The organism is Microseira wollei NIES-4236 (assembly GCF_020521235.1).
Lineage (GTDB): Bacteria > Cyanobacteriota > Cyanobacteriia > Cyanobacteriales > Aerosakkonemataceae > Microseira > Microseira wollei.
Window position 1 is genome coordinate 1 of the sequence record NZ_BLAY01000029.1, and the last position, 57,671, is coordinate 57,671.

The following is a 57,671-nucleotide window of genomic DNA, read 5'->3' on the forward strand; positions in this document are numbered from 1 at the left end:
TGGGCATCTTGCCCGTCCCGCCCACCCCACAAGAGATTGATTTTGCTTGTGGGATGGGCATCTTGCCCGTCCCGCCCACCCCACAAGAGATTGATTTTGCTTGTGGGATGGGCATCTTGCCCGTCCCGCCCACCCCACAAGAGATTGATTTTGCTTGTGGGATGGGCATCTTGCCCGTCCCACTTGTTAATCGTGCCAGCTCTGAGTTTACTCACGGGCGGGACGCCCACCCCACAAGAGATTGATTTTGCTTGTGGGATGGGCATCTTGCCCGTCCCACTTGTTAATCGTGCCAGCTCTGAGTTTACTCACATCTTGCACCTGTCAGGATAAACCGGAGTTACGGTTTTGACATCAACTTTTCCAGGTGCAAGATGTGAGCAAAGAGACTTGGGGAACGAGAATGACTGCGGGAATTACTGAATTGAGAAAGCGAAGGGGTAAACTGAGAAAGCTTTCAGCCGAAACGCTGGCGTCAAACACCAAAATATATGCGCGAATTACTGAAATGAGAAAGCTCAGGGGCTTGATGAGAAAGTAAATTGCCATTTGGCTTGCGGAAAATACCAAAATGAATGCGCGAATTACTGAAATGAGAAAGTGAAGGGGCTTGATGAGAAAGCAGATTGCCATTTGGCTTGCGGAAAATACCAAAATGAATGCGCGAATTACTGAAATGAGAAAGTGAAGGGGCTTCATGAGAAAGCAGATTGCCTGTGTGAGTATTGCCAGAAGAAAGAGAAAGTCGGTTTTGGGCATTTGCCCTTGGTGCTGGAATTTACACCGCTATTTTATTGGCTTGGTTGAAAAGCCGGAGTAGTTTCTAGGGAAAGTTGTCAACCCCGCAGCTGAATAACTTTAGACTGGATCTCAAACTCCGGAATCTGCTGAAGTCGAGTTTCGCTCAGATTATACTGCTCACAAACTAAACTGATACGAGCCTGTGAACTTTTAACTTCATTCACCGAATGTGTCAAATTACCGCGAAAATAAAGCAGGGTATTGGTTTGAGGCTGAATCTGACCAACTTTGTTTCCACGTTCCTGGAGTACCAGTTCTCCTCCTTGCAGGTCAGATGGCACTTGGACATAGAGAACACTCACAATAATTGGAATGGCGATCAACTGATTATAGTCAGAAAGGCTACAGTCAACGTGTGGCTCTACACGAGTTCCCCCCTCTAGTACTAGGGGATTGAGATAAAATGCATTGCAGTCAGGCATCAGGGCAACTCTCAAATACGGTTGGAAGAAGGGAAAGTGCCGTTCAACTTCACCGATGCCTGAGCGTTTAAAGACTAATGAAAATCCTTTAGTTCCGGCAAAGCTTTCACTTAGTTGACTCGCTGCTAAATAGGGGGAAGATAGGATTTCCATTCGCAAGGATTCCAGGTAGTCAAGGGGAAATATTTTTGACTTTAACGAGTAATATGTATTCAGAAGTAGTATCATAAATTCAATCTCTCTATTAACTCATTGCTAGTTATGCTCATGGCTCATGGCTCATGGCTCATGGCTCATGGCTCATGGCTCATGGCTCATGGCTCATGGCTCATGGCTCATGGCTCATGGCTCATGGCTCATGGCTCATGGCTCATGGCTAATGGCTCATGGCTCATGGCTCATGGCTCATGGAGGATATTATTGTTGTTTTCTTTACATCTCGCCAGCAATTAGCTATTAGCAACGCCCAAGTTTATAAATAGCAACTTGCGTTATTATATCTCCATAAAAAGTTACCCTTATTGTTCTCAGGAAATCGGCAAAGGTAGCATATTGCTAAACAGAACATTGCCCACCAGCGAGGAAAGACCTGAATCCTGACACAGCATTTATGTTTTCTGTAGAGACGTTACATCTAACGTCTCTACAGGGTAGACAGTTCCAAATGTCATCCGACGTTGATTTGTTGCACCTCTTTACTCTCTGAGTTATTAGGTTCCTTCCATCGCCTAACAAGATGATTTCCTAGCTTCATCAGAACAGTTTTACTTTCATGGGATATTGAACTGTTGCCATTACTTTGCGCCCATTTTTCTACTTCTCGATGCCTCACACTCTCGAAAATCTCCTTAGCTGGAAATTTTAGAATAAGAGGGTCTGCCATTGAATTTTCTCGAGGTTTAGTAATTCCATATTTAGTCGCTATATAGATTTTTTTGAAGCTGCGACCGTAGCCCCCCTGAGTGGCATAATCCCACCCTTTGATTTGTTTCAAAAGACCGTATAAACCTGAAGCTGTAATGCAGGTAAAGAAATTAGCCAAAGGATTCCGTCCTGCTTGTGCTTGAATGTTATCTTGAGAAAAATCAAAGAACCATTGTTTACGGGAATCTGGAAAAACTATTTCTAGTTGATAAATTACTTGCCAATGGCAATGATCTAGGAAAAGGGAATCTTTCTTTTCCATGATAAACTTAGGCAGATGTAAGCAGACTTCTTCATTAATTGCCTCTCTCATCTCATCGAGATTATAATTATCTGGATTGTCGTCAATTAGGTTATTCCCTACATTGATCGGTGAAAAAGCTAAGCTGTCTCTATCATCCTCGACCTTTTTGACAAATTGACACATTTCTTTTAGGTGACTAAACTCGCCGTTTTTAAAGGCTATTATGTCCCCTGGATCGAAAGCAAAGACGTTTTCTTCTATTTCTGGGTAAACCATCTTCACATCTTTACAGAATTGTTCTCGCGTTACTGGGAAGACAATTTGGTTCAGCCAAGATGACCCATTGATGAATTTGAAGCCATTGGCTCCGGGAGCGATCGCCTTTGGTTTAATAAAACTTATTAGCTGAAGCAACTGGCTGTATTCAGAGTAAGGAAAGGACAAACTCTGATTAGTGTGGTAATTAGTTTCTAACATTGGTTGCCAGCCTGCCAATAAGAAATCAATCTGGGGATAGTGAGATTTTACCAAACTAATTGTATCTAGGCTGACTGCCGTGTCTACCTGATTCCAGCAAACCCCCGATCGATCGGCAAATACTATGCCATACTCAGGAACGCGATTCTCAGAGCGAGTTGCTAAAAGACTGGTAGCTCCAAGCTTAACTTCACTAAAATCACTCAAGTGATAGATTTGCGAATATCCCAATTTGCGGAGACAAGTTTCTATCAATTTGTCCTTGGGAATTAGGACATCGACTGTTTTTGGTAGATAGGCAAGCGAGCGAATGTCAAAGTGATCCAGATGGTGGTGAGATATAATTAGCAGATCGAATTCCGGCAAGAGTTCGTGAATCACCTCTCGCTTCGGACATACATCCTCTATGCCTTCGGCGTGGGGGTCCCAAAGCACCGGGTCCATAAGAATTTTGCAATCTTGCGTTTCTACAAATATTGAAGCGTGTCCAATCATGTGAATTTGCATGGCTCACCTCTGTTGTTACTACAGCGATTTTTAATTCTTTTGACCACACCGTAGGGGCACGGCGTAGGTAGGATTTCGGTTTCATCACAAGACTGAAGGGTGCCGTGCCCCTTCTAGCGATTTGTATTCCACCAAGTTGCAAACCGCTATAAAATTCTGACTTTGGCAGAAAGCGGAGCGCTACATTAGAAGAATATCGGACGCCTTTGCCACTCCCTGATTAAGAAGTGATATCGTTGACCGTTGCTAAGGAATTACGACCTGTAGGGGCTTTTTCCCAATTAGCAATTAGCAATTAGCAATTACCAAGAAAGGCCAATCATTCCGATGCAACCTGATTTGATATGATTTGATAACGCCAACTATTTACAAGTTTGCTGAAAACTTTACAGGGTTACAATGCAAAACCTTTCGGTAAAATTATCAGTTTTTTCGTTGTTGTCAGAATAGGTAGTGAAAACGAAGCTCGACGAGAAAAACAGGTAAAGGCTGCGTAGGCAGCCTTTGTTTGTGTAGCCGCGCCTTCAGGCGTTAGGCAGTGGTTTCAGGAATAGAGCGATCGCAACAGCAACACACAGCAAGGCTGGGATTGCGGAAGGTTCGGGGACTGGTTTTGCTTCCACGCCTAGCGCTGCGATCGCTTTGTCCCCCCGAATCAAGCCAAAGCCAAGTCTGGAGTCGAAACCAGACGAAGGGCTAACAGCCGTATTTCTCAGAACGCTATAGATCTCAGTGGGTGTTGCGCTTGGGTCTCCTTGCAGTAACAGCGCAGCTACCGCAGCCGTATATGGAGCCGACGCCGAGGTACCAAAGAAGCTGAAGAAGCCTGGGTTAATATCACGACGAGCGCCTCCACCCAAATCGAAGGAAATCGGTAGCGCATCCGGACCCACAACATCAGGCTTGAACAAACCAGGGTTGCCTTGGGAAGAAAAGGGTTCTATTTGCCCCTGCTCTACAACAACACCGAACGCTCGGTTGAAGTAGGATGGCAGGTTTCCGTAGTACACTGCTCCAACGGTGAGCGCATTTGAGTTATTTGCGTGCCCGTATATTGGAAAGTCGGATGCATTACCAGCAGCAGTGAAGTAAGAAACTCCCTGATTAAATACCGTAGTAATCGCCTGATTGATCGGCCCGTTGGGAGGCTCGAGATCTAAGAAATCTAACGGTACATCAGGAGTATCCTGAGGTTCATAACCGATATCATCGACGATGATGTCAGCCCCGGCAGCCGCTAGAGCCTGAATGCCTTGAGCTAATTGATCCACGCCGCCCGCACCTGTGTGGAACACCAAGTTAGCACCTGGAGCCACAGCATGGATCAGCTGCGCTATGGCGCGACCTTCATCTGTCGCACCAGGCTGAGCGAAGTCTTTTAGCACTTTAACGTTAGATGGTAGATAGCCGTTGGCGATGTTAGTTGCATAGGTATCCAAATTGCCAAAGGTGTCGAATGTTTCTGCGGTGCTGAAGCTATCGGATAGGAAACCGATAGTGATTCCGGTGCCGTCTAGACCGTAGCGATCGCGCAAAACATCAACTCCTGTAGCTTTGGCTGCTGGTTCAATCGGCAGGGTGAACGTAGCCGCCTGGACTTGAGCAACAAAGCTCCCAAGTACAGCGGTTGTTGCGATCGCCCCTGACGTAACAATTTTCTGTAGGAGTCTCAAATCTCTCATAGCGTTTAAGAACCTTGAAGTATAGAAGTTCTCAGCATTAAGGTTAGGTTTAATTTTCTGGAAAAACTGAGCGAAAGTAAACCCAGTGAACCCATAGGTTTAATTTTCTTAAAAAACTGAGCGAAAGTAAACCCAGTGAACCCAGAGGAATTTTATTTGCTTGGTTCACTGGGTTAGAACAGTTTGGAATTCCAAGTAGTTACTGGCGTGCTAATCTTACGCTTACGCTAAGTTGTTGGCACCCTTTACTTTTCCAAACCAACTCCTAAAACCAACGCAAACTTCAGCGTAGTGACGAGATCCACTTATACAAACACCACCTGCCACTGCCTCCAGGGCTTCTTCGGATAATTCTCCCTCATCTGTAGTAGTTGGAGCCGGGTTATTTGGCAGTACCAAGTAAACCTTGTTAGCAGTTTCACGGATGACTTCGATTTCCAGGTCAGTTGGCATTTCTTCACCCGACTCTCTGGCATAAACTGCCTTGGGATTGCTGAGCAATTCTTGCTTGAAGTTCTCATCTTCTAAAGCTCGCTCAATTAGCTGACGCTCGAATTCAAACCGGGTGTTCATTGCTTGAGAGATCATTTGTTTCAGTTGTTCGTGCATTTTATTTTCTCCTTACTATCTTCGGTGAATCTAGGATTGACACTAACCAGAGTATCGAGGATAAAATAGACCGGCAATTCAATTTCTTTAGGACTGCACCAAAATAAATCAGAGCCAATCAAACCTAAAAAAATGCGAGCAATACCGAAAAATTTTGAATTGCGAGTTGCAGCTAGTCTCGTTTAAGCTAAAAGTCTAGATCTGTAGCTTTAGCTGCCGATTCAATCGGTAGGGTGAAGGTAGCAGCTTGCACCACGGCAACGAAGCTTCCGAATGCAGCAGTCGTTGCGATCGCTCCTGACGTAACAATTTTCTGTAGGAGTCTCAAATCTCTCATAGCTTTTAAGAACCTTGAAGTATAGAAGTTCTCAGCATCAAGGTTAGGTTAATTTTCTGGAAAAACTGAGCGAAAGTAAACCCAGTGAACCCAGAGGAATTTTCTTTGCTGGGTTCACTGGGTTAGAGCAGTTTGGAATTCCAAGTAATTACTGGGGTGCTAAACTGACGCTTACACTAGGTCGTTGGCGCTGTACGTCTTACTGTATTCTTTGCACTTTTTATAGAAAGTCCAAGCGACACAAGTACCACCTGCCACTGCCTCCAGGGCTTCCTCAGACAATTCTTCCTCGGCTATAGCAGGGTTAGTTGGCAACACCAAGTAGACCTTGTTTGGAGTTTCTTGGATGACTTCGATTTCCAAGTCTTTTGGCAGTTTTTCACCCGACTCTCTGGCATAAACTGCCTTGGGATTGCTGAGCAATTCTTGCTTGAAGTTCTCATCTTCCAAAGCTCGCTCAATTAGCTGACGCTCGAATTGAAACCGGGTGTTCATGGCTTGAGAGATGATTTGTTTCATTTGTTCGTGCATTTTATTTTCTCCTTACTATCTTCTGTCAATCTGGTTTTGACACTAACCATAATAGCGATTGAAAAATCGCTCGTCAATTTGATTTTTTTAGGAATGCTTTCAAAAAAAATAGGAGTAATAGGCCGATAAAGTTGAAAAGCATGGGAAAGCATTTATGAAAAGCAAAGTCAACAATCGAGCAAGCAGGATCTAAAAAATTGTGAGGATTACCGAAATATTTTGGATTGTGATTCTGGTTGGGCATCCTTTAAGCTAAAGCTCTAAGGATTGGCAAGACATCCGAGGTTTTTACCATGAATAAGCCAAGATCAACTCGCCAAGAAATCGAAGAAAGAATCATCGCTAAAAGCTGGCAAGATGATGCGTTCAAGCAAGAGATACTGAATAACCCCAAGGCAGTTTTAAGCCGGGAAATCGGGCAACCACTGCCAGAGGACGTAGAGATCCGGGTAGTCGAAGAAACCCCTAACATCGTCTATTTAGTTCTGCCGATGAAGCCTATTACACCCGAAGCCGATGCCGAAATATCTGAAGCAGAATTGGATGCGGTAGCTGGTGGTATTGCTTGTAATCCTTGGCTTCGCACTGTACAGCACTCTTTCTTAATGGTGCCAATGGGCACATGCGTGCGTTGCCCTAGATGATTCTTGTGGGGTGGGCATCTTGCCCGCCCAGATATTTCCAAGGACAGGCGAGATAACCATCCGACAAAAACATCAAAATTATCCCGCACATATGCAACGCCCACATCCTGGAGACCAAAGTAAGCTGCTTTTCTCTCGTTCCCTGGCAAAGCCAGGGAATGAGACCCCAGGAGGCTCTGCCTCCGGCTCCAGGCATCAGAGGCAGAGCCTCTCGGAAAGCATTCCCAGGTGGAACCTGGGAACGAGAACGAGAAACCTGGGAACGAGAAACGAGAAACGAGAAAACGCGAAAACGAGAAACAAAGAAAACTGAAGGTTCTAAAAGGTAGCAATTTAGATGCAAGTTTCACAGCAAGATTTACTCAAAATAGTCCTAGAAGCTAGTACCCTCAGCGAAAGATTGGGGGATAGGTTCTGCATCGCTGATGAGTCAACAGTCAACGAAAAGCTGATTACTTCCCGCTTGGAAGCGTGGTGTCAAGTTGTCGCACAAGGAAACTCAGAAAAATTTGCCAAACGCCTCGCTTGGGATGGTCTGGACTGTAACATTGTCGCTAGTGTCCTCGGTGATGTCTGCCTCGCTGATGCACAACAACTTCCAGTATGGGCAGAAACTTTGCGGGAAGCTTTGCAAACCGACTGGGAAATAGCTTATGCAGGTGCGTCTCGTTGTCTGGATGCCGAAAAGCCAATTCCCTTTGAAGAAGTTTATCTGCCCTTTGTTTACGTAGCGCGGCAGAAACTCATTGCACAGGTCGGTGCTAGTTGGCAACTTCTATCCGAAGCAGTTAGCATAAGTCTGGAACGCCAACTGTTATGTCAGTGCGCATCTCTTTGCATCCAGGCTCTAGAACTTGAGTTTTCACTATTTAAAGCCCTGAAGCAATCTGCTTTCAGCTTCTTATGGGGACGACTGCAAGAAGGTGGCTCTAATGAGCAGTACCTAAACTTTGTTAAAGACTTGAAAACAGGCAAGCTACTGTCCTTTTTCCAGAAGTACAGCGTCTTAGCTCGCTTGGTAGCGATGACGATGGATCTCTGGGTAGAAGAAAAAGCAGAATTTCTCCAGCGATTAGCATCAGACTTGCCAATCATTGAGCAAACGTTTCTACAAGATACAGATGAAATCGTTGATATTAAATTGAATCTCTCCGATCTTCACAATAGGGGACGCTCGGTAATTGCTCTCACCTTTGCCTCTGGATTAAAACTCGTATACAAACCCAGAAGCTTAGGTTTGGAATCTGCCTATTTTCAGTTATTATCTTGGTGCAATCGGCATTTTGTAGAGACGTTGGATGCAACGTCTCTACAACCATTCAAGATAGTCAAAGTTATCGATTGTAAAACTTATGGCTGGATGGAGTTTGTAGAGCATTTACCCTGTGCAGACGCAGCAGCAGCAAAGCGCTACTACCAGCGTGCGGGGATGGTTTTGTGCTTACTTTACATGCTGCAAGCAACAGACTTTCATCATGAAAATCTAATTGCTAGTGGCGAACATCCGGTATTAATAGACTTGGAAACAATTCTACAGCCAGTGGCTTGTGAAATTGACCCCAAAATTGAGGAAGTGGGAGGAGCGCAATATCAGGCGAATCAACAATTTTTTGACTCGGTGCTGCGAAGTGGACTACTACCGAGATGGGAATTTGCACTAGGAGGAAAGGCTGAAGATATTAGTGGTTTGGGGGGAGTTGGCGAGGAAATTTATATTCGCAAGCAAAAGTGGCAGAACATCAATACTGACAGCATGGCACTAAAGTATGAATCTGAAATACTGCCAGCGGAAGCTAATACACTTTCTCTCAATGGCGTCACTTTATCACCCAACGATTACATTAATGAAATCGTAGATGGTTTCCGCCAAATGTATCAGTTTCTGAAAGAGCAAAGAGAAGTGCTTTTAGCCACTGATAGTCCTTTAGCAGTCTTTGCTCATCAGAAAGTACGGTTTTTGTTTCGCAATACCCAAGTCTACGGTGATGTTCTGAATAAAGCCCTCAATCCAAAATACATACAATATGGTGTAGATTGTAGTATTCAAATGGATGTGCTAAGTCGGGCACTTTTAGCAGCCGATAACAAGCCCCCGGTTTGGTCGTTGCTGGCAGTGGAATTACATGCTTTAGAACAAATGGATATTCCTTACTTTGTTGCTGATTCTAGCAGTAAGGATCTGATAATAAACCCTGAACTGGTAATTGAGGAATATTTCAAAGAACCTAGCTATGAGCGGATGATTTCTCGTCTGCGGCAGCTCAATGATGCAGATTTAGCCCAACAAATTTCGATTATTCGGGGTTCTTTTTATTCGCGAATTGCTCGCAGCATGACCAATATTACGCCGAACAGTCCAGGTTTAGATTTAGATGCAATAGCTACTTTAACACCAGCACAACTGGTACAGGAAGCAATAGAAATTGGCAAACAACTGCAACAACGAGCAATTTATAGCCGTTTGCACTCGGATGAGGTACACCTTGGTTTGTGTAGCGGCAGCATTAATGCTGCCCGCACACTGCTGCCACAAGGCTGTACCTCACTCGCTGGCAATCCGCTGTATGCCGCCGATAGCGTTACCTGGATTGGTATGGGATACCTGCCGCAGGATCAGCGGTTGCAACTTCAACCCTTGGGGTATGGTTTGTACGACGGTGTTTGCGGAGTTGCTGTATTTTTAGCAGCGTTAGCAAAAATTACTGGTGATGCCGCATTTCGAGATTTAGCACTCAGCGCCTTGCAAGACCTGAGAAAAACCTTGCAGGAAACAGACCCCAATTCTCAGCGTAAATTTATCAAGCAAATCGGTATCGGTGGAGCTACTGGGTTAGGGTCTATTGTTTATACTTTGGTACGAGTCAGTCAATTTTTGGATGAACCGGAACTTTTGGATGTTGCGAAACTTGCAGCATCGTTAATAACTCAGGAAAGTATTGCGAATGACAAGCAATTTGACATCATAGCTGGAGCTGCTGGAGCAATACTGGGATTGCTGAGTTTATATCAAGCAAAACCAGATCCATCTGTTCTAGATAAAGTCCAAGCTTTGGGTTATCACCTACTGATTAATCGCACTAAGAGCGATTCTGGATTGAAAGCTTGGGCAACTTTAGAAGGCAAGTTAGCGACGGGATTTTCTCATGGTGCGGGAGGTATTGCCTATGCCTTATTGCGATTGTATAAAACCACTCAAGAAACAGATTTTCTGGAAGCGGCTGAGGAAGCGATCGCATACGAACGCACTTTATTTTCCCCCAGCGCTGGAAATTGGCAAGACGTGAGGGAACGGAATCCTTCTTTTATGACCAGTTGGTGTCATGGCGCACCGGGTGTTGGTTTAGGTCGTTTGGGAGGTTTGGCAATTCTAGATACAAAAGAAATTCGGCAAGAAATTGCCGTTGCTATCAACACAACCCAACAGTTTGGTTTACAAAATCTCGATCATGTCTGTTGCGGTAATTTTGGCAGGATGGAGGTGTTATTGCTGGCAGCTTGCAAGTTGTCGCTGCCAGAACTTGGGAATATTGTGCAAAAACAGGCAGCATGGGTTGTAGCAAGGACAAAGCAAGTTGGTGCTTTTTATCTGTTTCCCGAACTGTCTGGAGAGGTTTATAACCCTGGTTTCTTTCAAGGGACGGCTGGAATTGGTTATCAACTACTAAGACTGGCGTATCCAGAATCATTTCCTTCTGTGTTGTTGTGGGAGTAATATCATGTCCCTTCGCAACGGTTGTGTAACTGCTAATAGCTAATAGCTAATCGCTAATGGCTCCTCTCTAGCAATTGACAATTAGCAATTAGCAATTAGCAATTCAAAATCTAAAATCTAAAATTGCAATGAAGCTTACACATCGGTTATTTAATTTATCTGCATGGCCTATAGCTGTCAAACTTTCGGTAGCACTCTTGTGTGCAGCGATTGCACCGATGAGTTTCACTGCCTATTACAATCTGCAACGGAGTTTGCAGAGTCTGGAGGCTAGCGAATACCGCAAACTGGAACTGTTAGCCACCAGTACCGCGAGTCGTCTTGACCAACTGATTGTTGATATTCAACGCATTGTTGTCCAAGTCAGCAGCGATCGCAATGTCGTAGGTTTCCTCGTTTCTACCCCCCCTGCAAAGCGAGAAACCCTCCGCCAAGAATTGCAACAGACACTCTCGAATATCTTTCGCTCTCACCCGGACTTTGATGCGGTTTTTCTGATGGACAAATCGGGTAGATGTGTCGCTTCTACCGATGCAAAATTTGTCGGTCAAAACTACGCCTTCCGCGAATATTTTACACAAGCAATTGGGGGACGATCTTATGTGTCTAGCATCCTCGTGGGTGAAACGAGTAAACGACCAGGGCTGTTTTTATCTCATCCGGTGCGATCGCCCAAAGGAGAAATTGTGGGGGTAACGGTACTCAAGATTAAAGGAGAAAATATCTGGGCGATCGCAAATACTTTGCAGCTAGGTTCCTCTAGCTATGCCTTCCTTGTTGACCAACACGGGGTGATTATTAGCCATCGCGATCGCTCGCTTCTCTACCATAGCCTCAACCCCTTACCGCCCCATACCCTAAAGCAGGTTTTGACTGACAGGCGTTACGGTCAAAATCAAATTAAAAGTTTAAATATTCCACAGTTAAAGGTAATGGTAATGGCAACAGAACCAGGTCATACCAGCTATCGTTCTCCCCAGACGCAGATACCCCGTATAGTTGGCTTTGCACCCCTGCAAGTCCAACCTTGGGTATTGGGGGTCAGCCAACCCAAAACACAATTTGCCGCTCCTTTAAATCGCCTGATTTGGCAACACGGCAGGAGTGTAATAATTGTCGGTTCAATTACAGCAATAATAGCCCTGCTCCTAGCACGGAGTATTTCACGACCCATTCGCGCCCTCACAGCCGCAGCGCAAGCACTCGAACAAGGGGATTTCAATCCACAAGCATTGGCTTTTGTGTCTCGAAATCATGACGATATGGGACAGCTTGTGCGTGTTTTTCTCCAAATGGCTTCTGAAGTGAAGGCTAGAGAGCAGAATCTCAAACAGCAAGTAGTAGCTTTACGAATTGAAATCGATCAAACTAAAAGAGCCAAAGATTTTATGGAAATTACTGAAAACGAACACTTTCGGCAGTTGCAGAAAAAAATCCAAAAACTCAGAACCAAAGCGAGCGCCAAGCCCGAAACTGAGACAGAATACTTCGAGAGATTGCAGAATCAAGTGCAATCTTTACGCGAGCGATCGCTGTAGTGAAACAGCTAATGGCTAATGGCTAATGGCTAATGGCTCATGGCTAATGGCTAATGGCTAATGGCTAATGGCTAATGGCTAATGGTTAATGGTTAATGGTTAATGGCTAATGGTTAATGGTTAATGGCTAATGGTTAATGGCTAATGGCTAATGGTTAATGGCTAATGGCTAATGGCTAATGGTTAATGGTTAATGGCTAATGGCTAATGGCTAATGGCTAATGGCTAATGGCTAATGGCTAATGGTTAATGGCTAATGGCTAATGGCTAATGGCTAATGGTTAATGGCTAATGGCTAATGGTTAATGGCTAATGGCTAATGGTTAATGGCTAATGGCTAATGGCTAATGGTTAATGGCTAATGGCTAATGGCTAATGGCTAATGGCTAATGTCAGTAAAAATCCTAAATTAGCAATGAGCAATTAGCAATGAGCAATGAGCAATTAGCAATGAGCAATGAGCAATGAGCAATTAGCAATTAGCAATTAGCAATTAGCAATTAGCAATTAGCAATTAGCAATTCCAAAATCTAAAATCCAAAATCTTATGTCATCCGACGAATTAATATCGCGAGAAGAAGTACTGGAGGGTTTCCCTGCCAAACGAGCGAATACGCTGCTATTTTTAATCGAAAGTCGAACAGCGCAGATCGTGGCGCGATCGCGAGTGGAATTTTCCCTCACCTCACAAGCAGCCAACGAACGCGATCTGGCTTTCCTGGAAGCCTTTGCTTTAGGAAATGCACCACCACTCCACCCCACCATCCAGCAACTGGAACGCTACGCCAACCAATGGCTTCCCCTCGTACCGCAAAACCCCAAATTAAAAGCCGCCATTGCTCACGCACTCGGTGAGAAATACACTTTCACCTATCAGTGCGTGCCTAATATTCGGGCAACTTTATGTTTGGATGAGAAAGCAGTACAAGTCGCTTTTTCTCGCCTGTACAGAAGACAGCTAGCGAGAATTTTTGCCTCCAAACTGTCGCTAATCGAACAGTGGCGCTGGAGGTGGACGGCAATGCAAGAGCGTATAGAGTCTCTACCTCCTTTCTGGTTGGCATCCTTAATCACCGTTGCTCTCGGTTTACCCCAAGCTTTCTTAGCCTTACCCATCGCTGTAGCCGATATCGGCCCCTTGGCTACGGTTGGATTTGTAGTAATTATCGGCACTATCAATATACTGACGATGGCTTGCATGGCGGAGGCAGTGGGTCGCAGCGGTGACTTTCGTTACGGCAATCCCTTTATCAAACAATTAGCAGCTAACTACTTAGGCAATGCTGGTTCATTTATACTTTCACTAGCCGTAGCTATCCGTGTTTTCCTCATAGCCCTAGCTTGTTATATCGGTTTGTCGGCTACGATGGCAAACTTCACCCACATACCAGCAGCACTGTGGGCGGTGTTGCTTTTCTGGGCTGGATTGTACCTACTTTCGCGTCCATCGCTCAACTTCACGGTTGCGGTGATGGTATTGCTGGCAGCCATTAACGTTAGTTTGCTGCTGGTTCTGTCGCTGCTAGCCTTCCGCCACGTGCAACTGGAAAATCTTTTGTATATAAATTTACCTTTCCTCAACGGTCATTTCCAACCCTGGATGTTACAGCGAATTCTCGGTGTTAGCCTGATGCTCTATTTCGGGCATGTGTATGTGGGTGAGTGTGCAAAGCTGATACTTCCTCGCGACCCTAGCGCTTCCTCGCTGATTTGGGGTAGCGTGGCGGGGACTGGTTTTTTAACCGTTTTATTTTGCATTTGGGTATTGGCAGTCAACGGAGCAGTAGCGCCCCAGTTACTAGCCGGACAGTCAGGCACCATCCTAGAACCACTTGCACAGCAGGTTGGTCCCATCGTCCCGGTTTTGGGAGCAGTTTTAGTGACGCTTTTGTTGGGAATGGCTTGGCTTCGCAGTTCGAGTTTGCTAATCAATCTAACTAGGGAGTGGTTACCCAGCCGACCTCACCCCGTCTTAATGCTGCCTCGCCACCAGGGAACGTTGATATTGCACCCTCGCGGCAACCCCAGTCGCGTTCCCCATATAGGTATAACCTACCTGGGACTGGAAAAAAATCAGCCAAAGTTTCGCTTAGATATCCAGTCAAGCGGCAACATCCATCAAGTAGAGATAACCGTTATCGAGCATTGGGAAATTAAACAGCTATTTGAACAATTCCCAGAGCTGCACAAATGGGACACTCGTCTAAGGCTAGAAATACAGTCGGCTAATCAAGATAGCGCCTGTCTGCAAGTTACCTCACCAATGGTTCTAGCCTACGAAGGAAAATTAAAACCGGAGGTCAACAATGCCGTTCGCAAACAGGAGAGTCAAACTATAGGACGGTTCTGGACAATCTGGCTGCGAGAGCGTCATTTTCTCCTATCTATTAGCCCGCTAGTGCTTGTTTTGCTGCTAACAGAGTGGCTTTTCCTAAATGGTATCCAATCTTTCACAGGAGTACTCGCATTTGCTGGTGTACTCGGTAACACGCTTGTGGGTGGTATTTTCCCAGTTTTGCTGTTAGTTTCTAGTCGGCAGAAAGGCGAATTAATGCCTGGAGTCGTTTTCCAAATTCTCAACCATCCATTTTTCAGCATCAGCATCTACAGCCTCTTTTTAGCCATCCTGTTCGTCCACGGTTTGTTCATTTGGGAAAATTCTCTAGCGCGTATCAGTGCATTGTGCATTGCCGGGGTGTCCCTAGGAGCCACCCTGGTCATGCAGCGCTGTGGAGCCTTCGCTTCTCGCGTGGTTGTAGAGTTGCGAGAAGATCGGCATCCAGGAGGCCAATTTGTCTTCACAATTACTACCGGCGGACAACCAAAGATAGCCGAAGTGCGTCTGGGATATGACTCTGGCGAACAACTTTACCAAGCCGCTACGGTCGAAATTCCATCACTTGAATCCCTGCGCTATGCCATCTTTCGCCTACCAACCCACCAGGAAAAAGAACTAAGAGTATGGGCGCACAAAAATAACTCCAGCGGCGACTTAAAGAGCCTACCTGCACTTGTAGAAATAGAAGAGAATGGAAACAAAAATATGCAGTTCGACTTAAAACTATCCGGCGGCAGAGTTTTGCTACCTCTAATTAGCAATGCCTGTAGATTGAAAATCGCATTTCCCGAACCATCTTCATCTTGAAAAAAGGAGCCTTTGTTTTGTGAAAAACTTCTTCTGTCTCTGCGTTATGGATGCTAATAGCTAATCGCTAATGGCTGCTCTGGAGGCAATTGAAAAGCTGGCAATTAGCAATTAGCAATTAGCAATTAGCCATCCATACACTACCCATACCACCCGACATGATATAAGTCCTAAAATCTAAAATCAAATGACAACTTGGAGGAAAAATATGACTCAGATTATAGCTATTCACTCATTCCGTGGCGGAACTGGCAAATCAAACATACTTGCCAACCTAGCAGCCACTATGGCGCGTGGGGGAAAACGAGTAGGTATTGTCGATGCCGATATCCAGTCACCAGGGATTCACATCCTTTTCGGTTTAAACGAGGAAAAAATCAACTATTCGCTCAATGACTATCTTTGGGGACGCTGCGACATTAAAGACACCGCCTACGACGTTACCCATACTCTGATGGCGGAGTCAGGGGAAACAAGTACGGTCAACGGCAAACTCTACCTAATTCCCTCTAGCATCAAAGCGGGTGAAATCGCCAGAATTCTGCGCGAGGGGTATGACGTCGTGCTACTTAACGATGGCTTTCAAGAACTCAGCCACTGTCTAAAGTTGGACTACCTATTCATTGATACTCACCCCGGTCTTAACGAAGAAACCTTACTTTCCATCGGGATTTCTAATGTTGCGATCGTTATCTTACGTCCAGACAACCAAGACTTTCAAGGAACCGCCGTAACTCTAGATGTAGCTCGCAAGCTGAAAGTACCAAAAATACTGTTAGTGGTGAATAAAGCGCTACCAGCTTTAGATTTTGCCGACTTGCAAAAACAAGTAGAGGCAACTTACAATGCTCCGGTAGCCGGGATTTTGCCCCTGTCGGTAGAGATGGTGCAGCTAGCCAGCAAGGGTATATTTTGCTTGCGTTACTCCGAGCATCCCATCTGTCAGACGGTGAAAGAAATTGCCCAGCAAATTTTAAACTTGGAGTGAAAAATTGCCCATGAATAACCAACAATTTCGTGCTGATGTTCTTACCTACTTTGGAGCCAGTGCTGCCTCTGTGGAGGAACTATTGGCGTACAACGAAAACGTTTTTCATCGCCATAAGTTAACCCATCCGGTCAAATTTCCCCTGGCACCGGAAACTCATGTCTCAGCTTGGGAGGAATACGCCGTTGCAGCTAAAGAAATAGGAGCATTTGAAGTACTCAAACAGCGGTTGGTGCAGTTACAATTTCCCATTCAGGAAGGTATTAGCCAGACCTCGTCGTATCGTGCTGCTACCCGTAGAGGTGTACCAACCGATAGCATAGCAGAGGCAACAGGTTTAGTTTTAAACCAACCTGAGAAACTTCAGTTATTCATACATCAAAGCCTAGCCGGAGCCATCCCAGTTTTACTAGCTGGGAACCGAGAAAACTTTGTTTCTCTAGTACAAGCGCTAACGATGCGAAATGAACCACTACCAGTTCCGGCTTCTATGGGAGCCTGCATAGTCAGCGGGTTTAATAATTGGGATAGAATTCGCCAGTATCGGCAAAAATGGGAAGCAACAAATCCTGATAATTGCGATGAAAATAGTTGGAAAGAAGAATTTCAGCGGCTAATACCGCAAAAGCAGCTTTATCAGGATAGGTTCATTATTTTGAGCGACGGTGTATATAGTGGCGTTTCCGCCAAGGATATGGGTTTAGAGGAGTACCAATGGCAGCAGCTATCGCCGATAATTCGCTTGGAACATGAGTGTACCCACTACTTCACCTATCGCATGTTTAACTCGATGCGAAACAATATATTCGACGAATTAATTGCCGACTATAGAGGCATTGTTGCCGCTTGTGGGTACTATCGATCTGACTGGTTCTTGCGCTTTTTAGGGTTAGAGTCGTTTCCCAATTACCGAGAGGGAGGCAGGCTACAAAACTACCGGGGTGAGCCACCCATTTCTGATGGCGCTTTTAAGATTTTACAGGCTTTGGTAAAGGCAGCCGCAGAAAATTTGAGCCGCTTTGATACTCAATACAGCGGATTGCAGCCTTCTCTTGTACACCTTCGTTTGTGTAGCGGCAGCATTAATGCTGCCGCTACACAAACGAAGCGATTTCGCTTTCCCTCACTCACTGGCAATCCGCTATATGTAAGTGAGTTGAGAGATAGTAATCTTCATAGTCAGTTTCGTTCTGTAGAGACTGATATGGGAATGCGAGTAGGGGAAGACACGATGAAATTCTGGGAAAATTCTCCGCGTCGCCGGGTTTTTCCCTCTTTGTGTCTGCCAAGTCAAACTAACGCAACTACCGAGCAAGCTCTGATGTTGATGAGTTTGACCTACTTAACATTGGAAGAATTGGCTTCTCAACAAGCTACCTGTCTTATCCAAGCAATTTTAGAGCAATTGCTGACTGTAATGGCGCCAAAAACAAAGGTGATGCGTCAATCTCGCGACTGGAAACCTAGGATTTTTCGGAGAAACCGGGTTTTTTTGATTAACAAAACATAGGGGGATTCAGTGATGACAGAAGTTTTGCTCAAAGAATTAGCCAACAGTGACATCGATTGGTTGATCTCTACAGGTCGTCGGCGCGAAATCGCTCCTGGTACTGTACTCATCCAGGAAGGACAAACTACCGATTCTCTACATATCCTTTTGGATGGAATGTTAACAGTTACCGTCTCCCAAGCTGATAACAATCCTCTAGCACGAGCCTTTGCAGCAATTGAAGGTAGTGAAACTACAGAGCGGGAGATTACTAGATTATACAGCGGTGAGCTTGTGGGAGAAATCCCCTTTGTCAGTGTCCGTCCAATTTCTACGACTGTTAAGGCGGTGGAAAAGTCGCTTTTGATGTCGATTTCTCAGCAGGAATTGGCGGCAAAATTGCAGCAGGATGTGGGTTTTGCAGCGCGATTTAACCGCGCAATCGCTATTCTACTTTCTGATAGACTGCAAAACCTGATCGATCGGTTTGGTCGGAGCAATATCGCACAAGGTCAGCCACTCAAAGATGTTCTATTTATCTTGGGGGAATTGCATGATAGCGACCTTGATTGGATGATAGCTTGTGGAACTCAAAAATATATTCCAGCTAACGCTATACTCATCCATGAAGCAAGACCAGTAGATGCACTGTATATCATTCTGAGTGGAACAATGTCTCTGTCTGTTTCTCAGAGCAAAAGCAATCCCTTAACTCGTGCTTTTGCGGCGATAGAGGGTGGTGAAATTCCCAGTCGAGAAATAGCAAGATTATCTAAAGGCGAGATCGTGGGAGAAACACCTTTCATTGATGGTCGTCTACCCGCTGCAACTGTCACGGCGCTTGAAGACTCATTTGTTTTGTCAATTCTTAGACAACAGCTAGCAGCAAAATTGCAGCAGGATGTAGGATTTGCATCTCGTTTTTATCGAGCGATCGCAATTTCGCTTTCCCATAGATTGCAGGGAACGATTGGTCGCCTTGGTTATAGTAGGCGAGTTTATAGTAAAGGTCAGTCCCTCGATGAAAATGTTGAATATGAAGATGAATTGAATGCCAATCTTTTAGACAGGGTGGCGCTGGCAGGAAAAAGGTTTAATTGGCTTTTGTTAAATTAACAAAATTCCCATCCGGAATATAAGCGTAACTTCTGAAACATCAACCCTTGATTCAAATGCTAGAGCAAAAACACAATCTATTCCGTCAAGAATCTCTGGAACGCCTATCTTCCCCCGAAAGACTAGACCAACTGATGCAGGTGGTCAGTCCCAAAAGTTGGCTTCCTCTATTTACTTTAGGTTCCTTGGTGTTTGTAGCCATAGTTTGGAGTATATACGGACGCATACCCATCACAGTCGAGGGACGAGGCGTTTTAATTTATCCTCGTAAAGTTTTGGCACTCCAATCAAAAACACCAGGACAATTACTTAGTTTGAATGTCAAAGTTGGCGATTTTGTCAAAAAGGGTGATGCGATCGCAACAATTAACCAAGCCGATCTTCGCAAGCAATTGGAACAGCAACGTGCTAAACTAACCGAACTAGAATCGCAAGACCGAGGCTTAGGTTCTGTGCAACAGCAACGCATAGAACAGGAAAAAATAGCAATTCAGCAGCAACGTCAGTACCTGCAACAACGCATCGCCGAATTTCAAGCTTTAACCCCTGTTTTAAAAGCCAAAAGCAGCGATTCTATTATCCAGCAACGCCAATACTTGCTCCAGCGGATCGCCGAATTTCAAACTTTATCTCCTGTTTTGAAAGCCAAAGGCAGCGATTCTATTATCCAGCAACGTCAGTACTTGCAACAACGCATTGCAGAACTTCAAACTACAACGCCTGTTTTGAAAGCCAAAAGCAGCGATTCTATTATCCAGCAACGGCGAAGCTTGCAACAACGCATTGCAGAACTTCAATCTTTAACGCCAATTTTGCAGGAGAAAGCTAGGGATTCTATTCTCCAACAACGGCAAGGATTAGAGCAAACTCTGGAAAAAGTCAAAGCTATGAATCCCATTTTCCAAAAAAGAATGGAAATCCGCAGAAAGTTATTTGAAGAAGAAAAAGCTATCTCCAGCGATCTCGTTTTAGACGCACAACAGCAATATTTGCAAAACCTGGAAAAAATCTCTAATCTGGAAACTCAGTTAAAGGAACTAGATGTCAAACAAGCTGAGGAGGAAAAGTCTTATCGTGAAAACCTCAGCAGTATTTCCAACTTACAAACTCAGTTAAAGGAACTAGATGTCAAACAAGCTCAGGAGGAAAAGTCTTATCGTGAAAACTTCGGCAGCATTGCTAATTTACAAACTCAGTTAAAAGATTTGGATGTCAAACAAGCTCAGGAGGAAAAGACCTATCGTGAAAACCTGGGCAGCATTGCTAATTTTCGCGCTCAGTTAAAAGATTTGGATGTCAAACAAGCTCAGGAAGAAAAATCCTATCGGGAAAACCTGGGCAATATTTCCAATTTTCAAGCTCAGTTAAAAGATTTGGATAGTCGAGAAGCAAATCTAGCTAAAGAAAGCTTGGAAACTACAACGAATCGCACTAGAGAAATCCAAGAATTAAAGCGCGAAATCGCCAGACTAGAACTGCAATTAAACAATGAAAGTCAGATTATCAGTCAACACTCAGGACGCATTCTCGAAATCGCGGTTAACCCTGGAGAAGTCGTGAATGCAGGAACGAGGTTAGCGACCATTGATGAGGAGAATAGCACAAGCAAGTTGGTAGGTGTCACCTATTTTCCGATAAAAGAAGGTAAAAAATTTAAAACAGGCATGAAAGTGCAAATTACACCCGAAACTGTAAAACGCGAACGCTTTGGTGGAATTGTTGGCACTGTCACGAGTGTTTCACCTTTTCCCATCACTAAAGAAGCAGCGATGAATTTAATCGGCAATCCCGAAATAGTAGCGGGTTTGGTATCTAATAAACAAGAGGGTGTAATGCAAGTATTCTCTGAACTAGAACCTGATTCTACAACTTTCAGCGGTTATAAGTGGTCTTCTTCCACGGGACCACAATTGAAAATTTCTCCTGGAACTACAACTATTGTTAGAGTCAAAGTGGAAGAACGCGCTCCTATCACCTATGTTTTACCTATTTTGAGGTCTTTCAGTGGTATCTTCTAATTCAATGTCAGTAACGTTTATTAATCCTCTACCGGATCTGCAAAAACTGCTGCCAAATCGAGGTAAAAGGGTAAAGACTCCCACGCTTTTGCAAATGGAAGCGGTAGAGTGTGGTGCTGCTGCTTTGGGGATTATTTTGGGTTACTACCGTCTGTTTGTCCCATTAGCAGAACTGCGTCGCGAATGCGGTGTTTCCCGTGATGGTAGTAAGGCGTCGAATATACTAAAAGCTGCCAGAAATTACGGACTTCAAGCTAAAGGTTTTAAGAAGGAATTGGAACAACTTAAAAACTTGTCTCCTCCTTATATTGTGTTTTGGAATTTCAATCATTTCTTAGTAGTGGAGGGATTTAGTAAAGAACGGGTTTATCTTAATGACCCCGCCAGTGGACCGCGTACTGTTTCGCAACAGGAATTTGACGAGGGATATACCGGCGTCGTGCTGGTGATGGAACCGGGACCGGAGTTTAAAAAATGCGATCGCATCCCCAGCAAGTTCTTTTCCTTATGGCAACGGTTGCAAGGCAGTCTTGGTGCTTTATTTTATTGTGTAGTTGCGGGATTTCTCTTAACCGTTGTCGGGTTGGCAGTGCCGATATTTAGCCAGATATTCGTAGACGATATTCTAGTAGAGCAACGACAGGATTGGTTGCGTCCGCTGCTTTTGGCGATGGCGATCGCATCCCTCCTACAAGGGTGGTTAACGCTACTGCGGTTGCGCTACCTGCGCCGTCTGAAAATTAAGTTGTCTGTGGGAATGTCTAGTCGCTTTCTCTGGCACATCCTGCACTTACCTGTCAGTTTTTACGCCCAAAGATTTGCCGGAGAAATTAGCAATCGCACCACTCTCAACGACCAAGTTGCTGAGGTTCTTTCAGGGAAGTTGGCAACTACTGCGATTGATACAGTCCTGGTTATTTTTTATGCTTTGGTCATGTTCCAATATGACTGGATACTGACTGCAATCGCCATCAGTTTTGCTGCCATCAATGTCTTCACTTTACAGTGGATTTCCCGTCAGCGCGTAGACGCCAATCAACGATTAATTCAAGAGTATGGCAAAGCTGCTGGCACGTCTATTGCCGCTCTCCAAAGTATCGAAACTCTCAAAGCATCTGGATTAGAATCAGATTTCTTTTCTCGGTGGTCTGGTTACTACACCAAAGCAATTAATTCCCAACAGGAACTCGGCGTCACAAATCAGATATTTTCTGTATTACCCACCCTGCTATCCGCCATTTCTTCTATGTTGTTATTAGTTGTCGGCGGTTTGCGAGTGATGGATGGACACCTCAGCATCGGAATGCTGATTGCCTTTCAAGGTTTAATGCACAGTTTCCAAGAACCTGTAAACAATCTTGTCAACTTCGGCAGTACTTTACAAGAATTGGAAGGGAATTTAATCCGCCTCGATGATGTGCTGAATAACCCCATAACTGTAGAGGCGGGTTTAACCAGAGAAATTATCAATAACCAATTACCAATTACCAATTACCAATTACTCCAAGGCTATGTTGAATTGCGAAACATCTCATTTGGTTATAGTCGCTTAGAACCACCGCTGATTGAAAACTTTAACCTCTCAATCAAACCCGGACAGCGAGTTGCTTTGGTTGGTGGAAGCGGTTCTGGTAAATCTACCATTGCTAAATTAGTCAGCGGACTATATCAACCTTGGACAGGAGAAATTCTGTTTGATGGTACACCCAGATCGCAAATTCCCCAGGAAATACTCGCTAATTCCGTCGCAATGGTAGAACAAGAAATCCTCTTGTTTGGCGGCAGTATCAGGGACAATTTAACCTTATGGGATGCCACTATACCAGACAAAAATTTGCTCCAAGCTTGCCAGGATGCGGCTATTGCTGATGTAATCCTTTCCATGTCTGGGGGACTGGATGGGGAACTGATAGAAGGTGCTGCTAATTTAAGCGGGGGACAGAGACAACGCTTAGAAATTGCTCGCGCTTTGGTAAACAAACCCTCTATTTTAATTATGGATGAAGCAACCAGTGCCTTAGATGCAGAAACAGAAAAAATTATTGATGAAAATCTGCGGCGACGGGGATGTACTTGCATAATCGTCGCTCACCGCTTAAGCACTATCCGCGACTGCGATGAAATTATTGTTCTCGAAGGCGGAAAGGTAGTGCAACGAGGTACTCACCAACAATTGTGGCAAGTTGAGGGCGTTTATTCGCGCTTAATTCGCACCGAAGGTGAGGCGCTTTAGGTGCGTTAGCGTAGCGTAACGCACCCTACATCTACGTTTTGACCAATTAGCAATTAGCAATTAGCAATTACCAAAACTATGTTACAAGGAAAATTTTACCAAGTTCAAGGTAACGAACCAATACTGTTAAATGACCCCGATTTGGTTTGGGTGATTCAGTCTGGAACGATGGCGTTGTTTGCTGTCACTATTAAAGATGGTGTTGTGGCAGGAACTCGCCGTTATCTATGCAGTATTGGTCGGGGGGAAGCGCTGTTTGGCACTGCTGCTAGTTCTTCTGATTCCCACCGTCAGATTTTGGCAGTACCGTTAGGTGAAACAGAATTGTTGCAACTAGACCGGGAATGTTTTAGAGATCTGATAGCGAATGCTGATGTTGATGCGATCTCATGGATAGAAAATTGGCTGGAACGCCTTACTACTGCATCCCACATTCCTACACCCGCAATTGAGGTAAAAGCAGAAGGAAAAGCACATTTCTCCCTCAACAAGAGTCAGACTTTCCAACCCGAAGCAGGTGTATCTTGTTGGGTACAGGTAACTCAAGGAACTGTTAGTTTTTTGGGGTTTGAGGAAATTCCCCTCACAAGTACAACTCACCCTTTCCCCCTCACCGATAAAATGTGGTTGTCAGCGATGGAAGGCGTACAACTTGCTACTAAAACTACAAGAGAAATTCGCAATTCCGATACCATTCTCACCGGACTTTCCCAACTTCACAATCAACTGCTACACTGCTTTCAGCTTTTAGATGAGCGGGAAGCGCAGTCAGAATTGCAACGGTTGCACGCGAGCCAACATCTCAACCGTCAAGTCAGCACAGAAGCTATCAGCGAACTCGCATCAACTTTGAGCCACAAAGATGAAAACTTTTTCCTCGAAGGGACGCCTTTATTAATAGCTGCGGGTGCGGTAGGAAGGGCAATAGGAGTAAAAATTCGTCCCCCAGCTCGTTCTGAGAATCTCCAGCGAGTAAAAGAGCCTTTGGAAGCAATTGTCCGAGCTTCGCGCATCCGGATGCGGCGGGTGCTGTTGCAAGGACGCTGGTGGGAAAAAGATTGCGGTTGTTTAGTAGCTTATAGGCGTTTGCAGCCGGATGAGGTACACCTGAGTTTGTGTAGCGGCACCGTTAACGGTGCCGCTACACAAACTCAGCCAAAAGGCTTTACTTCACTCGCTGACAATCCCCTATATACGCAGCAGGATAATCGACCAATAGCGCTGCTATCAGCTACACAAACGAAACCAAAAGGCTTTACTTCACTCGCTGACAATCCCCTATATACGCAGCAGGATAATCGACCAATAGCGCTGCTATTAGTTTCTACCAATCGCTATGAAATGTTTGACCCCGTCGAGCAAATCCGCATTCCAGTAGATCAGCGCATAGCTGCAACAGTATCTCCCATTGCTTATATGTTTTATCGATCTTTACCCGATAAAGCACTTCAAGCTTTTGATCTGCTCCAATTTGCCTTCAAAGGACGCGAGAAAGATTTAATTTTAATTATCTTTACTGGCATTCTAGTAACATTATTGGGAATGCTCGCTCCCCAAGCCACTGCGATTATTATGGATAGCGCAATTCCAGATAGCGACAGGGGATTGTTACTACAAATTGGCTTAGGATTGTTGGTTGCGGCGGGAGCAACTGGTTTATTTCAGTTAACTCAGGGACTGTCTTTATTGCGACTAGAAACTGCATCTGACGCTTCCACTCAAGCCGCTGTGTGGGACAGATTGCTTAACTTACCTGTATCGTTTTTTCGTCAGTATACCACCGGCGACCTTCAGTCCCGCGTCTCTTCAATTAGTACGATTCGTCGCCAACTCGGCGGCAGAACTCTGATAAATCTAATTACCAGTTTGTTCGCGCTATTTTATTTGGGTCAATTATTTTACTACAACTTCAAATTAGCCTTAGTTGTGCTTGCTGTCGCTGTAGTTACGATCGCATTTACTACAGTCTCCGGTACTATCTTGTTGCGTAAAGTCCGTCCGCAGCTGGAATTGCAGGGAAATATTTTTGGACTAACGGTGCAACTGATCAATGGTATTTCTAAACTGCACATCGCTGGCGCACAGGAACGTGCCTTTGCTTGTTGGAGTAAAAACTACAGTCGGCAAATCAAACTCGAACTCAGTACCCAACAAGTGGAAGATGCTGTTGAAGTTTTCAATACAGTAATGCCCACCTTGACAAATGGCATACTTTTTTGGCTTACCATCAGCTTGTTGCAAGAGGCACAAACTTCTGGAACTATTGGACTATCTTTGGGTACTTTCCTAGCTTTTAATACAGCCAGCGGTAACTTTATTAACGGAGCTACAAACCTCAGCAATACAGTTACAGAAGTTTTGCAAGTCATCCCCCAATGGAAACGCACCCAGCCAATTTTGGCAGCTATACCGGAAGTAAATTTAAGCAAAGCCGATCCGGGTCAGTTAATGGGTAAAATTGTGGTCGATCGGATTAGATTTCGCTACCTGTGCGATCGCCCGTTGACGTTGGATAATGTTAGCCTATACGCCAACCCTGGAGAATTTATTGCTCTGGTTGGCAGTTCTGGAAGCGGTAAATCAACTTTATTTCGCTTGCTGCTGGGGTTTGATATTGCGGAAGCAGGTAGCATTTATTACGACGGTCAAGACCTCTCTGACTTAGATGTGGATGCAGTGCGCCGACAGATGGGTGTAGTGTTGCAAAATGGTCAGCTACAATCGGCATCGATTTTTGAGAATATTGCTGGCAACGCACAGATTAGCTTAGATGAAGCCTGGGAAGCGGCGCGAATGGCGGGATTTGCTCATGATATTGCCGCGATGCCAATGGAAATGCACACGGTGATTAGTGAGGGGGGTGGCAATCTTTCTGGAGGACAACGCCAGCGACTTTTGATTGCGCGTGCTTTGGCATTGAAACCGCGAATTTTGTTGTTTGATGAAGCTACGAGTGCTTTAGATAACAAAACTCAGGCGATTGTCAGTGAAAGTATGGAGAAACTGCAAGTGACTCGAATTGCGATCGCTCACCGACTCAGCACCATCCGCAACGCCAATCGCATCTACGTCCTCCAAGCGGGGCGGATTGTGCAACAGGGAAGTTTTGAGGAATTAGCTGCCGTTGAGGGGCTATTTGCTCAGTTAATGGCGAGGCAAATGGCTTAGCTTACAGCGGCTTGCAGCCGAGTGAAGTACAGCGAAATCGCGAAGGTTTGTGTAGCGGCACTCTTAAGGGTGCCGCTACACAAACGAAGCGCCAAAAGGCTGTACCTCACTGACTTGCAATCCGCTGTAACCGAGCAATTAAGGCGCCATCGGGGTTGTCCGGTTCCTGGATCTGTCAATCGGGCAGGAGATTGGGAAAATCAGGGGTTCGACACCCCTGATTTTCCCAAGGGCGTACCATCCCCACCGCACAGGCGGATGGGGAATTCCGCCGGACAGGTTAAATTTTTAGCTAGCCTTGAGTGAGTTTTGGCTTACCTGACTCAACCGCCCAGACCGCCATACATGTTTCATTGTTGCTGGGACGCAATACTGTATCAACAGCCCACCATTGTGCTGTAACTCGTTCGGAAGTGACATCAATAATCACGTAACCATGACTGTCAAAGTCACACCAGCGCATGTGAGGGAAAGCCTTCATGACCTCTTGCTCAATGGGAATAGACTGTGTGCGCGCTGCCCAACCCATTTTGTCGTCAAGGTTCTGTGAAGTCAAGCTACCAGTCACAAACTCAACAGCGATTGGTTCTTCTGTCTGGTCGAAGGCATCTCGCTTTAGCTCAATCGCTAGCCCGACGTGGACATCACCGCTAAGTACAACAACATTTTTGATCTGATTGTCTCGCCAGTGGTTCAGAAGTAAATCGCGCTCAACAGGATAGCCGTCCCATTGATCGTAATCTGGACCAATACCGTCAACATCGATCAGCTTCAGCTTCAGTAGTGCTTGCTTGATTGTTGGTGGGAAATCTTTACTCCACGTTGTCGCCATTACCGATGGGTTTGCCAATAATTTCCATTGGGCATTCGATGTATCGAACTGTTCCAGCAACCAAGTACGTTGTTCAGCACCCAGAGCAGACCTTGCTGGGTCAAACATTGCTGGCGGTGGTACAGGTTCATCACGACGAGTACGAGTGTCAATCAATATTAAATCGGCTAACCCGCCCAGGGACACTTTACGGAAAACTCTTTGTGGGTCTTGTGGATCGGGTTTGCGTGCTGGTAACCATTCCCAGCGTACTTGGAACGCGATCGCGCGACGGCTAGCCCAATCGCCATCGCGTTCTGGCTTGTGTTCGCTAGCGCCATCACGCCATGCACCATCAGCGAATTCGTGATCGTCGAGGGTCGCAATCAGAGGTAGTGCTGCATGGAGACGTTGTACATCGGGGTCGCGGCGATACTGCGCGTAGCGGCGGCGGTAATCTGCAAGTGTCTTGCACTCGTGAAGCGGGTCAAACGGACGACCGATGTCTGCACCCGGTGTTTGGCTCGCTGGCGGCTTGTTGGAGGCTTCGTAGATGTAATCGCCTAAATGTAGTAGAAAGTCAAGGTCATCCCTTGCTGCAATGCAACTATAGGCGTTAAAAAAGCCAGCGTTGAATTTCGCGCAGGACACCTGAGCGAAACGCAGATGCCCAACACCGTTTGTCGGCAAGGTCTTGGTTCTGCCGACGGGTGATGTTTGACCGAGTGCCTCAAACTGGTAAAAGTATCTGCTTGCAGGTGCCAAACCAGTGACATCAACATTAACCGTGTAGTCTGCATCCGCTTGAGCTAAGGCTGTACCAGAAGCAATGATATTGCTCAAGTTTGAATCGCTGGCTATTTTCCAGTTGACTTCTACAGGTTCGGGTGTGGGTGTGGTGACTCGCGTCCAAATCACCACCCGATCTTCGAGTGGATCTCCACTGGCTACGCCATGCACAAAAACGTTATCTGTCATCTTTTCCTCTGACAAAGGTTGATCGCATTTTACCGACAAACAGTTTACCATCGATACCGCTGTTCGAGATTGATGCCGATAACGACTGCCAGGTTGCGATCGAAATTTGTTTTGTTATATTCCCACTGCATTCCTTTGACTCCTTCACTCATCCGCCTGCCTCTTGGTATCTGAGTTACACCACCATAACCGCTCTTTACAGGCGATGGCATTGATTGTCAGAAATGTTACTCCCTTCCCGCCGGAAGAATTTGTATTGAATGAACCGCGAAGACGCGAAGAACACGAAGGAAGAGAAAAGAAGAAGTACATAATCTTCTAGCGGGATGGGAGTAATGAGTGTAGGATCGATTTAGTCGCTAAAACTAGGAGCGGATCAGCTCAGGGTATTCTGTCACTACTTCACGCCAAAACCAACTGAGGAAAAACAATGACGACGCTGCTAATTCAAAGCATGAGCGTCCCACTGAGGGTCAATCTCCCTGCTATCAAATCGATGACTGTTGAACAGTTCTACGAATTCTGTCTAGCCAATCGCGATTTGAGAATTGAGCGTACTGCCAGTGGGGAAGTTATCATTATGTCACCAGCCTTTTCAGATACAGGTAATCGAAACATTAAAATTTCTCAACAACTTGCGAACTGGGCAGAACAAGATGGCACAGGTGAAACGTTTGACTCCAGTGCAGGCTTTACTTTGCCGAATGGGGCAACTCGTTCTCCGGATGCTTCCTGGATTAAACTAGAGCGCTGGAATGCCTTAACTGAAGAACAAAAAGCCTCATTTGCACCGATTTGTCCAGACTTTGTAATTGAATTACGGTCTTCTAGCGATACCCTCAGTGGCTTGCAAAACAAAATGCAGGAATATATTGACAACGGTGCATCACTAGGCTTATTAATCGATCGCAAAAACCGAAAAGTTTACATCTACCGCCCCGAGCGAGAACCTGAAATCTTAGATAATCCCGAGACAGTGAGCTGCGAACCAGAGCTACCAGGATTTGTCTTGCGGATGGCAAAAATTTGGTGATTAATATCATGTCCAGTAGCAACGGTTGTGTAACTGCTAATAGCTAATCGCTAATGGCTCAATCAGGAAAAATCCTATATTAGCAATTAGCAATTAGCAATTAGCCGGACATTTTATTTCCTTTTTGCTGGCTTTGTTTTCGTTATAAAACCTGTGACAAAGTGGTATCAGGTATTTTTTACGAACCCTTACAAAAATTCATTTTTTAACTCAAGTTGCTAGTTATCTCTCTGGGAGCGGCTAATGGCTAATGGCTAATGGCGAGATTGGTAAAAATCCTATATTAGCAAGCTTGCAAGCTTGCAAGCTTGCAACGCCAAAGTTTATAACTAGCAACTTGCGTTTTTTTAGCAAAAAAGCAAGCTCAACAATTCGGTTCAAATTGATTAGAACCTGCGAGCTTTAGTGCTGGACTTGCTGCCGGAGCATGGGCGATCGCTCTGTTTCCCCAGAACTAACCCAGGACTTACGCACCCGGAGCCAAAAACCCACTGCGTCAATCTCGCGAGTCGAAACCCACGATTTTTTGGATCGCCCTTTGTTTTTTTGCGTAAGTCCTGTAACCTTGAGTACCACCTCGTGCGGGATGCGATCGCATGTCGGAGAGTGCCCTAGCGGTTTCCTTTCTGCCGCACCCGGACACCAATCCTTGCCAGTCTTTCTCTGCCACAAACAGTGGTAAAATTTTCCTACGCGTTTCACCTTACAGCTAGCGCCCTGAAAACGCTGAACCCACAGAAATAGGAGCAAAAAAATATGGGGCTTTTTGACCAAATTATGAATGCGGTGAACGATCCCAACCTGCAAGCGAATGCAGGTCAACTTGCTGGTATTTTCGGCACGATGCAGCAACTGGGTAATAATCAAGGAGCAGATGCTTCAACCATGCAATCTGCTATGTCAGTTGTGGGTGGTTTTGTTCGTTCCGCACTACAGGAAAAACAAGCAGAAGGCGGTAACGATGCAGTGCAAAACTTGGTGAATCAATTTGGCGGTACTTCCCCAAATATCGCCGCCGTGACTGCGTTATTTGGCTCGCAATTACAACCTATCATTGAAGCAGTTGCCCAAAGGACGGGATTAGACCCCAATACAATCCAACAAATGCTGCCTACTTTAGTACCTCTGGTGCTGAATTTCCTCAAAACAGGTGCCCCGACTCAAGATCAAGCCGGTGCAAATCCGGTACTAAATTCTTTCTTAGATGCAGACGGTGATGGCGATGTTGATATCGCCGATGCCATGCGGATGGCTGGTGGTTTTCTAGGTCAATAGACTTCTCCAAAATATTAAGATCAAACCCATATTCCGCAGGTTCCTTCGGAACCTGCGGAATATGGGATCAAAGACAGGCGAGACGCCTATGCCACAAAACAAATTTTCTTGTGGGGTGGGCGGATCGCCCGCCAGTAGTTGGGAAAATTGCTTGTGGGGTGGGCGGATCGCCCGCCAGCGCCTATCCCACAAAACAAATTTTCTTGTGGGGTGGGCGGATCGCCCGCCAGTAGTTGGGAAAATTGCTTGTGGGGTGGGCGGATCGCCCGCCAGCGCCTATGCCACAAAACAAATTTTCTTGTGGGGTGGGCGGATCGCCCGCCAGTAGTTGGGAAAATTGCTTGTGGGGTGGGCGGATCGCCCGCCAGCTGTTGGGAAAAAAAATTACAGATCTACACCTAAAAATAACGGGAGCGTGGTAGCCCCGTCAATTCATTGCGGGGCCCAAACGCGACACGAGCAGATTTATCTGCCGTCAATATTAAGCTTAATTAATGTTGACTTTTGACTTGACAAGATTGTGTAGAATTTAAGAATAGATTAATTAGGGAGGTAATAGTAATTGGCTAAAAGTAAGAGATCAACATTCGTGACAGAACTGCCATTAATCGTAGATAGCTTGCAAGAAAAGCAGCTATCTCGTTTTCAAGCAGCACGACAACTATACAATGCCTGCCTCAACGAAGCAATGGCAAGAATGAACCTGGTACGTAACTGTGAAACTTACCAATTAGCCAAACAAATAGATCGCCAGTCAAAAAAAGCAAGAAGCGACGCCTTCACCGCCGCGCGCCGAGCTTGTAAATATTCCGATTACGACATCCAATCCTATGCCACAATCGTTAGCAACCGTTCCAAATGGATAGCTCAACTAATTGACTCCAACACCCAACAAGCCTTAGCCACCAGAGCCTTTAGATCCAGCGAAAAAGTCTTGTTTAACAGAGCTAAGAATGTCCGCTATAAAGTACCGACTAGATTTAGAAGCATTGAAGGCAAAACTAACAAGCAAGGCGTCAGGTGGAAAGATAACCAGTTAGTTTGGGGTAAGTCAAAACTGTTGCCGATAATCGACGAGGATAACCCTGTAATTCAACACGGTTTAAATTCCCCAATTAAATACGTTCGCCTGTTGTGGCGAGAGTTAAATGGCAAACGACGTTGGTACGTTCAACTAATTAACGCTGGATTGCCATACCAGAAAGAAAAAAACTATGTGGCTGATGGAGTCATTGGTTTAGATTTGAATATTTCCAATATTGCCTTCGTTGGAGATAGCAAAGCTGGACTAATCCCATTCGCGGAGCAAGTACCAACTTACGAACGGGAAATCAAAGCTTTACAGCGTCAAATGCAACGCTCACAACGTTGCTCAAACCCTCGGAACTATGAAACTGACTTTACGAAGCGTGTAGGACGCAGATCTGTTGTTAAAAAAGGTAAGCACAAAAAAGGTATTCGACAATGGAAAAGGTCTAAAACATATCAAAAGATAGCCAGAAAGAAAAGAGAGCTAGAACGCCGCAAGAGTGCCTATGCCAAATCTCAAAACCGTAAGATTGTTAACGATATTTTGAGGCACGGTAAACATATCAAAACCGAAAATGTATCGGTAAGATCGTGGCAGAAACGATACGGTAAGGCAATTTCTGCTAAATCTCCTGGTTTTGTCCAATCTGAGTTGGCTCGCAAGGCTGAAAGTGCCGGGGGTCAATTGATTAAGTTTTCTACCCAAAAAACGGCACTGTCGCAAACTCATTTGACAGGTGAACGCATCAAGAAAAAACTGTCGGAGCGCGTTCATTTTGACCAAATGGGTTTTGCGATGCATCGCGATCTATGGAGTGCTTATTTGGGTAGATTCGTTAATGAGGAAGATGTCCTTCTATTGCATCTCGCTGTCGAGCAGTGGGAAAGGTCGGAGCCTTACTTGCACGAGGCAAGGAAGGATTTTCAAACAAACCGCGAACAATTAGGCGAGTCCTCTCATTTGGCAGTCTCATTCTCCCTTGGAGTGGTCAAGGGCGGAGTCAGGAAATGTTAACCAGATAGCTATTAAAGGGCGAAAAGTTAACCTTAATTCCTGGCCCCAATCCCCGTCTCTTTAGAGCGGGGAGTGGCTCAATCTAAATCCGGTTTCTAGTCTGTGGTGGTGGCGATCGCTTGTGATAAAGTCTGCAATAACTCCTGTGTTGTGTAAGGTTTCAACAAAAACGCCTTTGCACCCAACGCCATCAACTGTTGACAGTTAGCAGACAAACCGCTGCTAGCAATAATTTTTACCTCTGGATTCAGCGATCGCAGGATACGAATCGCAGTTAATCCATCCATGTTCGGCATCATCATATCCATCAACACTACGCTGATTTCTGCGCTATGTGTGGCGTAGAGAGCGATCGCTTCAATCCCATCACCTGCTACAAGTGTTTTGTAATTATGTTCCTCCAGCGATGCTGTAGTAATTTGTCGCACAGCTGATTCGTCATCAACAATCAAAATCAATTCGCCGTTACCTCTAAATAGTTCTGTCTCTGTTGTTACCTCGGTTGCCGTTCCCGCTGCTGCTGGCAAGTACACCTGAAATTGAGTACCTTTGCCTACATCACTTAACACCTGTAAAAACCCACCGTGGTTCTTAACGATACCTAAAACTGTTGACAGCCCCAGTCCAGTACCTTTCCCAACTTCTTTTGTGGTGAAAAAGGGGTCAAAAATCCGATCGATGATTTCTGGGGGAATACCTATGCCTGTATCGGCAATGGTGATAACGATGTAATTTCCTACATGGGCGTCTAAGTTCATCCCGGCATAGGTTTGATCGATGAAGCGATTTTCGGCGCAGATGCTGAGCATACCACCATTGGGCATGGCGTCACGAGCATTGACTACGATGTTGATCAAAATCTGATGCAGTTGAGTGGGGTCGGCTTTCACCGACCAGAGAGAGTTTGCCGGAATTTCAGTGCGGATTTTAATCGATTTAGGAAAAGTCTGTTGGGCAATTTTTGCTACTTCTTTAAGCAAATGTCCGACTTGCAAGACGATGTGTTTTCCTTCTGTACCACGGGCAAAGGTAAGAATTTGTTTAACCAAATCGACTCCGCGCTTGGTACTATCTTCTAAGGTGTTTAAGAGTTCCTGAGTTTGCCGATCGATATCGTTGAATTTTAACGGTAGTAATTGAGAAATCATTAAGATAGGGGTGAAGACGTTGTTAAGGTCGTGGGCGATACCACTTGCTAGAGTTCCTAAGCTTTCCAGCCTTTGGGCACGGTAAAATTGCCGCTCCAGTTGTTTCTTTTCTGTAATGTCGCTGCTGACTACTAGAATCGATTTGGGTTGCCCGGATTCATCGCGCACCAGCGTCCAGCGACTGGCAACAATGATTTTTTTGCCAGTTTTGGTGACTTTCTCTAACTCCCCTTGCCAAGACCCTTTTTCGAGAGTGTCATTTACGGCTACCTCAAATTCAGAGGAAAGGTCTTTGTATACAAGTTCGGAAATTTTTTTCCCTACAGCTTCTGCTGCGGTCCAGCCATATAAGCGTTCAGACCCTTGGCTCCAAAATATCACCCGGTTGTCTAAATCTCGGACACTAATTGCATCGGTAGCTATATCAATTAAAGCAGCTTGTTCGGCGATTTTCTGTTCGGCAAGTTGGCGATCGCTAATATCCCGTCCTTCAGGAATTAGCATTACGACTTTCCCACCTTCATCAAAAACTGGCTTGAGGGAAAAGTCTACAAAAGCTAATGTACCATCAACCCAGATATGTTTGGATTCAAAACGCACGAACTCACCGCTGGCTGCACTGACGATCGCCTCCTGCAATTGCTTTTGTTGTTGGGGAAAATGTGTCCACCACGGTGTTTCCCAGAAAGGTTTTCCCATCACATCTGCAAGATCGGCTGCAATGACATCTAGAGCTGTTTGATTAGCTGCGACTACAATCCCCTCAGTGGTCAGGAGTCCCATAAATTGGAAAGTACTATTGAAAATAGCGCGAAATTTCTGCTCGCTTTGCTTTAAATCCTCTTCAGCTTGTTTGCGTTCGCGCAGCGCGGCTTGCCGTTCGCTAATATCTGTGACAAACCCTTCTAGGCAAAGTAGTTCGTCGTTTTCTGCATAGATACCCCGTCCCCGTTCCCAGACCCATTTCTGCATACCGGATTTGGTGATAATGCGATAGATACATTCATAGGGTTTCTGGCTTTCAACTGCTTGCTGAACCATCTCCCAGATCGGATCGCGATCCTCTGGATGAATTTCCTGCCCGCAAGAAATGGTGCGTTCCACCAGATATTCTTCCTGGCGATTTCCGGTCACGGCAAACACCCCCTCACTAATAAATTCAGGGGTATAGTCCAAATCGTTGGCAACGCGATAGACATAACCAGGTAGATTGCTAATCAGAGTCGATAGCCGATGTTCGCTCTCTCGGAGAGCTGCTTCGGCTTGTTTGCGTTCGCGCAGCGCGGCTTGCCTTTCGCTAATATCCTTGACCATAACAAAATAGGCAGATTTTCCTGACCAAGTAATCCGATGGCAGGTAATTTCAACATCGATAATCGCACCATCCCGCTTGCAATGTCGCGATTCTCCTCGATAAGCAAAGTCGTCATCAGTTAAGAAAATCTCGCTAATTGTTGCCTGAAAAGCCGGAATATCTTCCGTTGGTCGAATATCGGCAATGGTCATAGCCAGAAATTCTGCTTCGGAATAGCCATAGTGAGCGATCGCCGCCTGATTCACAGCTAAAAAAGCCAGAGTTTCTGGATGGAAAACCCACATCGGATTAGGATTGTTTTCAAATAACAGCCGATACTGTGCCTCAGACTCTGCCAGATTTTGCTCAGCTTGTTGGCGTTCTGCTTCCAGCCGCTTTCTCTCGCTAATATCGACCATAATTGAGCGGCTCATTAGGTAGTTCCCGGCTGCGTCTTTAATGGCGATTGCACTCACGCTGGCAGGAAAAATAGAGCCGTCTTTGCGAACAATTTGGAACTCCAGATCTCGCACCCAGCCTCGCTGTTTGAACAGGGGAAAATTTTCTTGGAAGGTTTGTAAGCTTTCAGCCGTAAGTATATCAGGAAACTTGATCTTACCAATGACTTCATCTCGCGTATACCCCAGCATCTGGAGTTCGGTATCGTTGATGCGGACAAAAACCCCATCTTTATCGATGGAGTGATAGCCACAGGGGGCATGGTCATAGAGTAGTTGCAACGCATTTGCCATTTCCTGGAGTTGAATTTCCGCTTGCTGGCGCTGGGTAATATCTTCGTTGACACTCCCCGCAATAAATTGACGGGGATTCTTGCGTCTACAGATACTCTCCACTAGGGAGAATATCTTTCATCAAGTTCGGGGTTGTGCCAAGCAACCCATTCTCTAGACCGGATGAAACCATTACAGCAGCATCTCTCTTTAGGTCTAAAGAACATGAGAAACCATCCCACCCGGCTAGATTTCTCGAAGCATTTAAATCGGCGTTGTGGTAGTGACCATTAGGACAGTTAAAGTCGTGTTTTTTTCGGTCTCCAATGGTTCCGCAGGTTGAGCAAGATTTGCTAGTGTATGGAGCCGGACGCTTGATTAGCTTTAACCCTTTGAGAGCTAACTTATAATCTAGTTTCTGCTCCAAAGAGTAGTACGCCCAAGAATGCCTTGATTCACCACTATCAGCACGATTCTTTTTCCTCTGCTTCATGGTATCTCGACAACCTTCCAAGTCTTCAATCACCACATCAGCATTGAGATATTCCGCCAATCTAACAATCCTTCTGCTAATGGTGTGATTAACGGCATCCATCCATCTACGCTCTCTTCTGTCCCACTTTTTCAGAGCGCGAAATTTCTTGGCAGACTGCAAAGAATGACGACGCTTTTGGAAGTGACGACGACGATGTTTTACCTCTTTGCCGTTAAAGAACTTGCCAAACCCTTTGGCGGTTGCTACCACTGCTAGATTGTTCTGCCCTCTATCACAACCAATTCTGGTCGTCGCCGGAACTTCTGGAACTTCCAAAGTAATCGAGATATAGGCATACCACTTATTTCGATGAAAGATTATTTTCGCAGAACCTTTATCAATCAAGGTATCACCTTTGCATAACCTATCTAAGATTGGTTGCCAATGCTTTGATGCTACTTCTACGGGGACTCGCTTCGTTCCTTTGATGGTGGGAAAACTTAAGCTATAAGTTTCACCAACTTTATGGATTGACCAGTTCTGTTTATTGATCTCTGGGGGCAGGGATTTGTATTGTTTTACTTTCTTGCCAACTCCAGATGTGGTGTGCCGAATTGTCTGATTTGCTAGGGCAGACATGAGTGAAGTTTCTACCTTGGCTGTGGTTAACTTTCTTCTTTCTGTCAGAGGGATAGTTAACAGCCAATTAGCTAAACGAGTATTTGACTCGGTCATCTCACCAAACATCTTTGCTTTGGCTTGATTGAGAGCGGAAAACTTTAGTTTTAGCGTGATAGTTACTTGACCCATGCGATTATTTTAGCACTTGTTACTAAACTGGGTAAAGACGGCGAATAAATAAGCCCTTGTCGCATTTCATCCACCGGATAAATCACGGTGGATGAAATGCTCCCGTGCTATTTTAGGTAATGCCCATCAGCGATTCGATGGCGCCATCGGTTGTCCTTTCGGGAATCAGACGGGAAAGGAAGTATTTGTCACCGATGCGGTACTCTACCCGCGTTATCTCTCCTGTGGCGAAAGCTTGATAGCAGGCAGATTCAAAGATATCGCAAACCTCAGTCGGAAGTCCCAACTCCCGTCCCGTTTTACCCAAAAATTGCTCTGGTGGAATGCCAGATTCTTGCCTTACTCTGGCATTGATGTAAATGTGGCGCAGGTGGCGATCGAGCCGAAAAATAATATCTGGGGAGTTCTCCACCAAAGTTGAAAATTGCCGTTCCCGATGGGGTAACTCTAACTCTAATTGCTGGCGAGCGCTTAGATCCTCAGCCATTTCTAAGGGAGCGATCGCTTGTAGCAATTTCGACTCGGTGACTAAACCCACCAATTGCCCCGACTCATCTACCACAGGCAAGTGTCGAATCCGATGCTGACGCATTAAAGATAAAGCAGTCAGGGCATTTTGAGTTTCAGAAAGGGCGAGCGTCACAACTGGTTGCGTCATCACCTGAGAAATTTCTGTCCTGGATAAATCCATGCCAGAAGCAATCAGCCGCACTACATCTCGCTCTGTGAATATTCCTAATAATTGTCTATTTTCAACCACTAATGCACAACTACTTGGTGCTTGACTGGGCAAGTTCAATTCAGAGGAAAAATCTTGTTCTGATAAGCTCAAATCAGTGCCCCTTCCCTGGCTCATCCAAAGAATTACATTTTTCACCAATGTATTTTTTTTGACAGTCAAAGCAGAGGAGATCGTTACCTGCTCCAGAGTCGGTAAATCCATAGGATCGGGGATATGCATAATTCCTTACTGAAGCTAGCTACAGGTTAAGATTTCAGCTTAAAAGCAGATATAACACACTTTGACTTTTTGTTGCGACATCAAACCGTTGTATCCTATGATACTAGATGTTCCATCGCCTAAAAGCAGTAGTAGCAAGGGGTGCAATATCTGGGTCAAAACCTCCCACTTGATTGGTGCGAATTATCCAAAGCGAACCGCCATTTTTTAATAAAATTGTGGCAATTTCATCCTGTGCCTGACGCGGCATTATCGTGCGCCAAGTTGTAATCGCTTTGATCAAGGTTAAGATTAAACTATCTGGTTGGCGAGTTCCTGCCAATTCAGCGGTACTGTAATACCAATCCGAACGCACGGTTCGCCAGGGAATCAAGTTTTTTTCCAGGGATCGCCCCAATTCTACTAATTTCTGAAACCGCAATGTTTGCGGTTCATTAGGATGGCGCTGCAACCAATCTTGAATTTGGGAATTTGAGGCAATATCTGCTTGAATCTGCTTAATCGTCGCGTAAAGTGCAAAGTTTGAGTCTTGTACGCAAGAAGTCGCAGGCGTCACAATTGCTGCACCCGTTCCATCCCCGATGCGGTAACGTGCCATCATGATATCCAATTGGCGGGTAAATTCACCCAGGGGGGATAATTTAATGCCATCAAAATTGTAATCCTCAGTCACCGCATCGAGTTTGACGATAATATCACAAACAGGTCTAGTTCCTAGCCACCCTCGCCATAAATCTCCCATGTAACTAGACCATTTAATTGACCCTGCTATAATTCCATCCGGGTTATGGGCGTAGACTTGTTGATATTCGATATCAAAGCGTAACTCATTGGTGAAGCGATCGCGCACTACACGGGCAATTCCATAACTAAAATGCCCCGTCACCATCCCCAGGGGTGTGGGTTCTGCTTTTTTCCCGCCTATTCCCCCAAAAGTATGAATAACAATTGCCCGATCTCCCTCGCGCCACTTACCTACTGCTTCGGTTTTCTTTTGAGCAACTGGGTCAAGTAAAACGGTTTTTGCCGTTCCTTTTTCTCTGGCGACATTTTTCCAAATTTTATGCTTAATATAATACTTTCCCGCTGGCAATCCCAACCGCACTTCATCGGGTTTCAGTCGCAAAATGGCGCGGGGTTCAATCGCTTGCACGACAAAAATGCCATCCGCACCTTTGGCGCCATAAATATACCAACCTTGCGAATTGAGGGGAGATGATTCTATTTTTATATTCGTCGATCTGGGAATACCATCTCGGTCAGCTGGTACTTGAGGAATGCGAATTGTTTCTGGGATATCGTCGAATTGTTTTGAGCTTTTATTATAGTGACGAACTAGGAAGCGATCGCTATCTTTTTTTTTCCTTTTAATAATAGTCACTAAACCATAAAATCTTGCGGTGACTTGCACTGGTTCTCGGTCAATTACCAAGGAAACCTTTTCGCCGCTATCCCTAGATACAACCGCTGGATTTTTGAGCATGACTATAACATCATCCTGCCCTCTTGCACCCGCCAAAGATTCTAACGGGTCAACTTTTTTCCAGTTATTCAATCTTTCTGGATGAAGCTGTCCCGATTTTTGACTCTTTTTAGTTTCTTGAGTGAAGCGAACATCCAGCGTCACGCTTTGGACATATTCTTGCACCTCTTTTTTGTCACTCCATTTCAAATTTACAGTCTTTCCGACTAAATTATCATGGAAACGATCGGTCTTTTGAACTTCAAATAATATAGTTTTATCCTGTATTTCTCTTAATTCTTTCGCTGGCAATATCAACCTTCCCGTCCACACTCCCACGGGTTGATAGAGGCTTGATGAAATTGTTTGTTCTAACGGGTAATAACTTGTTTTATAAAAAGTATCTTCGCTATAAATTTCGTAATTTGATATTCTTGAAATCTGATAATTCTTGCTGTTTTTATAAGTTAAAAATAACCCTAAAAATATAACAATGATAATTATAATTATAAAAAAAAATAATGGTATTCATGTTAATTAATTGCTTTAAGAATCGAATAATTTTTTCTACATAACAGAACTGAATATGGGCGCACAGGTGTGCGCCCCTAGGGGATTAAAATGCTTGAGGGCCTGCCCAAGCATAACGCATAGTGCGCCCGAAGACCACGGGTTGATCTTCAACGGCGGCGACGGTTTGACCGTTCATGCCAACTGCCCACAACGGCATCTTTTCATCGCCTAATTCGCCAGCGCGGAAGATGACCTGATTGGGATTGGCTTTACTCCAACCCAACAAGGTAGCGTTGCTATACCCGACATTTTCGCCTGGGGCGATAGTCGTGGCGCGGTTTGATTGACGTTCCCAAATCACCGCGTAGTCGGAAGCATCCGAGGCGCTCAAACCGCCTTCAAACTGGCGTGCTAGCAAGCGATCGCCCCCTGCCGACCAAGAAACCGGGACTAAAACCGAAATCACCCCCGGCATATCAGCAGCTTCGTTCGGTTTGGGTGTATTCGCCAAGGGAGAAGTAGCAGATATCACCCGCAATTCCCCAGTTTGCAGATTTTCCACAAACATGACGCTGCTAACGCGGCTTTCGTACAATTCCGGTTTAACCTGCATCTGAACGCGGGTATAAGCGGCAAACTTGCCATCGGGGGAAATGACCGCCGGGGTGCGATATTGACGGACACCGGACCCCCTGGTCGAGCTAACTTGCTCGTAGGTTTTCATAATCCAATTCCAGGGAATCGGATAGGGACTACCGAGGGGGTCGGTTTCCGATGCTTCTTGTGCTTGAGGGACGGCAGTTCCCCGATGGGGGATTGCCTTCGCTTTTTGCACCCGCTGACCCGATGGCGATCGCGTCTCCACGGACTTTTTCGCCAAAGCAGATGAGTCGCTAACGACCGTACCAGATGCCATCAGCAGCACACCTGCGAACAGGAACGGGTATTTTTGGTTGAGGAACGATCCACGCAGCAACGGTTGTTTAGACATTTAGTAAATCTCTATAAAGGCGTTTGTTGTGGGAGGAGCAACGCCTAACGGTCAGTTGAGCGTCATTATATGTATACCAGGTATGACTGTAAAATGTTCAAAATTCTATAAACTTTTTAATACTGGTAATAGCGAGAGGTAAGAGGAAGCAGGAGGGCGATAAGGACGAGGGAAAGACAAAGATTTTGCTTTTTAGTCGTATTCCGTAAATTAAGGTGGAATTTGTCGCCTGCTAGCTATAAAGAGGAATTGAGTTACCAAGCTTTCCCATCGCTTGGAGTCTCGGAATCTCCTGGTTGCGATTGGCTGCTCGAGTGGCTCTAAAATGCTACGTTGTCTCTATTATTTTTCCGCTCCCCAAGGGCAGCAGACGCATCGAAAAAGCGCCTGTATCGTCGGGGGTTGGATGAAAAGAGGAATTAAGATCCAGGGAAGTGGAGAGCCAAATCGACTGATATGCTGCGATTTTTACTGGTTTTTATCTTCAGATTGCTGCTAGTGGCAGTTGGAGGCGGTTTAGCGGCGCTTGCAGGCGTGGCGATCGCCATCAGATCCCCCAATCCAACCCCAGAAAAGCCCCTGATTGCTCATCTACTGCCATCCCTCGACCCCCCGGTTGCTGGCTCAAATCCCGCTGCTTCGCCTACCCTTGCGACAGAAACAGCAACGCCTGTCGAATCGACATCCCAACTGGGTGAGGCGGAACAAGAGGAACTAGAAGCAGAGTTAAAGCAGTTGCAGGCACAGTTGAAAAAGCTGCCAAATCGTCGCGCCAATCGCCAGAAAATTGCACAATTAAACCAGCAAATCGCAGAAATTGAGCAGCAACTCAATCCCGAACCATCCCCTGTTGCCTCCACCCCCTTCTTTTCTCCAGAGCAAAAGACCGCAACCTTACCCAGCGATGCTTTGTTTGCAGACACATCTGGGGATCTGCGTCCAGAGGCAGGACCAATTTTGGACAAAATCGCCAGCGAATTGAAAAACTACCCCAAAACCACGGTCCGCATTTGGGCGCACACCGACGGGGCAGGACAAGCGAGAAACAACCGCATTTTATCATTTCGGCAAGCCCAAGCGATCGCCCAATATCTATCCAGTGCGTTAGGCGACGGCTACCACTGGCTGGTAGTAGGATACGGCGAAACTCGCCCCCTTGTCCCCAACGATACCCCAGTCAACCTGCAACGCAACCGCCGGATTGAAATTGCGATTGAATAATTAATGGCTAATCGGTAATCGGTAATAGACTTCTCTAAAAACTCTTACCAATTAGCAATTAGCAATTACCAATTACCTATTAGCAATTAGCAATTAGCAATTAGCAATTACCAAACCTGCATGAAAATCGTCTTCTTCGGCACTCCTGAATTCGCCGTACCAACCCTAGAACGCTTACTAGCACATCCCGACTTTGAAGTTTTGGCAGTTGTCACTCAACCGGATAAACGTCGAGGACGGGGTAACCAGATGGTTCCTTCCCCCGTGAAAACTGTTGCATTGGCGCATCCGTTACCCGTTTGGCAACCAACGCGGGTCAAAAAAGATAGCGAAACTCTCGCACAACTGCGGCAAGCTGGGGCAGATGCATTCGTAGTGGTGGCGTATGGGCAAATACTTTCCCAAAAAATTCTGGACATGCCCAAAATCGGATGCATTAACGTCCACGGCTCGATTTTGCCCCCATATCGGGGTGCTGCGCCGATCCAGTGGTGTCTCTACAACGGGGAAACCGAAACCGGCATCACCACAATGCTAATGGATGCCGGAATGGATACCGGACCAATGCTGTTAAAAGCTTATACGCCAATTGGGATATTGGATAACGCCTCGCAACTGGGGCAGACTTTAGCACAGTTGGGGGCAGATTTGTTAGTGGAAACGCTGGTGAAGCTAGAACGCCAAGAGATCGAACCCATACCTCAAGATTCTGCTAAAGCGACTTATGCACCACCGATCAAAAAGCCAGATTACAACATTGATTGGTCCAGGGAAGCGTACGCTATCCACAACCAAGTCAGGGCATTCTTCCCCGATTGTATGGCAACATTTCGCGGCAATCCAATTAAAATTATCGCCACTGCGCCCCTTGGCGCTGATTACTGGAGTCAACTACCGCCAAAATTAAAAGCATTAGAGCAAAATTGGTCGGCAATATCATCTGATTCTGGGCGTCCCGGAGAAGTAGTCAGCATAGCCAAAAACATCGGTCCGATTATTCAAACCGGATCTGGATTGCTGCTATTGCAACAAATACAGCCAGCTGGAAAACGCCCCCAATCTGGATGGGACTTCGCCAATGGAACGCGCTTAGCAATAGGAGAGGTATTTGAAACTGCGAGTTTGCAACAATAAAAGCTGGTGAATCATCGGTGAGAAGTTAAGGTTTTGGTTGGGAATTTTGTCAAAATCAGGACTTACGCAAGACGAGAAAAGAAACAAAGGTGAGACCGTCGATCTCTGGTTCCCTTTCCCAACGATTTTTCGGAGAAACCGGGAAGCGCGTAAGTCCTAAAAATGACCTGCAACTGGTGCAAAAAGGCTCCACCACCCTTGTGCAGATGTTCAACCTTGAAAGATCGCCGCTAAAATACTGATGATAGTGATGACAACTAGCAGTTCAATCAGGGTCATACCTTGATGGCGATCTCTTGCCTGGGTTGAACCTTGTAACTGGAGTTTAGACTAGATTTGAGTGAAAAACACTAGGATTTTTTCAGCCAAAGTTTTTGGCTCAGTAGCTTCTATTGTTTTCCCCTGTTTTTAACAGATTGATATAAATCAATAACAAAAATATCTCCGTCATCGTAAATTCTCTTTCTAGTCTTACCAAGTTCATCTAAATTATCTTGAAAATTAAAACCCTGCCGTACCGTAGTTCTCAACCAAATATGGGCTGTGGGTCTAAGTTGAAATGAAAATTTTTTCTTTTGCAGTCCCCCTTCGTTTTTATAAGAATAGGCGACATATTTAATAGATTTTGAAATCAGATAATCAGCCACCGCTTCACCTCCCTTGAAGAAAGGAATACCAGGTGGAAGGCTTGCTCCTCCAGGCCAATCCACCACAAAGATTTGATTCCGTTTAAAATTAAGTAAAAAAGGTTTTTCAAGTCTTGTTAAAACTGGTTCCGACTCCGGAATTGATTGCTGCATTTGGATATGTCGAGCAATTTCTTGGTCTGAAACCAAAGGCATATTGCTCAGTCCAACTCTGATATTAGCAATCAAACTTGAATACCTTTGCCAGTTAGACTCACCCGATTTAGTATTATCATAACCCCCCATGAGCAAACCAGCTACCAGCATAGCCACAAGCCAAGACTTAGAAGTTTTGGTTTGACTTGTATTTTCAACTACTTTGGGGTTACTCAAAGCGTTGACCATCAGGAAAATTATTGCGGGGTAAATAATAGGAAAGGGATAACGATAGACGCTAATTCTCTCACCTCCTACAGCTAAGGCTACAATGAGCGTCCCCAAACCAGCACTAATGAGAACAGATAAAAATACTTCGCGACCAACAATAGTCCGGGTTCGCGGGAAAATGCAAATCAAGCCAAGCAACAAAAGTGCAATAAAATAAATACTTGCGATCGCAGAGATTGTAATTTGAATGGCTTTGCCAGGGGTTACTTCACTGGAAGGCATCACAAAAGTTCCGTAGACCGAACCATGATAGCCTTTACCCAAGATGGGATAAAATAATGTCCCCGATGATTGGTACATCGATATCATCCAGGGCAAAAGAAACATTACAACTAATGTAGAAGCCATTAAAAATTCGGAGATCGCCGCTTTACGATTTTCCTTAGCACCAATAATGTAAAAAGCATAACTAGAAATAAATAAAAGGCCACAAGCCGGAATAAAAGTAGATTTAAGAGAGCAGATTGCTGCTGTGATAATAGCAATAATACCAGCATTAGATAGGGGAGATGAAACTTTTAGTTTATCCCAATCAAGCGTTGTAAAAATACTTATAAATAGCGCCATCGAAGTCACGCTACTGGTAATGTTTACTTTGGGATAAGGAATAAAAAGAAACAGGAAAAGCAAGAAAACTGCTCTTTTCGCGGTTAACCTTTTTTCTTGTATATAATCCCATAAAATACCTAGAGAAATTATTAAGGCAATTCCCGGGTCAATTATATTAAAATTTACTTCTTTAAGGATGCTGAGAGTAAAGGTTTGTAAAAAAGATTGTCCACCCAAAGCACTTTCTATTCTTCTATTATTAAAAGGGTCTATTCCTATCGAACCAATTTGGAGCATCTTTTCGGGATAAACAAAATACCCCTGGTAGTCATCATGTCCCATAAATCTATAGGCATAAACCCAGCCAGCATACTGCAAAAATATTATTGCTAAAATTACAGCAACCCCAATAATGAATAGCTTGTCTTTTTGAAACTTTTGCCAGGAGATCCGATAATTATTCAACGACTCGGTGACAAAGCTTCTGTTTTTGTAAATATCAACTAACCAAAGCAGGAAACCCAATCCCAAGTAAATTAAAATTGTGATTGGCGAAATCGTCCATGTAACATTTAAAACCCCACCCACGCCTACACTAAAAGCCATACCCCAAGCGGCTTTTTGTCCCCATCCAATCCGATATTTTGGAAAAAGAATACGGTTAACTAACCCACCCCAACCTATGAGGGATAAAAGAATATAGATTCCCCATAAGAAAGCTAGTAAGTATGAACTCATTGCTATAGCACGCTTGTGAATATTCATCGCCATTTCAATCCAAAGATACTACCAAAGATAGGGAGAGATCAGAGGTGGGAGACTGGGCCAAGGTAGATAAGACAGAGAGAGTATTACCAGTCGTTATATGACGTTACTAAACAAAATTTTACATAAGACATCCTTGGTAATTTTACTGTTTGTTTCAGAATAGATTGCATTGGCTACCCTCCTGGGTGAATCTGTTATTTCAGATGGGTAGCCTTGCAGCAATAATATCATGTCAAGTAACCAGGCAATACTCGTTAAACCAGCAATTCGCTCGTTAAAGTCAAAAACCCTTAGCAACCAGAAGCAGGCAACTACAGCAGCTACATTCAACGGCACAAAGATGGGGAAGTTAACTACCAAAACCCGAAAATCTCTTTCCCCTACTTTGGGAAACCATTGGTGCAGTTGAGTTCCTAACCAGTCGTAAGGAACCATCAGCATAGACTGTCCCACGTCGTAGGCTATGTAACGCTTGTAGCGCACCCCCATCACTCCAGCGGTAACATCGTCTCGAGATTTAGCTTGATAGCCTGGGGAAACTTCTTCAGTACCTGTCCACCAGGCATGAGCCATTTTCATCCTGAGGTAGTTATCTATACTGTAGAACTTACCTGTGTTGATTACGCTAATCCACAACAGAGCAATCAGAGCTACTTTTGTAACTGTTTTCATTTTTCCTAAAGCTACTGAATAAAACTCATCGTTTTGTATGCAAAAAACAGAACCATAGGCTAGTTCCGATGGCTAAAGTCAATACCGCTCCCCACACAATAAATGCCCACTTGCGATTGAATGTATACCGAACGTAGTTAAACGGTAGAAGCGCCACTTGATGGCGGTCTTTGAGGAAAAACCTCTGACTTTGAGGCAATTTACTGATGTCTCCACTTACGCACCGTTCGGCGAAGGAACTATTAGACAAATAACTGTTGATCTGACAAACAATGTTAGTCACTCGCTGACCTAAGTGGAATTGAAGATGGCTAGATTCGGGTGGGACAAATAGATCCTGAGCAGACTCCAGAGAGAAAACCAATATAACCGAAGCAATCTGGACAAAAATTGCTACTGTGAGGAGTCCCCGCATTAGCCAGACTGTTAACCCTTTAACAGATAAGAGACGCCCAAGGAAGACAGCTAAAAGGGGAATGAGCAACAAGTGAACCGAGGTGACCTGATACCTTGCCGCCCAAGCAGCACCTCCGTACCAGAAATCCAGCCGACTGGTAGCAACGATATGCAAGCAAAGATTAAAAATCCCGCAGACCAAGTACCACTGTATATCAGGCGAAAGTCTCTTCCAAAGGACAATTCCTAACACCAGACAAGGCAACAGTAACGGGTCATAAATGAAAATACTTTTTGCCGGTGAGAATAGCACCCCCAAAATCCCGACATGGGGTGGATTGTTAAAGGGATAATTAGCAGGAAGTTCAGGCAGATCCGACCACATTGGATCTGCGTACAACTGCTTGATTGCGAAGCTCTGTCCGCTCGTCCAAAAACTTCCGTAGCGGATGTAGGTAAAAACTCGTTCCACCAGAGCCAAAGGCATAAAGCCGACTATCAAGAATCCCAAAACCTTGATAACCTTGAGTTTGTCACGGCTTTGATCAGCCATACAACCCGCTAGAAAGATAGATACGGTGAAAACGTGAATAAAACTGGTAAACCGAATCAGCAAGGCAGCACCCAGCGCTAGTCCACTGATAGCAGCAAAGCGAGGACGCCCGCGCTTCACACAGGCTAAGGCAGCTGCGTAACCGATGGTGACAAAGAGTAACAATTGATTATTTTGCTGCGGCACTTGGGCGTAGTGCAAAACTGTAGTGCCAAGTAACCAGGCAATACTCGTTAAACCAGCAATTCGCTCGTTAAAGTCAAAAACCCTTAGCAACCAGAAGCAGGAAACTACAGCAGCTACATTCAACGGCACAAAGATGGCGAAGTTAACTACCAAACCCCGAAAATCTCTTTCCCCTACTTTGGGAAACCATCGGTGCAGTTGAGTTCCTAACCAGTCGCCAGGTAGCATCAGCATAGACTGTCCCAAGTCAAAGGGTACGTAGCGCCTACCTCCTACGCCGTTAACTACAGAAAAGTACGCAACCCGACTATCCGGTCGATAATCTGGAGAAACTTCTTCCGTACCTGTCCACCAGGCATGAGCCATTTGTAATCTGAGATTTGCATCTGCGTTGATCAAGCCTGTATTGATTGCGCCAATCCACAACAAGGCAATTAGCGCTACTTTTGTACTCGTTTTCATGAGCAGGAAGAAAGAATTACAGGATTTTTTGTGACTATATTTCAGATTTTTTATGACATTTTCTCACCTACCTTGTATTACTCTTTAGACCGAGCGCGATAGTTTGTTGCTTAGTTATAGCCAAGGGCGGTAGGCCGGTTTTATCACCTTACGCGCTCCACATTCGCTTTCAGAATCTGTGGCTTTGACTGAATAGGAATAATTTAATTGGGTCTGAAACTTAGAAGCATAGAGAAAATCATTAGGAGTTATACTAATGATACAAACTTCTTCCCCTGGAGAAATCTTATTTACCAGCTTAAAATCAACATGACGTTCGAGATGTTTTTCCAACGTGTAGAAGCTTGGTTTGACAGCAGAAGGCTTTCTGATTTGAAAAATCACCAATGTTAAAAATAGAATGCATATAATTCCCAAGTTTTTGGTGTCGATCCATTTCAGATTTTTGAGCGATCGCTCTAAATGAGACACCAGATACAAATTTAAGGATACTAATGATATCATCCAGAACATATAGTACCTAAGCTCGTGAGATTGAGGTATGAGAGAAGCGACCAAAGACATAATAGTAACTAGAATGACAGCGACTAAAGTTTCGCGACACCGATAGCGATAACATATATAACTGAAAAGGAGTAAGTTGAAAACAACATAAGCTCCGAAAAAACCACCCATTCTATGTTGAGAAGGATTTTTACTACCTTGGTCTATTGACCAGGGGGCGCTGTTGATTTCTAAAATTGAATAAACCCACCGCTGAGGTCTAGAAGCGTTTTTCAAATAACCTGGAGAGTCTTGGTATAACGGTTGCTTGTGATTTAAAACTATCCCCATTACCTCTATTCTCACCGGATAAAATGGATTGCCATAAAAAACTATATTTTTGATGGGGGTGGCAAAAATCAAAAGAGCAGCCAGGAAAATAGTAGGTACTATAGTCAGCAGCCGTTTAGATTGCATTCTTCTTGCTTGAATTTGTTTAAAGCCTAGCCAGATTAGTTTGAATCCGACAAAGCATAAAATTAGAAAAACCAGAGGAATTAATTGTAGTTTTATATTGGCAGTGCCAGCAGCCGCTAGGAAGATAACAAATAGATTGCGCTTAGTCAAAAAATCACTTTTTGTGTATACCAAGTAGGTCATCATAACCAGGATCGAGAGACATACATTAGCTGGTAAATCGACATAGCAGGATGTTGCATGGATTTGAATTAGCGGCACAGATAGGAGTGCGAACGCTGATAAATAAAGCGGAACCTGAAAATACAATTTCAGAAAATAAAGATATATAATTAAACTTAAAAAAGTCACTAAGTTTGCAGCTTGAACCCGCTGGAATACCACCCAAAATAATCCTTGTAAAAACTCTGCCAAGAGCGGAAAGCCATCATAAATAGTTTCTATAGAATCTTGGAAAGCATAGGATGTAGCTGGAACAATACCCAATATTCTGGCGGCAAATGGCAAATGATACCACCAGGAATCATAGGAAGTATCTACATCAACTAAACTCTTGAAAAATATTGATATTACAACAATTATTGCCGCGATATTTAAAACATATTTAATTGCCAAACTTCTTTGATGTAATTTCATTTTATTGTTTCTCCATTACAGATATACAAAATAGAAAATCTCTGGGGATTGCTGGTGGTTTATCATATAATTTTACCAGGCGCGATCGCAAGTAACATCCGAGAATATATCGAAATCATACCCTGAAAAATCAACGGTTATTGGGGCTATAATACGAGCAAATACTCAGGATAATTTCCCAGGCAGCACCACGCTCCCAGCAACAGGCAAATGAAAAAGCCAAAAATCGTTGAATAAAATGCGATGATAGCCTCGTCTCAAACTGGAAGTATCTGAACAGATACTGCGCTCAATCAGAGAATTTTTCAGAATCGATCTCACGGTCATTGTCTTACACCACAAAACAAAAAGAGACAGTAGTAACGATTGCCATAATCAATACCAATCCCCAGACAATAAATACTAAATTTCGACCTTTAGTAAAGGAAAACGGTAGAAGAGAGACTTTCTTGATTAGGGGACCATTTACGTTATAATACAGCTTGGCTTTACACTGGTTGGAGAAAGAACTATTGATTAGACAAGCAATATTAGTTACGCGCTCGCCTAAACGAAACACAAGGTGACTGGGAACTGTGGCAAAGACAACTGGACCTGACTCGACGGAAGGTCGCAGGATAACCGAACTGATTTGAACTACGATCGCTAGTACAAGAAAGCCTCGCATCAGCCACTGGGTTAACCCTCTGACCAATAAAATGCGCTGTATAAACAGAGCAATTAGAGGAATAAGTAACAAATGAACCGATGTGACATGGTATCTAGCCCCCCAGGCGGCATCTCCGTGCCAAAAGTCGAGCCGACTGGTCAGGATTATATGCAAGATCAGGTCGAAAATCCCGCCGATCAAATACCACTGGATATATGGCGACATTTTCTTCCACATGACAATTAATAACACCAAACAGGGCAACAATAACGGGTCGTAGATAAAAATACTTTTTGCCGGTGAGAATAGCACCCCCCAAATTCCAACCAGCGGGGGAGTAATCCAAGGATAATTTGCAGGTAAATCGGGCAAACCCGAAAAAATTGGATCGGTAGCCCATTGCTTGACAGACAAACTTTGTCCAGAAGTCCAAAAACTCCCGTAGCGGATGTAATCAAAAACTCTTCCTAGCAACGCTAAAGGAATAAAGCCGACTATCCAGAATCCCGCGACCTGGAGAACTTTAAACTTGTCGCGGCTTTGATAGACTATACAGCCTACTACAAACAGGAATACAGTTAAAACGTGAATAATACCGGTCGCCCGGATCAGCAGAGCAGTACCCAAGGCTAGTCCACTGAATAAGGCCAAGTGAGGACGCCCGCGACGCACGCAAACTAATGCTGCAATATAACCCAGAGTGACAAACAGCAGCACTTGATTATTCTGGCTAGGCACTTGGGCATAGTTAAAAACTGTAGTGCTAAGCAGCCAAGTAATACTCGCTATTCCAGCAAGGCGCTCTTCAAAGTCAAAAAGTCTCAGCAGCCAGAAACAGGAAACTACCGCCGCCACATTTATGGGTATAAAAATCAGAAAACTAACGACAATACGCCGTAGAAAGCTTAACTCTATTTGAGGGAACACTTGGTGTAGTTGAGTTCCCAACCAGTCACCAGGAAGCATTAACATAGACTGTCCCACTTCATAGGGGATATAACGCTTACCTCCCGCGCCCAAAACCCCAACTATAGATATGCGGGATTTAGGTTTATGATTTGGTGGAAGAGAAATTTCTTCAGTCCCCGTCCACCAGGCATGAGCCATATTTAATCTGAGTAGAGAATCTCCGTAGATGGGGCCTGGGTTGACTGCTGTACACCACAACGCAATTAGGGCTACCTTTATAAGAGTTTTCATTATTAGTTCTTCCTCACCGCACAACATTTTGTCTAATTAACGTGATTCGATAATTTATCAAGTGCCGTAAGCCTCAAAATCTACTTTAAATATCACGCGCCGCGCTCAACAGATGGTTCGAGTTAATTCTCCAAATAAAAAACTAGATTGGAAATTAACCCAAACAGCCTGAAATGTTTTTTATACACTTGACTATCAGCTGGGAATAAACTTAACATGTTTTTCTCAGATAAAAGGTTTAAGTTTTCCTCTTTAGACCAAAAATCTTTACCCAGCAATTTTAGAATTGTGCTAAACCAGGATCTGGGAAGCCAGTGAACTAGGGGAAGAACCGTATGAAATTCTATGGGATACCAGCGGTTGGGAGTAGTAATAAAGCAAGTACGACCAACCCGGCAAAGTTCGCGAATAAACAGCTGCTGCCGTTCCCGACTGCCGACATGTTCAATCACCGCAAAACTGACAACTAAGTCAAAGCTTTTGTCTGGGAAAGGTAGGTTTAGACCATCAGCTTGGATATACTTCAGACCTGGATAATCTTGTTCGAGAAAGGAAGCATCTTCTAAACCCACGGCTGTAATTTTATGCGGATATGGGTACAGTTTTTCAAAAAAGTTAGAGTCTTGCCGTCGGTCCGAGGTAACTCCCACATCAAGAACTGTTGTTTCGCAAGTCGGTTGTGCTATTTGCATCAATGACTTAAACATTTTCTGGCGCGAATGCCAGATAATTTTTTCTACCAGACCCCCAAAAGCTGGCTGGTTTTGGTAATACTCGCTTGCCGACTTTAATATCATCCTGCTTTACCTGAATTCTGGGATGACAAGTTTAGCTATAAAATGCAAGTTGCTGTCAAATATGAGAGAAAAAGGATAAGAGTAAAGGTTCAATTTAGTTACCTTAGCTTCACAAACAACTCCACCTATTTGATACAGTTTGTTCCAACTTTTCTGAGACAAGTAATTGTAGGGTAGATAAACATCATAACCCCGATTCCCTACCCAATCCATGAAACGCAAGCGAACTCTATCCCACCATGATTCGCAAAGATGATCCTTAATCAGTATAAACTGACGTGAAACTCTGACGCACTCTCGGATTAAACCCGCGGGATCGTCAGTATGATGTAAGACATCCACTAGCATCGTAAAGTCATAGCTTTTATCTTCAAATGGCAGTCTCTTTCCATCGAATTTTGTCACCTTTATAGCTGTATTTTCTCTCACTAATACCTCGACCCCAGACATGGGGATATCAGGACAGATATCTTGGATTTTTTTGCCAGTTCCCCACTGCCACACCCAACATCTAAACCCTCTAAAACTGTAGCTTGTGGTAACAACTGAATCAAGTTATTTCTCAATTGTATTATTCGCCTTCCTGAAACAGTAAATCCATGCAAAGGTTTAACTAGTTTTTTGGCTATTAAACCCAAAAAACTCAAGTTTTTATGGGATTGGTTGTTCATAGGCTTCTACCTTCTTCATAGACATAGCTGAAATAAATAATGATGAAAACAAGGTGCCAAAATCCATAATGATTAATGTGGCTGCAAAAGAAGCCCACTCTGGGTTAGGTAGCGGCATTAGATTTGATTTTATCCAGGTGATTATTAACGAGCTTAAAATTAAACTCCCTGCTAAAATCATGCCTATACCTAGTAATAGGCCAGTTTCTAAACTAAAGATTTTGTAAAATCTTCGCAAAGCCTTATTATTTATATCAAAACGACGGCTCCAAGAGTAAGTTTTGGCATGGATACCCAAAGTTAAAATTTCAAATCCAACAACGCTAAATACCGTTCCAAATATTCCAGTCACAACGCTAAGAGCGCGGCCTTCGTACCGGACTAAATCCATCAATGTGACCAGATGAATTAAGATTCCGACGGTCAGTAGCAATGTTCCAGGCCAGACAAATACTTTGTTAGGACAATATATCAGCATCATTCGCAAACTACGCCACCCATCTCGAAGTGTGTTTAGCTTAGACTCTCCTTTACGGGGATGTAGCCGAATCGGAATCTCTGCTATTTTCAAACCTGCCAGTCCAGCATTAATTGCTAATTCTAAATTGAACTCCATGCCGGGACTCACTGGCTGGATCAAGTCATAAGCTTTACGGCTAAATCCTCGAAATCCAGAATAAACATCCGTGTAGGACGTTCCAAATAAAATGTTAAGAAGCGCTGTCAGCGCTGGGTTACCGACAAAACGATGCAGCAAAGGCATTGATTTATCTTCAAAACCTTCTACATATCTGCTCCCCGTGACAAAATCGTATCCCTCGTCGATCAGTTTCAAGAGAAACAGTGGAATCAGAGTGAAATCATAGGTGTCGTCGGCATCACCCATAATTAGATAGGAGCCTCTAGCACTGGCAAATCCTTTTAAGTAAGCATTACCGTAGCCGCGTAATGGCTGATGGACGACGCGCACACCCATACTAAGGGCGATTTCTACAGATCTGTCCGTAGAGCCATTGTCACATACAATAATTTCACCATTGATATCGTGTCTGGCAAAAGTTCTTTGAATCTTATCTATGCAAATTCCTATTGCCTCTTCTTCGTTAAGACAAGGCATCACTACAGATACTAAAGGTTTCAAGTCTTCTGCTTCCGCCATATGGCAATCCTCACTATCAATAAATCGTGATAGCCGCTGGTTGAATAGCGCTCGACTTGGCATAGCCAAGCTTTCAGGTAAAACAGTATTAACTCAAGTTGCTAGTGAATAGTTGTGACAGCGGTAATTGGTAATTGGTAATTGGTAATTGGTAATTGGATTAACAGGCTTTTGCTGTCAGCAGTCATAAACCCGGTTTCTGAGTAGATTTCTCGCTGTATTACCCACGATTTTTCAGATCGCCAAAGTTTCTTTGGCTCGATGTAACTAGCAACTTACGTTATTAGAGCATTCGCTCCCATCAACCCAGTTATTCTGCTTAAAGTCATTTACCCGAAACCCTGTCGCTCCGGGTCTTAACAGCACTAAATTCTTTGTGCTGTCAAATTGACGTCAACTTTACTACAAATTTATACTTCCAAGGTTTTGTTAACCTTTTAGGTAAGTAGACAAATCCTGATGTGTATTTGCTAGCTATATTTGCACAAGTTTTCCGAGTATGCAACCCGTTTTTCAGTATTTTTACTAAAAAAATATATTTAGATATATTAAGTTGGGATGAATGCGGATAAAAGAACCGCTGAATTACTGATGTCAAGCGAACTCTACAGATTTGAACAGATAAAAGATGATTGAAGCTAGATTAAACTTTATGTAAAGTTTTAAAAGTTTGTCAAGTAAAATACAATCAATTTTAACGTAATATGCTGTAGATAACTGTGAGTGTGCGAGGGGTGGCGGTTGGCGAGCTTACGCCTGCAACAACCCCTTATGGACAGCGAGGATGGCGTCCGCCTTGGGCGCAGATATACGCCAATTGCCGTTGATCTAAATTTCTAGCAGCGGTAAAATCGACGCCTTTAACGCGAGCAGAAATGGAAATATCAGGCTGAGTTTGAATAAATTGATTTGGTGCCACGGCGCGGGTGACTGCAAAAATAGCGCCCTGAAAATCTGCCTTTGCTACGTTGGCTCCCTGCAAATCTGCCATGCTCAAATCGGCATAGCGCAAGGTAGCACCTTGCAATGGAGCCTGGTTAAAATTAGTACCCGCAAGTCGGGTATCGCTGAGATTGGCATTTTCCAGTTGAGTGCGACTCAAATTAGCTCCAGATATTGAGATAATTTATTTGATAGACTCTCACAATTTGTTGTACTACTTAGCAAAACAAAACCGTATAGTTGTAGCGATCGCTAGAGTCAATACCAATCCCCAGACCACAAATAAAATACGTGAAAGTTTGGCTAATTCAGGGTTATCAGTTGTTTCATGGCTAAAAATAAATGGCAGGAAATATATTTGATTGTAATCTTCTAGGAGAATCCTCTTATCCAGACGCCATCTACTGATACACTCTTCGGAGAAAGAAGCATCAATCAAACAAACAATATTGGTCACCCGCTGACCTAAGCGGAATTGCTGAAGAGAATTAACTTGCCTTACATTAGCTTGAACAATCTCCAGGTGAAATGGCATTGTAACCGAGGCAATCTGAACCATAATCGCTACTACGAGAATCCCCCGCATCAACCAGACAGTTACCCCTCTGGTAAATAGAAGGTGTTTTAGGAACAGGGCGACAAGAGGAATAAGCAACAAGTGAACAGATGTGACGTGATACCTAGCCCCCCAAGCCCAATCTCCGTGCCAAAAATCGAGCCTACTGGTCAGAACAATTTGTAAGCCCAAGTTGAAAATACCGCTGATTAAATACCACTGTAAGTAAGGCGAAAGTCTCTGCCACAAAACAATTGCTAACCCTAAGCAAGGTAATAGCAATGGGTCGTAAATGAAAAGACTTTTGGCTGCTGAAACTAGCACGCCAAAAATTCCTACAGATGGTGGATTCGTAAAGGGATGATTCCCAGGCAATTCAGGTAAACCTGCCCACATTGGATCGGTAGTCAATTGCCGTACAGATAAGGTCTGTCCAGTTGTCCAAAAACTACCGTAGCGGAGGTAATCAAAAACTCTTCCTAGCAGAGCCAAAGGCACAAAGCCGACTATCCAAAACCCCACAACCTGCAAAACTTTAAGCTTATTGCGACTTTGATAAACAATACAACCTACTAGAAAAAATACTACGGTCAAAATATGAATAACACTGCTCATCCGAATCAAAAGAGCTGCACCTAACCCTAATCCACTGAGCGCAGCGAACCAAGGACGCCCAAACTTCACGCAAGCTAAGGCCGCCGCATAACCAATGGTGACAAACAGTAATACTTGATTATTCTGCTGAGGCACTTGGGCGTAGTGGAAAACCGTAGTACCAAGTAACCAAGCAATACTCGTTAACCCAGCAATTCGTTCGTTAAAATCAAACAGCCTCAAAAGCCAAAAACAACACACTACAGCCGCAACATTTAACGGTAAAAAAGTTAGGAAATTAACCAACCAAGGACGCAAATAATGTTTTGACTCTAGCTCAGGAAAAAATTTGTTAAGCTTAGTTCCCAACCAATCCGCAGGCAGCATTAGTAAAGACTGTCCCACATCGTAGCCTATATAACGCTTACCACCAACGCCCATGATTCCAGCTTTGAGATCTCCCCGTTCCTTGGGTTGATAATTTGGAGCAACTTCTTGACCACCCGTCCACCAGGCATGAGCCATCCGCAACCTAAGTTCCGTATCTATACCACCGAGCGTTCCTGAGTTGATTACGGTAATCCACAACAAAGCAATCAGAGCTACCTTTATAAGAGTTTTCATCTGTGAATTCTCACTGCTAGTGTGTTGATTGACAGTCCGAGAAATGGTGAGGTTCTTTCATCCGATTAAGCAGTCTATCTACTGCTATTAGTCAATTCCTGAAAGATTTGGAAGTATTTCTCGGCGCAGCTTTGCCAGCACCAGTGCTGTCGTGCGAATTCAGCAACCTGCGGTCTGATTGCAGCAAGTGCAGAAGGGTTTTGCAAAAGTTCCTCAATTTTCGACGTCCACCGCTCAACTGTATCTGCTGCCTCTACCTCTTCTGAAAACATCAGGTGCTTAGCAGCGCTATACTGATTAGCACTTTCGGAACTCACCATAGCTGGCGTACCGCAAGCCATTGCTTCTTGGATAACCAGTGGAAATGCCTCGCCCTTGCTTGGTAAGACTAACAGATCTGCTGCTTGGTAGAGTGGAGTGAGAGTTGAGCCACGGCGATCGCGAAAAACAGTAACATTAGGTAACTCCCATGACTCTGGATCGATAGCTCCCCATCCAACAAATACCCAATGTACAGAGTCAAAACGCACAGCCAGCTGCCGCAGAATGTGTAATCCTTTTTTTTCAACGAATCGCCCTACGAATAGAAATGCAGGCTTTTCCACAGGCCATCCTAGATCTTGGCGAATAGTCTTCCTTTGTTGCTCCTCTACCGGAAAAAACACACTGGTATCCACACCGTTAGCAATCATCACGGGTGGTCGCCGGAAGCGAGTTTTTTCAGAAACCCAATACTGTTGAATAACCGTGCTACAAAA

The 57,671-nt window shown here is 44.5% G+C and carries 42 protein-coding genes and 2 pseudogenes (1 of these 44 running past the window's edge); 17 read left to right on the plus strand and 27 right to left on the minus strand.

The genetic code is table 11. The annotated features are described in order from the left end of the window. Positions 1-354 precede the first annotated feature (354 nt). The 7 genes from MiSe_RS11450 to MiSe_RS11480 form a co-directional block, all read right to left on the minus strand. The gene (locus tag MiSe_RS11450; RefSeq protein WP_226579000.1) at positions 355-549 is read right to left on the minus strand and encodes a hypothetical protein; all 195 of its coding nucleotides are present in this window, start codon (positions 547-549) and stop codon (positions 355-357) included. Between the two features lie 287 nt (positions 550-836). Then, a complete protein-coding gene (locus MiSe_RS11455; protein ID WP_226579003.1) occupies positions 837-1,451 on the minus strand; it encodes a 2OG-Fe(II) oxygenase in 615 nt (204 codons plus the stop codon). A 439-nt stretch (positions 1,452-1,890) separates the two neighbouring features. Continuing rightward, positions 1,891-3,375 (minus strand): MBL fold metallo-hydrolase, encoded by a 1,485-nt coding sequence (locus tag MiSe_RS11460; protein WP_226579006.1) that lies wholly within the window; start codon positions 3,373-3,375, stop codon positions 1,891-1,893. A gap of 524 nt (positions 3,376-3,899) precedes the next feature. After that, positions 3,900-5,057, minus strand: coding sequence for a S8 family peptidase (locus MiSe_RS11465; protein ID WP_226579009.1), 1,158 nt, complete (start codon positions 5,055-5,057; stop codon positions 3,900-3,902). A 222-nt stretch (positions 5,058-5,279) separates the two neighbouring features. Next, positions 5,280-5,666: an NHLP leader peptide family RiPP precursor gene (locus MiSe_RS11470; protein ID WP_307731332.1), complete on the minus strand. Its 387-nt coding sequence runs from the start codon at positions 5,664-5,666 to the stop codon at positions 5,280-5,282. Between the two features lie 187 nt (positions 5,667-5,853). Continuing rightward, positions 5,854-6,003 carry a hypothetical protein gene (locus tag MiSe_RS11475; RefSeq protein WP_226579011.1) on the minus strand — a complete coding sequence of 50 codons (150 nt, stop codon included), beginning with the start codon at positions 6,001-6,003 and terminating at the stop codon, positions 5,854-5,856. 171 nt (positions 6,004-6,174) lie between these two features. Next, on the minus strand, positions 6,175-6,534 hold the full coding sequence (locus MiSe_RS11480) for an NHLP leader peptide family RiPP precursor (RefSeq protein ID WP_226579014.1): 360 nt from the start codon (positions 6,532-6,534) through the stop codon (positions 6,175-6,177). A 293-nt stretch (positions 6,535-6,827) separates the two neighbouring features. On the opposite strand from MiSe_RS11480, the gene MiSe_RS11485 reads away from it, so the two are divergent. The 11 genes and pseudogenes from MiSe_RS11485 to MiSe_RS11535 all read left to right on the plus strand — a co-directional run bounded on the left by MiSe_RS11485 (position 6,828) and on the right by MiSe_RS11535 (position 26,891). Beyond that, positions 6,828-7,178 (plus strand): NHLP leader peptide family RiPP precursor, encoded by a 351-nt coding sequence (locus MiSe_RS11485; protein ID WP_226579017.1) that lies wholly within the window; start codon positions 6,828-6,830, stop codon positions 7,176-7,178. 337 nt (positions 7,179-7,515) lie between these two features. Then, positions 7,516-10,890, plus strand: a complete 3,375-nt coding sequence (locus MiSe_RS11490) for a type 2 lanthipeptide synthetase LanM family protein (RefSeq protein WP_226579021.1) — start codon at positions 7,516-7,518, stop codon at positions 10,888-10,890. Positions 10,891-11,018: 128 nt separating this feature from the next. Further along, positions 11,019-12,428, plus strand: a complete 1,410-nt coding sequence (locus MiSe_RS11495; RefSeq protein WP_226579024.1) for a PDC sensor domain-containing protein — start codon at positions 11,019-11,021, stop codon at positions 12,426-12,428. A 547-nt stretch (positions 12,429-12,975) separates the two neighbouring features. Beyond that, positions 12,976-15,573 carry an amino acid permease gene (locus MiSe_RS11500; protein WP_226579028.1) on the plus strand — a complete coding sequence of 866 codons (2,598 nt, stop codon included), beginning with the start codon at positions 12,976-12,978 and terminating at the stop codon, positions 15,571-15,573. Positions 15,574-15,781: 208 nt separating this feature from the next. Beyond that, on the plus strand, positions 15,782-16,561 hold the full coding sequence (locus MiSe_RS11505; protein WP_226579031.1) for a MinD/ParA family ATP-binding protein: 780 nt from the start codon (positions 15,782-15,784) through the stop codon (positions 16,559-16,561). Between the two features lie 10 nt (positions 16,562-16,571). Further along, positions 16,572-17,594: pseudogene (locus MiSe_RS11510) on the plus strand (DUF7005 family protein); the annotation flags it as partial. Between the two features lie 489 nt (positions 17,595-18,083). Beyond that, complete coding sequence (locus MiSe_RS11515; RefSeq protein ID WP_226579037.1) at positions 18,084-19,166, plus strand: cyclic nucleotide-binding domain-containing protein; 1,083 nt, start codon at positions 18,084-18,086, stop codon at positions 19,164-19,166. Positions 19,167-19,222: 56 nt separating this feature from the next. Continuing rightward, positions 19,223-21,184, plus strand: a complete 1,962-nt coding sequence (locus tag MiSe_RS11520; RefSeq protein ID WP_226579040.1) for an NHLP bacteriocin system secretion protein — start codon at positions 19,223-19,225, stop codon at positions 21,182-21,184. Between the two features lie 4 nt (positions 21,185-21,188). Continuing rightward, entirely contained in the window at positions 21,189-23,417 is a 2,229-nt protein-coding gene (locus tag MiSe_RS11525) for an NHLP family bacteriocin export ABC transporter peptidase/permease/ATPase subunit (RefSeq protein ID WP_226579042.1), read from the plus strand. Positions 23,418-23,495: 78 nt separating this feature from the next. After that, the gene (locus MiSe_RS11530) at positions 23,496-26,585 is read left to right on the plus strand and encodes an NHLP bacteriocin export ABC transporter permease/ATPase subunit (RefSeq protein ID WP_226579045.1); all 3,090 of its coding nucleotides are present in this window, start codon (positions 23,496-23,498) and stop codon (positions 26,583-26,585) included. A 69-nt stretch (positions 26,586-26,654) separates the two neighbouring features. Next, positions 26,655-26,891, plus strand: coding sequence for a hypothetical protein (locus MiSe_RS11535; RefSeq protein ID WP_226579050.1), 237 nt, complete (start codon positions 26,655-26,657; stop codon positions 26,889-26,891). On the opposite strand, the gene MiSe_RS11540 is transcribed toward MiSe_RS11535, so the two are convergent. Both MiSe_RS11540 and MiSe_RS11545 read right to left on the minus strand, forming a co-directional pair. Further along, positions 26,878-28,425 (minus strand): alkaline phosphatase D family protein, encoded by a 1,548-nt coding sequence (locus MiSe_RS11540; protein ID WP_226579054.1) that lies wholly within the window; start codon positions 28,423-28,425, stop codon positions 26,878-26,880. The genes MiSe_RS11535 and MiSe_RS11540 overlap by 14 nt on opposite strands. Then, positions 28,419-28,586 (minus strand): hypothetical protein, encoded by a 168-nt coding sequence (locus MiSe_RS11545; RefSeq protein WP_226579056.1) that lies wholly within the window; start codon positions 28,584-28,586, stop codon positions 28,419-28,421. The genes MiSe_RS11540 and MiSe_RS11545 overlap by 7 nt, the downstream gene beginning before the upstream one ends. Before the next feature lie 218 nt (positions 28,587-28,804). Between MiSe_RS11545 and MiSe_RS11550 the strand changes: the two genes are divergently transcribed. Beyond that, on the plus strand, positions 28,805-29,407 hold the full coding sequence (locus MiSe_RS11550) for a Uma2 family endonuclease (protein WP_226579059.1): 603 nt from the start codon (positions 28,805-28,807) through the stop codon (positions 29,405-29,407). Positions 29,408-29,903: 496 nt separating this feature from the next. Here MiSe_RS11550 and MiSe_RS11555 read toward each other — a convergent pair whose 3' ends face one another. Next, complete coding sequence (locus MiSe_RS11555; RefSeq protein WP_226579062.1) at positions 29,904-30,077, minus strand: hypothetical protein; 174 nt, start codon at positions 30,075-30,077, stop codon at positions 29,904-29,906. 86 nt (positions 30,078-30,163) lie between these two features. Here MiSe_RS11555 and MiSe_RS11560 point away from each other — a divergent pair, with 86 nt between their 5' ends. The 3 genes from MiSe_RS11560 (at position 30,164) to MiSe_RS11565 (ending at position 32,726) form a co-directional block, all read left to right on the plus strand. Further along, the gene (locus MiSe_RS11560) at positions 30,164-30,682 is read left to right on the plus strand and encodes a DUF937 domain-containing protein (RefSeq protein ID WP_226579065.1); all 519 of its coding nucleotides are present in this window, start codon (positions 30,164-30,166) and stop codon (positions 30,680-30,682) included. 88 nt (positions 30,683-30,770) lie between these two features. Further along, positions 30,771-31,010: a hypothetical protein gene (locus MiSe_RS53745; protein ID WP_444980485.1), complete on the plus strand. Its 240-nt coding sequence runs from the start codon at positions 30,771-30,773 to the stop codon at positions 31,008-31,010. Positions 31,011-31,271: 261 nt separating this feature from the next. Beyond that, positions 31,272-32,726, plus strand: coding sequence for a transposase (locus MiSe_RS11565; protein ID WP_226579068.1), 1,455 nt, complete (start codon positions 31,272-31,274; stop codon positions 32,724-32,726). Between the two features lie 95 nt (positions 32,727-32,821). Here the strand turns inward: MiSe_RS11565 and MiSe_RS11570 are convergent, their stop codons facing one another. From MiSe_RS11570 to MiSe_RS11590, 5 genes are all read right to left on the minus strand, one after another. Then, positions 32,822-36,022 carry a PAS domain S-box protein gene (locus MiSe_RS11570; RefSeq protein WP_226579069.1) on the minus strand — a complete coding sequence of 1,067 codons (3,201 nt, stop codon included), beginning with the start codon at positions 36,020-36,022 and terminating at the stop codon, positions 32,822-32,824. After that, entirely contained in the window at positions 36,006-37,184 is a 1,179-nt protein-coding gene (locus MiSe_RS11575) for an RNA-guided endonuclease InsQ/TnpB family protein (RefSeq protein WP_226579071.1), read from the minus strand. The genes MiSe_RS11570 and MiSe_RS11575 overlap by 17 nt, the downstream gene beginning before the upstream one ends. Before the next feature lie 112 nt (positions 37,185-37,296). Continuing rightward, a complete protein-coding gene (locus MiSe_RS11580) occupies positions 37,297-38,145 on the minus strand; it encodes a CBS domain-containing protein (RefSeq protein ID WP_226579073.1) in 849 nt (282 codons plus the stop codon). 103 nt (positions 38,146-38,248) lie between these two features. Next, positions 38,249-39,919, minus strand: coding sequence for an abortive infection protein (locus tag MiSe_RS11585; RefSeq protein ID WP_226579075.1), 1,671 nt, complete (start codon positions 39,917-39,919; stop codon positions 38,249-38,251). Between the two features lie 304 nt (positions 39,920-40,223). Continuing rightward, entirely contained in the window at positions 40,224-41,111 is an 888-nt protein-coding gene (locus MiSe_RS11590; RefSeq protein ID WP_226579077.1) for a hypothetical protein, read from the minus strand. A gap of 456 nt (positions 41,112-41,567) precedes the next feature. Here MiSe_RS11590 and MiSe_RS11595 point away from each other — a divergent pair, with 456 nt between their 5' ends. Continuing rightward, complete coding sequence (locus MiSe_RS11595; RefSeq protein ID WP_226579079.1) at positions 41,568-42,332, plus strand: OmpA family protein; 765 nt, start codon at positions 41,568-41,570, stop codon at positions 42,330-42,332. Positions 42,333-42,452: 120 nt separating this feature from the next. Continuing rightward, positions 42,453-43,466 (plus strand): methionyl-tRNA formyltransferase, encoded by a 1,014-nt coding sequence (gene fmt, locus MiSe_RS11600; protein ID WP_226579083.1) that lies wholly within the window; start codon positions 42,453-42,455, stop codon positions 43,464-43,466. Positions 43,467-43,676: 210 nt separating this feature from the next. Here fmt and MiSe_RS52620 read toward each other — a convergent pair. The 12 genes and pseudogenes from MiSe_RS52620 to MiSe_RS11660 all read right to left on the minus strand — a co-directional run. Continuing rightward, positions 43,677-43,751: pseudogene (locus MiSe_RS52620) on the minus strand (prepilin-type N-terminal cleavage/methylation domain-containing protein); the annotation flags it as partial. Between the two features lie 104 nt (positions 43,752-43,855). After that, a complete protein-coding gene (locus MiSe_RS11610; protein ID WP_226579086.1) occupies positions 43,856-45,853 on the minus strand; it encodes a hypothetical protein in 1,998 nt (665 codons plus the stop codon). Positions 45,854-45,949: 96 nt separating this feature from the next. Beyond that, the gene (locus MiSe_RS11615; protein WP_226579089.1) at positions 45,950-46,528 is read right to left on the minus strand and encodes a hypothetical protein; all 579 of its coding nucleotides are present in this window, start codon (positions 46,526-46,528) and stop codon (positions 45,950-45,952) included. Between the two features lie 25 nt (positions 46,529-46,553). After that, a complete protein-coding gene (locus MiSe_RS11620) occupies positions 46,554-48,125 on the minus strand; it encodes a glycosyltransferase family protein (RefSeq protein ID WP_226579092.1) in 1,572 nt (523 codons plus the stop codon). Positions 48,126-48,239: 114 nt separating this feature from the next. Further along, positions 48,240-49,721, minus strand: a complete 1,482-nt coding sequence (locus tag MiSe_RS11625) for a hypothetical protein (RefSeq protein ID WP_226579095.1) — start codon at positions 49,719-49,721, stop codon at positions 48,240-48,242. A gap of 331 nt (positions 49,722-50,052) precedes the next feature. Then, complete coding sequence (locus MiSe_RS11630) at positions 50,053-51,570, minus strand: hypothetical protein (RefSeq protein ID WP_226579098.1); 1,518 nt, start codon at positions 51,568-51,570, stop codon at positions 50,053-50,055. A gap of 122 nt (positions 51,571-51,692) precedes the next feature. Next, entirely contained in the window at positions 51,693-52,367 is a 675-nt protein-coding gene (locus tag MiSe_RS11635) for a class I SAM-dependent methyltransferase (protein WP_226579101.1), read from the minus strand. A 6-nt stretch (positions 52,368-52,373) separates the two neighbouring features. Further along, positions 52,374-52,871: a methyltransferase domain-containing protein gene (locus MiSe_RS11640; RefSeq protein ID WP_226579104.1), complete on the minus strand. Its 498-nt coding sequence runs from the start codon at positions 52,869-52,871 to the stop codon at positions 52,374-52,376. A 147-nt stretch (positions 52,872-53,018) separates the two neighbouring features. Next, entirely contained in the window at positions 53,019-54,197 is a 1,179-nt protein-coding gene (locus tag MiSe_RS11645) for a glycosyltransferase family 2 protein (protein ID WP_226579106.1), read from the minus strand. Positions 54,198-54,966: 769 nt separating this feature from the next. Then, positions 54,967-55,299, minus strand: coding sequence for a pentapeptide repeat-containing protein (locus MiSe_RS11650; RefSeq protein WP_226579109.1), 333 nt, complete (start codon positions 55,297-55,299; stop codon positions 54,967-54,969). 54 nt (positions 55,300-55,353) lie between these two features. After that, on the minus strand, positions 55,354-56,913 hold the full coding sequence (locus tag MiSe_RS11655) for a hypothetical protein (RefSeq protein WP_226579111.1): 1,560 nt from the start codon (positions 56,911-56,913) through the stop codon (positions 55,354-55,356). 74 nt (positions 56,914-56,987) lie between these two features. Then, positions 56,988-57,671: the 3' portion of a glycosyltransferase family 4 protein gene (locus tag MiSe_RS11660; RefSeq protein WP_226579114.1), read on the minus strand. 495 nt of this gene lie beyond the right edge of the window; 684 of the gene's 1,179 nt are visible here — the last part of the coding sequence; its start codon lies off the right edge, out of view; its stop codon occupies positions 56,988-56,990.

Bases quoted from the DNA above. Each gene is read 5' to 3' on its own strand.
- MiSe_RS11520 (WP_226579040.1), top strand. From the start codon at position 19,223: ATGCTAGAGCAAAAACACAATCTATTCCGTCAAGAATCTCTGGAACGC.
- MiSe_RS11485 (WP_226579017.1), top strand. From the start codon at position 6,828: ATGAATAAGCCAAGATCAACTCGCCAAGAAATCGAAGAAAGAATCATC.
- MiSe_RS11495 (WP_226579024.1), top strand. From the start codon at position 11,019: ATGAAGCTTACACATCGGTTATTTAATTTATCTGCATGGCCTATAGCT.
- MiSe_RS11560 (WP_226579065.1), top strand. From the start codon at position 30,164: ATGGGGCTTTTTGACCAAATTATGAATGCGGTGAACGATCCCAACCTG.
- MiSe_RS11505 (WP_226579031.1), top strand. From the start codon at position 15,782: ATGACTCAGATTATAGCTATTCACTCATTCCGTGGCGGAACTGGCAAA.
- MiSe_RS11615 (WP_226579089.1), bottom strand. From the start codon at position 46,528: ATGAAAACAGTTACAAAAGTAGCTCTGATTGCTCTGTTGTGGATTAGC.
- MiSe_RS11630 (WP_226579098.1), bottom strand. From the start codon at position 51,570: ATGAAAACTCTTATAAAGGTAGCCCTAATTGCGTTGTGGTGTACAGCA.
- MiSe_RS11595 (WP_226579079.1), top strand. From the start codon at position 41,568: ATGCTGCGATTTTTACTGGTTTTTATCTTCAGATTGCTGCTAGTGGCA.
- MiSe_RS11490 (WP_226579021.1), top strand. From the start codon at position 7,516: ATGCAAGTTTCACAGCAAGATTTACTCAAAATAGTCCTAGAAGCTAGT.
- MiSe_RS11530 (WP_226579045.1), top strand. From the start codon at position 23,496: ATGTTACAAGGAAAATTTTACCAAGTTCAAGGTAACGAACCAATACTG.
- MiSe_RS11550 (WP_226579059.1), top strand. From the start codon at position 28,805: ATGACGACGCTGCTAATTCAAAGCATGAGCGTCCCACTGAGGGTCAAT.
- MiSe_RS11575 (WP_226579071.1), bottom strand. From the start codon at position 37,184: ATGGGTCAAGTAACTATCACGCTAAAACTAAAGTTTTCCGCTCTCAAT.
- MiSe_RS11645 (WP_226579106.1), bottom strand. From the start codon at position 54,197: ATGGCGGAAGCAGAAGACTTGAAACCTTTAGTATCTGTAGTGATGCCT.
- MiSe_RS11610 (WP_226579086.1), bottom strand. From the start codon at position 45,853: ATGAATATTCACAAGCGTGCTATAGCAATGAGTTCATACTTACTAGCT.
- MiSe_RS11590 (WP_226579077.1), bottom strand. From the start codon at position 41,111: ATGTCTAAACAACCGTTGCTGCGTGGATCGTTCCTCAACCAAAAATAC.
- MiSe_RS11525 (WP_226579042.1), top strand. From the start codon at position 21,189: ATGTCAGTAACGTTTATTAATCCTCTACCGGATCTGCAAAAACTGCTG.
- MiSe_RS11460 (WP_226579006.1), bottom strand. From the start codon at position 3,375: ATGCAAATTCACATGATTGGACACGCTTCAATATTTGTAGAAACGCAA.
- MiSe_RS11470 (WP_307731332.1), bottom strand. From the start codon at position 5,666: ATGCACGAACAACTGAAACAAATGATCTCTCAAGCAATGAACACCCGG.
- MiSe_RS11540 (WP_226579054.1), bottom strand. From the start codon at position 28,425: ATGGTAAACTGTTTGTCGGTAAAATGCGATCAACCTTTGTCAGAGGAA.
- MiSe_RS53745 (WP_444980485.1), top strand. From the start codon at position 30,771: ATGCCACAAAACAAATTTTCTTGTGGGGTGGGCGGATCGCCCGCCAGT.
- MiSe_RS11655 (WP_226579111.1), bottom strand. From the start codon at position 56,913: ATGAAAACTCTTATAAAGGTAGCTCTGATTGCTTTGTTGTGGATTACC.
- MiSe_RS11580 (WP_226579073.1), bottom strand. From the start codon at position 38,145: ATGCATATCCCCGATCCTATGGATTTACCGACTCTGGAGCAGGTAACG.
- MiSe_RS11455 (WP_226579003.1), bottom strand. From the start codon at position 1,451: ATGATACTACTTCTGAATACATATTACTCGTTAAAGTCAAAAATATTT.
- MiSe_RS11545 (WP_226579056.1), bottom strand. From the start codon at position 28,586: ATGCCATCGCCTGTAAAGAGCGGTTATGGTGGTGTAACTCAGATACCA.
- MiSe_RS11625 (WP_226579095.1), bottom strand. From the start codon at position 49,721: ATGAAATTACATCAAAGAAGTTTGGCAATTAAATATGTTTTAAATATC.
- fmt (WP_226579083.1), top strand. From the start codon at position 42,453: ATGAAAATCGTCTTCTTCGGCACTCCTGAATTCGCCGTACCAACCCTA.
- MiSe_RS11475 (WP_226579011.1), bottom strand. From the start codon at position 6,003: ATGAGAGATTTGAGACTCCTACAGAAAATTGTTACGTCAGGAGCGATC.
- MiSe_RS11620 (WP_226579092.1), bottom strand. From the start codon at position 48,125: ATGAAAACGAGTACAAAAGTAGCGCTAATTGCCTTGTTGTGGATTGGC.
- MiSe_RS11515 (WP_226579037.1), top strand. From the start codon at position 18,084: ATGACAGAAGTTTTGCTCAAAGAATTAGCCAACAGTGACATCGATTGG.
- MiSe_RS11480 (WP_226579014.1), bottom strand. From the start codon at position 6,534: ATGCACGAACAAATGAAACAAATCATCTCTCAAGCCATGAACACCCGG.
- MiSe_RS11500 (WP_226579028.1), top strand. From the start codon at position 12,976: ATGTCATCCGACGAATTAATATCGCGAGAAGAAGTACTGGAGGGTTTC.
- MiSe_RS11465 (WP_226579009.1), bottom strand. From the start codon at position 5,057: ATGAGAGATTTGAGACTCCTACAGAAAATTGTTACGTCAGGGGCGATC.
- MiSe_RS11450 (WP_226579000.1), bottom strand. From the start codon at position 549: ATGGCAATTTACTTTCTCATCAAGCCCCTGAGCTTTCTCATTTCAGTA.
- MiSe_RS11635 (WP_226579101.1), bottom strand. From the start codon at position 52,367: ATGATATTAAAGTCGGCAAGCGAGTATTACCAAAACCAGCCAGCTTTT.